The 51,036-nt window shown below is 62.0% G+C and carries 46 protein-coding genes and 2 pseudogenes; 29 read left to right on the forward strand and 19 right to left on the reverse strand.

The genetic code is table 11. From position 1 onward, the window contains the following. Positions 1-80: 80 nt before the first annotated feature. Together AC0L30_RS34910 and AC0L30_RS34915 are read right to left on the reverse strand one after the other, a co-directional pair. Positions 81-656, reverse strand: coding sequence for a hypothetical protein (locus tag AC0L30_RS34910; RefSeq protein WP_007601488.1), 576 nt, complete (start codon positions 654-656; stop codon positions 81-83). A 46-nt stretch (positions 657-702) separates the two neighbouring features. Beyond that, complete coding sequence (locus tag AC0L30_RS34915; RefSeq protein ID WP_354129178.1) at positions 703-1,230, reverse strand: GcrA family cell cycle regulator; 528 nt, start codon at positions 1,228-1,230, stop codon at positions 703-705. A gap of 166 nt (positions 1,231-1,396) precedes the next feature. Between AC0L30_RS34915 and AC0L30_RS34920 the strand changes: the two genes are divergently transcribed. Further along, positions 1,397-2,005: a S24 family peptidase gene (locus AC0L30_RS34920; RefSeq protein ID WP_007601486.1), complete on the forward strand. Its 609-nt coding sequence runs from the start codon at positions 1,397-1,399 to the stop codon at positions 2,003-2,005. A gap of 96 nt (positions 2,006-2,101) precedes the next feature. Then, positions 2,102-2,377 (forward strand): hypothetical protein, encoded by a 276-nt coding sequence (locus AC0L30_RS34925; protein ID WP_085395314.1) that lies wholly within the window; start codon positions 2,102-2,104, stop codon positions 2,375-2,377. Between the two features lie 39 nt (positions 2,378-2,416). Here the strand turns inward: AC0L30_RS34925 and AC0L30_RS34930 are convergent, their stop codons facing one another. Next, positions 2,417-3,391 carry a quinone oxidoreductase family protein gene (locus AC0L30_RS34930; protein ID WP_354129179.1) on the reverse strand — a complete coding sequence of 325 codons (975 nt, stop codon included), beginning with the start codon at positions 3,389-3,391 and terminating at the stop codon, positions 2,417-2,419. 224 nt (positions 3,392-3,615) lie between these two features. On the opposite strand from AC0L30_RS34930, the gene AC0L30_RS34935 reads away from it, so the two are divergent. From AC0L30_RS34935 to AC0L30_RS34945, 3 genes are all read left to right on the forward strand, one after another. Beyond that, a complete protein-coding gene (locus tag AC0L30_RS34935; protein WP_007601483.1) occupies positions 3,616-3,816 on the forward strand; it encodes a hypothetical protein in 201 nt (66 codons plus the stop codon). 147 nt (positions 3,817-3,963) lie between these two features. Further along, the gene (locus AC0L30_RS34940; RefSeq protein ID WP_354129180.1) at positions 3,964-4,911 is read left to right on the forward strand and encodes an AAA family ATPase; all 948 of its coding nucleotides are present in this window, start codon (positions 3,964-3,966) and stop codon (positions 4,909-4,911) included. A gap of 5 nt (positions 4,912-4,916) precedes the next feature. Then, positions 4,917-6,293 (forward strand): vWA domain-containing protein, encoded by a 1,377-nt coding sequence (locus AC0L30_RS34945; RefSeq protein ID WP_354129181.1) that lies wholly within the window; start codon positions 4,917-4,919, stop codon positions 6,291-6,293. Positions 6,294-6,312: 19 nt separating this feature from the next. On the opposite strand, the gene AC0L30_RS34950 is transcribed toward AC0L30_RS34945, so the two are convergent. Further along, complete coding sequence (locus AC0L30_RS34950; RefSeq protein ID WP_007601478.1) at positions 6,313-6,495, reverse strand: hypothetical protein; 183 nt, start codon at positions 6,493-6,495, stop codon at positions 6,313-6,315. A 351-nt stretch (positions 6,496-6,846) separates the two neighbouring features. Here AC0L30_RS34950 and AC0L30_RS34955 point away from each other — a divergent pair, with 351 nt between their 5' ends. Both AC0L30_RS34955 and AC0L30_RS34960 read left to right on the forward strand, forming a co-directional pair. Continuing rightward, positions 6,847-7,068 (forward strand): hypothetical protein, encoded by a 222-nt coding sequence (locus tag AC0L30_RS34955; RefSeq protein ID WP_007601477.1) that lies wholly within the window; start codon positions 6,847-6,849, stop codon positions 7,066-7,068. 215 nt (positions 7,069-7,283) lie between these two features. Continuing rightward, on the forward strand, positions 7,284-8,603 hold the full coding sequence (locus AC0L30_RS34960; RefSeq protein ID WP_018456682.1) for a dicarboxylate/amino acid:cation symporter: 1,320 nt from the start codon (positions 7,284-7,286) through the stop codon (positions 8,601-8,603). A gap of 10 nt (positions 8,604-8,613) precedes the next feature. Here AC0L30_RS34960 and AC0L30_RS34965 read toward each other — a convergent pair whose 3' ends face one another. Further along, positions 8,614-9,987 carry a hypothetical protein gene (locus tag AC0L30_RS34965; RefSeq protein WP_007601475.1) on the reverse strand — a complete coding sequence of 458 codons (1,374 nt, stop codon included), beginning with the start codon at positions 9,985-9,987 and terminating at the stop codon, positions 8,614-8,616. A 96-nt stretch (positions 9,988-10,083) separates the two neighbouring features. After that, entirely contained in the window at positions 10,084-11,343 is a 1,260-nt protein-coding gene (locus AC0L30_RS34970) for an allantoate amidohydrolase (protein ID WP_035995577.1), read from the reverse strand. Between the two features lie 406 nt (positions 11,344-11,749). Here AC0L30_RS34970 and AC0L30_RS34975 point away from each other — a divergent pair, with 406 nt between their 5' ends. The 6 genes from AC0L30_RS34975 to AC0L30_RS35000 are packed head-to-tail and all read left to right on the forward strand — an operon-like array spanning position 11,750 to position 17,621. Beyond that, on the forward strand, positions 11,750-12,862 hold the full coding sequence (locus tag AC0L30_RS34975; RefSeq protein WP_354129182.1) for a BMP family ABC transporter substrate-binding protein: 1,113 nt from the start codon (positions 11,750-11,752) through the stop codon (positions 12,860-12,862). Continuing rightward, on the forward strand, positions 12,859-13,971 hold the full coding sequence (locus tag AC0L30_RS34980; protein ID WP_354129183.1) for an ABC transporter permease: 1,113 nt from the start codon (positions 12,859-12,861) through the stop codon (positions 13,969-13,971). Before AC0L30_RS34975 ends, AC0L30_RS34980 begins: the two co-directional genes overlap by 4 nt. A 1-nt stretch (position 13,972) precedes the next feature. Then, positions 13,973-14,899, forward strand: a complete 927-nt coding sequence (locus AC0L30_RS34985; RefSeq protein ID WP_282524256.1) for an ABC transporter permease — start codon at positions 13,973-13,975, stop codon at positions 14,897-14,899. Between the two features lie 10 nt (positions 14,900-14,909). Beyond that, positions 14,910-15,593: a biuret amidohydrolase gene (gene biuH, locus AC0L30_RS34990; RefSeq protein ID WP_354129184.1), complete on the forward strand. Its 684-nt coding sequence runs from the start codon at positions 14,910-14,912 to the stop codon at positions 15,591-15,593. Then, positions 15,590-17,122 (forward strand): ABC transporter ATP-binding protein, encoded by a 1,533-nt coding sequence (locus AC0L30_RS34995; protein WP_354129185.1) that lies wholly within the window; start codon positions 15,590-15,592, stop codon positions 17,120-17,122. The genes biuH and AC0L30_RS34995 overlap by 4 nt, the downstream gene beginning before the upstream one ends. Positions 17,123-17,135: 13 nt before the next feature. Then, positions 17,136-17,621: a nucleoside deaminase gene (locus AC0L30_RS35000; protein ID WP_354129186.1), complete on the forward strand. Its 486-nt coding sequence runs from the start codon at positions 17,136-17,138 to the stop codon at positions 17,619-17,621. 127 nt (positions 17,622-17,748) lie between these two features. Here the strand turns inward: AC0L30_RS35000 and AC0L30_RS35005 are convergent, their stop codons facing one another. Beyond that, the gene (locus AC0L30_RS35005; protein WP_007601464.1) at positions 17,749-18,858 is read right to left on the reverse strand and encodes a hypothetical protein; all 1,110 of its coding nucleotides are present in this window, start codon (positions 18,856-18,858) and stop codon (positions 17,749-17,751) included. Between the two features lie 571 nt (positions 18,859-19,429). Between AC0L30_RS35005 and AC0L30_RS35010 the strand changes: the two genes are divergently transcribed. From AC0L30_RS35010 to AC0L30_RS35025, 4 genes are all read left to right on the forward strand, one after another. Further along, positions 19,430-21,001: an ABC transporter ATP-binding protein gene (locus AC0L30_RS35010; protein WP_473406252.1), complete on the forward strand. Its 1,572-nt coding sequence runs from the start codon at positions 19,430-19,432 to the stop codon at positions 20,999-21,001. Continuing rightward, entirely contained in the window at positions 20,985-22,076 is a 1,092-nt protein-coding gene (locus AC0L30_RS35015; RefSeq protein WP_473406253.1) for an ABC transporter permease, read from the forward strand. Before AC0L30_RS35010 ends, AC0L30_RS35015 begins: the two co-directional genes overlap by 17 nt. Continuing rightward, positions 22,063-22,980 carry an ABC transporter permease gene (locus AC0L30_RS35020; protein ID WP_007601460.1) on the forward strand — a complete coding sequence of 306 codons (918 nt, stop codon included), beginning with the start codon at positions 22,063-22,065 and terminating at the stop codon, positions 22,978-22,980. The genes AC0L30_RS35015 and AC0L30_RS35020 overlap by 14 nt, the downstream gene beginning before the upstream one ends. A 78-nt stretch (positions 22,981-23,058) precedes the next feature. Next, on the forward strand, positions 23,059-24,135 hold the full coding sequence (locus AC0L30_RS35025) for a BMP family ABC transporter substrate-binding protein (RefSeq protein ID WP_473406254.1): 1,077 nt from the start codon (positions 23,059-23,061) through the stop codon (positions 24,133-24,135). 107 nt (positions 24,136-24,242) lie between these two features. Here AC0L30_RS35025 and AC0L30_RS35030 read toward each other — a convergent pair whose 3' ends face one another. Further along, positions 24,243-25,592: an 8-oxoguanine deaminase gene (locus AC0L30_RS35030; protein WP_354129188.1), complete on the reverse strand. Its 1,350-nt coding sequence runs from the start codon at positions 25,590-25,592 to the stop codon at positions 24,243-24,245. Positions 25,593-25,745: 153 nt separating this feature from the next. Here AC0L30_RS35030 and AC0L30_RS35035 point away from each other — a divergent pair, with 153 nt between their 5' ends. The 3 genes and pseudogenes from AC0L30_RS35035 to AC0L30_RS35045 all read left to right on the forward strand — a co-directional run bounded on the left by AC0L30_RS35035 (position 25,746) and on the right by AC0L30_RS35045 (position 30,712). Then, the gene (locus AC0L30_RS35035; protein ID WP_473406255.1) at positions 25,746-26,573 is read left to right on the forward strand and encodes an FAD binding domain-containing protein; all 828 of its coding nucleotides are present in this window, start codon (positions 25,746-25,748) and stop codon (positions 26,571-26,573) included. Continuing rightward, positions 26,570-29,293, forward strand: a complete 2,724-nt coding sequence (locus AC0L30_RS35040) for a molybdopterin-dependent oxidoreductase (protein WP_473406256.1) — start codon at positions 26,570-26,572, stop codon at positions 29,291-29,293. Before AC0L30_RS35035 ends, AC0L30_RS35040 begins: the two co-directional genes overlap by 4 nt. A 22-nt stretch (positions 29,294-29,315) precedes the next feature. Beyond that, a pseudogene (locus AC0L30_RS35045) lies at positions 29,316-30,712 on the forward strand (nucleobase:cation symporter-2 family protein). Here the strand turns inward: AC0L30_RS35045 and uraD are convergent. The 4 genes from uraD to AC0L30_RS35065 all read right to left on the reverse strand — a co-directional run bounded on the left by uraD (position 30,709) and on the right by AC0L30_RS35065 (position 33,319). After that, positions 30,709-31,596, reverse strand: a complete 888-nt coding sequence (uraD, locus tag AC0L30_RS35050) for a 2-oxo-4-hydroxy-4-carboxy-5-ureidoimidazoline decarboxylase (RefSeq protein ID WP_219685274.1) — start codon at positions 31,594-31,596, stop codon at positions 30,709-30,711. The pseudogene AC0L30_RS35045 and the gene uraD sit on opposite strands and share 4 nt — an antisense overlap. Positions 31,597-31,601: 5 nt before the next feature. Further along, positions 31,602-32,537 (reverse strand): allantoinase PuuE, encoded by a 936-nt coding sequence (gene puuE, locus AC0L30_RS35055; RefSeq protein ID WP_354172144.1) that lies wholly within the window; start codon positions 32,535-32,537, stop codon positions 31,602-31,604. Then, complete coding sequence (locus tag AC0L30_RS35060) at positions 32,538-32,951, reverse strand: DUF3830 family protein (RefSeq protein ID WP_007601448.1); 414 nt, start codon at positions 32,949-32,951, stop codon at positions 32,538-32,540. Positions 32,952-33,040: 89 nt separating this feature from the next. Then, positions 33,041-33,319, reverse strand: a complete 279-nt coding sequence (locus tag AC0L30_RS35065; RefSeq protein WP_007601447.1) for a hypothetical protein — start codon at positions 33,317-33,319, stop codon at positions 33,041-33,043. Between the two features lie 222 nt (positions 33,320-33,541). On the opposite strand from AC0L30_RS35065, the gene AC0L30_RS35070 reads away from it, so the two are divergent. The 3 genes from AC0L30_RS35070 to AC0L30_RS35080 all read left to right on the forward strand — a co-directional run bounded on the left by AC0L30_RS35070 (position 33,542) and on the right by AC0L30_RS35080 (position 36,969). Next, on the forward strand, positions 33,542-33,760 hold the full coding sequence (locus tag AC0L30_RS35070) for a hypothetical protein (protein ID WP_354129194.1): 219 nt from the start codon (positions 33,542-33,544) through the stop codon (positions 33,758-33,760). 717 nt (positions 33,761-34,477) lie between these two features. Continuing rightward, the gene (locus tag AC0L30_RS35075; RefSeq protein ID WP_473406257.1) at positions 34,478-35,884 is read left to right on the forward strand and encodes a tyrosine-type recombinase/integrase; all 1,407 of its coding nucleotides are present in this window, start codon (positions 34,478-34,480) and stop codon (positions 35,882-35,884) included. A gap of 311 nt (positions 35,885-36,195) precedes the next feature. Next, positions 36,196-36,969, forward strand: coding sequence for a bestrophin-like domain (locus tag AC0L30_RS35080; RefSeq protein ID WP_354172139.1), 774 nt, complete (start codon positions 36,196-36,198; stop codon positions 36,967-36,969). A gap of 340 nt (positions 36,970-37,309) precedes the next feature. Here the strand turns inward: AC0L30_RS35080 and AC0L30_RS35085 are convergent, their stop codons facing one another. Further along, positions 37,310-38,662: a phospholipase D family protein gene (locus AC0L30_RS35085; RefSeq protein ID WP_354172137.1), complete on the reverse strand. Its 1,353-nt coding sequence runs from the start codon at positions 38,660-38,662 to the stop codon at positions 37,310-37,312. Between the two features lie 546 nt (positions 38,663-39,208). Here AC0L30_RS35085 and ppk2 point away from each other — a divergent pair. After that, positions 39,209-40,057 (forward strand): polyphosphate kinase 2, encoded by an 849-nt coding sequence (gene ppk2 / locus AC0L30_RS35090; protein WP_473406258.1) that lies wholly within the window; start codon positions 39,209-39,211, stop codon positions 40,055-40,057. A gap of 286 nt (positions 40,058-40,343) precedes the next feature. Then, positions 40,344-41,060, forward strand: coding sequence for a hypothetical protein (locus tag AC0L30_RS35095; RefSeq protein WP_473406259.1), 717 nt, complete (start codon positions 40,344-40,346; stop codon positions 41,058-41,060). 491 nt (positions 41,061-41,551) lie between these two features. Here the strand turns inward: AC0L30_RS35095 and AC0L30_RS35100 are convergent, their stop codons facing one another. Then, a complete protein-coding gene (locus AC0L30_RS35100; protein WP_473406260.1) occupies positions 41,552-42,433 on the reverse strand; it encodes an AraC family transcriptional regulator in 882 nt (293 codons plus the stop codon). Positions 42,434-42,856: 423 nt separating this feature from the next. On the opposite strand from AC0L30_RS35100, the gene AC0L30_RS35105 reads away from it, so the two are divergent. Further along, entirely contained in the window at positions 42,857-42,979 is a 123-nt protein-coding gene (locus tag AC0L30_RS35105; protein ID WP_473406261.1) for a hypothetical protein, read from the forward strand. 231 nt (positions 42,980-43,210) lie between these two features. On the opposite strand, the gene AC0L30_RS35110 is transcribed toward AC0L30_RS35105, so the two are convergent. Beyond that, positions 43,211-43,732: an HdeA/HdeB family chaperone gene (locus AC0L30_RS35110; protein WP_354059945.1), complete on the reverse strand. Its 522-nt coding sequence runs from the start codon at positions 43,730-43,732 to the stop codon at positions 43,211-43,213. Positions 43,733-44,361: 629 nt separating this feature from the next. Beyond that, positions 44,362-44,502 (reverse strand): annotated as a pseudogene (locus AC0L30_RS35115) (helix-turn-helix domain-containing protein); the annotation flags it as partial. 1,078 nt (positions 44,503-45,580) lie between these two features. On the opposite strand from AC0L30_RS35115, the gene AC0L30_RS35120 reads away from it, so the two are divergent. Then, positions 45,581-45,715 carry a hypothetical protein gene (locus AC0L30_RS35120; RefSeq protein WP_354172134.1) on the forward strand — a complete coding sequence of 45 codons (135 nt, stop codon included), beginning with the start codon at positions 45,581-45,583 and terminating at the stop codon, positions 45,713-45,715. A gap of 317 nt (positions 45,716-46,032) precedes the next feature. On the opposite strand, the gene lpxD is transcribed toward AC0L30_RS35120, so the two are convergent. After that, a complete protein-coding gene (gene lpxD, locus AC0L30_RS35125) occupies positions 46,033-47,094 on the reverse strand; it encodes a UDP-3-O-(3-hydroxymyristoyl)glucosamine N-acyltransferase (RefSeq protein ID WP_354213074.1) in 1,062 nt (353 codons plus the stop codon). 392 nt (positions 47,095-47,486) lie between these two features. Between lpxD and AC0L30_RS35130 the strand changes: the two genes are divergently transcribed. Then, positions 47,487-47,867, forward strand: coding sequence for a hypothetical protein (locus tag AC0L30_RS35130; protein WP_354059943.1), 381 nt, complete (start codon positions 47,487-47,489; stop codon positions 47,865-47,867). A gap of 79 nt (positions 47,868-47,946) precedes the next feature. Here AC0L30_RS35130 and AC0L30_RS35135 read toward each other — a convergent pair whose 3' ends face one another. After that, a complete protein-coding gene (locus AC0L30_RS35135) occupies positions 47,947-48,873 on the reverse strand; it encodes a hypothetical protein (RefSeq protein ID WP_473406262.1) in 927 nt (308 codons plus the stop codon). Positions 48,874-49,077: 204 nt separating this feature from the next. On the opposite strand from AC0L30_RS35135, the gene AC0L30_RS35140 reads away from it, so the two are divergent. Further along, positions 49,078-49,296, forward strand: a complete 219-nt coding sequence (locus tag AC0L30_RS35140; RefSeq protein WP_473406263.1) for a hypothetical protein — start codon at positions 49,078-49,080, stop codon at positions 49,294-49,296. Positions 49,297-50,317: 1,021 nt separating this feature from the next. Here AC0L30_RS35140 and AC0L30_RS35145 read toward each other — a convergent pair. After that, a complete protein-coding gene (locus AC0L30_RS35145; RefSeq protein ID WP_063995469.1) occupies positions 50,318-50,797 on the reverse strand; it encodes a PH domain-containing protein in 480 nt (159 codons plus the stop codon). Positions 50,798-51,036 lie beyond the last annotated feature (239 nt).

Raw genomic sequence — 51,036 nt, forward strand, 5'->3', positions numbered from 1 at the left:
CCCCCCCCCCCCCCCCCCCCCCCCCCCCCCCCCCCCCCCCCCCCCCCCCCCCCCCCCCCCCCCCCCCCCCCCCGCCGGTCTCATTTGTGTTGCCCTGAACGCCGTGTCCCCGTTTCCGTGGCAAAGCCATAGATCAGTGCCAGCCGGTCCAGACATTCACGAAAACGCCGCGCAAAATAGTCGATCCAGCGCTGCGTACGGACGGCGCGACGCTGGCCGATCTCGTCCATGGTCAGGCCCAGCACCAACACGTCGTGCACTAGCGCGGCGCCGTCTGTGCCGAGTTCGCGCTCGATCCGGTTCAGCCGCAGCACCGCCTCGCGTTGGCTCTCGGTGACCGGCTCGCGCGTGCGCGCCCCATCGACATATTCGCGAGTCGGGTCCATTGCCTGAAGGCCTCGTTCGGCCCTCTCCCAATCGTTCTGGAAGGCGCGCCCGCCGCGATACTGTGCCTCGTCGATCTGATGGTGCGCGTGCAGCCGGCCGAGCGGATCGCAGCGGATCGACCGCACGGCCATGATCTTCTCGCCGGGGTCGAGCGCCAGCGGATTGTCCACCTCGACTTCCGCCACCTCCGCATTGAACGGTATCTCACGTGAGCGTCGGTCGTAGACATTCGCCAATTTATAGGACCTGTTGCGTCGGACACGTGCCACTCGGATACTCCTTGCGAAATTGACGATTGAACGGGCGGGCGTCAGGTCAGGCGGCAGAGACCAGCCTCAGCACGACGGGGCCGGCGACGCGGGCGGATCCAGCTCCGGCGCGGCGCGTCAGGCGCGCATGCGGCGTGCAATAGCTCGAGCCCGGCGCCCGCGGATGGCCGCAGAAGGTGATCTCCTCCCCGTCCTTGTCGCCGCCATAGGGATAGCGACAGTCCTCGCTAGCGAGTTCGACCAACGGGACCAAGCGGGGCTGGACGCCGACGCAGCGCAACTTGACGGGCGCGGCAGGCTTCATCGCGGATTTCGGCGGCAGGGTCAGCCCCGTGGGGCGGTGCGGCAGGACAAGACAGGCTCCCGACGGCAACGCCGGGACGATCGACGGGCTCGTCGTCCGTATCTGCACGACCAGCCCGAGCCGCTTGGCGCGGCCGACCACCGCGTTGCGCGTGTAAGCCGTTCCAAACCTTGCGTTAATCCGTCTTCCGATCTCCGCATAAGACATTCCCTTGAGAAAATAGTCGCGAAGCGCGTCGGAGTGCTCCGACGACCAATGGCCCGGTTCCATGCTGCTGTCCTGTGATGCGCCTCCTCCGATCGCACGATCGCGAGGCGGAGCCCACATTCCGGTATTCCGAAGTCGAAGTCAAGCGACAATTCTGATATTCATAATTGCATCAATTCCGAATTTCGGATTACAAGAGGCGGGACGATGGACAATCGAGGGAATCACCATGTTGGACGCTGCAATGATCGAACGGGGCCTGGAAAAGACGGGCAAGAGCAAGGGTGGCCTGGCGGCTGCCATGGGCGTTCGCCCCGGCGCTGTCTCGGAGATCCTCGGCGGCGAGCGCCTTGTGAAGGCTTCGGAAATCATCCCGATCATGGAATATCTCGAGCTCAATCTCGCGCCGATCATGGGCCGCGTTGGGGCCGGTGCCGTGATCGAGCCGGATTATGAGCAGGTTCCCCCGGAAGGCCTTGGCGACATCGCGCTGCCCTTTCCGATCATGGAGGAGACCATCGCATTCGAGATCGTGGGCGATTCGATGCTGCCCAAATACGAGAGCGGCGACGTGATCGTGGTCTACAAGGACCAGCGCCATCCGCTGTCGAGCTTCTACGGCGAGGAGGCCGTGGTCCGGCTCAAGACCGGCGAGCGCTATCTGAAGACTATCGAGCGGGGTAAATCCCCCTCCGTCGTCAATCTCACCAGCTTCAATGCCAAGCAGATCGTCGGCGTGAAACTGGAGTGGGTCGGCGAGATCTGCCTGTCCATGCCCAAGGGGCAGCTGGAGCGGTTGCGCGCCAAGTCGGCGCGCCCTCGCAAGCGGAGCAAGTAGGCTCTAATTCCGTTTTTTCGAAATGCACCTTGACTTGATTCCGTTTTTCGGAAATACTCTGCCGTGCCCGACCATGGGGCACGGCAGGATCGTTTCATGCAGTATTTCGTCGTGATGATCGACTATGGGCGCCGCGGCCGGGAAGCGGTCGTCGACCCTGAAATCACCAGGCGCGAGGTCATTTCCCGCGTCGCCTCAGGTGAATATCGGAATATCTCGTTCATCCAGGAGATCGTGGAGAACTCGGTCGAAGACGTGACCGAGGCGATCCTCGCCGAGGCTGCCCTGCCCCGGATCCCGCCCGAAGAAGTCGACCTCCAGGCCCTGCGCCTCGATCACGCCCGCGATCTGCGCAAGCATGAGCGGACGTGACGCAGGCCCAAGCGGCTTGCGCCACAGCCCGTTCGGAGATCACACCGTGAGAACGGTTGATCCCGTGGTCTTGCGCGCGGCGAGATCGGCATGGGCTTTGGCGGCGTCCTTCAGTGGATAGGTCTGGTGCACCTCGATCTTGACCGCGCCGGACTTGACGACGTCGAACAGCTCGCCTGCCATCGCGACCAGGCTTTCACGCTTGGCGGCGTAGGTGAACAGCGTCGGTCGGGTGACGTAGAGCGAGCCCTTCTGCGCGAGCAAACCGAGATTGAGCGGCTCGACAGCGCCGGAGGACGCACCGAACAGCGCGGCGACGCCGAGCGGCGCGAGGCAGTCGAGCGACTTCAAGAACGTATCCTTGCCGACGGAGTCATAGACCACCGGCACCTTTTTGCCGCCAGTGATTTCGTCCACGCGCTTCACGAAATCCTCGCGGCTATAGATGATGACATGGTCGCAGCCATGCGCCTTGGCGAGCTTGGCCTTCTCGTCGTTGCTGACGGTGCCGATCACGGTCGCGCCGAGATGCTTGGCCCACTGGCAGAGAATCAGGCCGACGCCACCGGCGGCCGCATGGAGCAGGATGGTGTCGCCGGCCTTCACGCGATAGGTCTGCCGGATCAGATATTGCGTGGTGAGCCCCTTCAGCATCATCGCCGCCGCGGTCTTGTCGTCGATACCGTCCGGCAGCTTCAGCAGTCGGTCGGCCGGGATCAGCCGCGCCTCGGAATAGGCGCCGAGCGGCGAGGCGCCGTAGGCGACGCGATCGCCCGGCTTCACATCGGTGACACCGGGCCCGACCTCCTCGACGACGCCAGCAGCCTCGCTACCAAGCCCGCTCGGCAGTTGCGCCGGGTAAAGGCCCGAACGGTTGTAGATATCGACGAAGTTGAGACCGACGGCGGTATGGCGGATTCGCGCCTCGCCCGGTCCGGGCTTGCCGACACTGACCTCCTCCCAGACCAGCACTTCCGGACCACCGGTCTTGTGAAAGCGAATGGCATGCGTCATGGGCGTTGCTCCCTTATCGTTGAGGTCAGAGTCCGAATACCGGATCGGGCTTTTGAAATAGGTATTTGGTCCGCCCGTCACAGTACAGAGACGTAACAAGAATGTCACAGCGAACGACAAACCTCCGCTGTTCCGCCTCTGTTCGAAAGAGTTGATGTCGGCCTTGCGCCGGCCGGCAGTAGCCTTCGCGCGGGTTTGGAGGTCGTCTGCGAAGGAGAGCCGAGATGCCAGCTTATGTAAAGCATCATCAGGATATCGAGATCGCGCCTGTGATTTGCCCCGCTTGCATGGGGTTCCTTCCGATGTATGTGCGCGAGGTCGAACCGCATTGGAGTCTTGCCAAGATCGACTTCGTCTATGAATGCGCAGATTGCGGCGCCGAGGTCAGACAGACGATCCGCAAGCCGGAGTTGCTGCGGCACTGATCGCGCGGCCGGTAGCCGCCCGACTATTTGCGTTGAGCGGAAGAAACGCCCATTGGCGCGGGTCTGGCCTCTCCCAAACGAGGCTTGTTCTTTGCCGTGAACGCAGGCAGAACAAGCCTCAATCAAGACCTTTGGGAGCGCCTTCTCGTGGCTGAACAGAAGCCCTCGACAGCGATCGAGGCAGTGGAGAGCGGCCTCGCCGCGCAAGGCTACATCGCGAGCCGGCAGATCGCGACCGCCGTGTATTTGTCGCAACAGATCGAGAAGCCGATCCTGGTCGAAGGGCCCGCGGGCGTCGGCAAGACCGAGCTTGCCAAGGCGATCGCGGCCTGGCGCGGCCTGAAGATGATCCGCCTGCAATGCTACGAAGGCCTCGACGAGGCCAAGGCGCTCTATGAATGGAAATACGCCAAGCAGCTTCTCTACACGCAGATCCTCAAGGACAAGCTCGGCGAAGTCCTGGGCGGCGCGCAGACTCTGCACGCTGCACTTAATCAGCTCCACGATTTCGGCGACGTGTTCTTCTCAAAGGAGTTTGTCGAGCCGCGGCCGCTGCTGCAAGCGCTGGAGCAGCCGGGTGGCTGCGTGCTCCTGATCGACGAGATCGACAAGTCGGATGCGGAATTCGAATCGCTGCTGCTGGAAATTCTCTCCGATTTCCAGGTCACGATCCCCGAACTCGGCACCGTCTCCGCAATCACGCCGCCAACGGTGATCCTCACCTCCAACAGCGAGCGCGATCTCGGCGATGCCCTGAAGCGGCGCTGCCTGCATCTGCACATCGGCTTCCCCGAGCAGCGGCTCGAGGAGCGCATCGTCGAGAGCCGCGTCCCCAACATCTCGCAGACGCTGCGGCGGCAGATGGTCGGCTTCATCCACGAAATCCGCTCGCTCGACCTGAAGAAGCTGCCTTCAGTCAGCGAGACCATCGACTGGGCGCGCGTGCTGGTGCTCTTGCAGGCCTCGGAGCTCGACAGCGAGATCGTCAAGGACACGCTCAACGTGCTCCTGAAATACGAGGCCGACATCGAGGCGGCTCAGCCTCAGATTACGACCTTCATTGCCAAGGCAGCACGATCCAACGTCTTCGGTTGACGCCGATGCGCGAGAATATTCATCGTTTTTTCCGTGCGGCACGGGGCGCCGGCGTCCATGTCTCGCCTGCCGAAAGCATCGATGCGATGCGCGCGGTCGCGCAGGTCGGCGTTTCCGACCGGACCATCCTGCGCGATGCGCTCCTTCTGACGCTCGCCAAGTCGCAGGACGAAAAGCTCGCGCTCGGTGACTGCTTCGACCTGTTCTTCAGCCAGCCGGAGCCGCGGCAGGAACAATCTGAAGCCGACAGCAACGATGTTTCGGAGGACCCGGATCAATCTCCATCATCTGGTGAGGCCAGCGATGCAAGCGGCGGTTCGCCTCCCGCAGAATTGGGCCCCCTCGCGCAGATGCTGCTGTCGCAGGATCGCAACGCGATCACCGCCGCGATCGCCAGCGCCTCAGGTGCGGCCTCCCTGTCCGACATCCGCTACTCCACCCAGCGCGGCATCTTCTCCAGCCGCATCCTCGACGCCATGGGGCTCCAGCGGCTACGCGACGATCTCGACGAGCTGACCCCGACCAATCCCGCACTGGCCGAGCGGCTTCGCGCCGCGCTCGATGCCTTGCGCGAAGCCGTTCGCGACACCGTCGCGCAGGGGCTTGCGCTCTATGCCCGCGAGGAGGCTGAAAACCTCCGCAACGAGATTCTGCGCAACGCGCCGCTTGCCCGCATCGAGCGGCGCCATGTCGCGGAGATGCGCGCTCTCATCCGCCAGATCGCACGGCGCCTGCGCGAGCGCTATTCGAAACCACGCAAGCGCCAACGGCGCGGTCATCTCGACGTCCGCCGCACGCTGCGCCGGAACGCCGCCTGGGGCGGCATCCCCTTTCTCACAGCCTGGAAGCGCAAGCATCGCGACCGGCCGAAGATCGTGGCGCTCTGCGATGTCTCGGGCTCAGTCGCGCAGGTCTCGGATTTCTTCCTGCTCCTGATCCATTCGCTGCACGAGGTCGTCGACGACGTCCATTCCTTCGCCTTCTCCTCGCATCTGATCGAAGTCAGCGACATCCTTGAATCGAAACCGCCGGAAGAAGCGATGGCCGAGATCATGTCCAAGGTCGGCTTCGGCTCCTCCGACTACGGCTCTTCGCTGGTCGATTTCGAGAAGGAGTTCATGAGCGCGCTGACGCCGCAGACCACGGTGATCGTGCTGGGCGATGCCCGCAGCAACAATCTCGATCCGCGCGCCGACATCCTGCGCCGCATCTCGGAGCGCTCGAAACGGCTGGTGTGGCTCAATCCCGAAGGACGTCTCGCCTGGGGCTTTGGCGATTCCGAGATGCCGCGCTATGCGACCTTCTGCAGCGTGGTGCGCCAGTGCGCGACCGCGCAGCAGCTCGAGCGCGCGGTGTCCGATATTGTGGCGACTTATCAGTAGGCCTTACCCACAGCCGACGTCAGTTTCGCACCAGCTCCGTCTGAGCCACATTGCACTCCCGGAAATGATAGGCGATCTCGTCAAGCGCGCGCTGCTCCCATTCTTGAGCTTGCGCAAGCCAGAAAACCCGGCGCTGGAAATCAAGCGCGGCGCGCTCCCGGCACAGGGATTCCTGACTGCGAATTTCGACCAGTCTGTTCATGCACTCCACTCCTGCCGTGTGAAGCTATTCCCCGCGAATCAGCGTAACAAAATCTCCAACCCTTCGTCTCATGATTTCTGTGCATATTGCGACGCAGAATGGGACAGCAGCGCTTCCCGTGCAGTGCGGTTGTCCGCGGACCAACATCAAGCCCACATCATCAATATGTGATCGAGGCTCCGGACGATCCTAGTGATCGAGCGGTCTTAACTCTTGTGGCGCAATGGCGTGCAGCAATTTGTGAAGAGAAGTTCTAAATACCTCACCGAATTCCCGACTCATTGTCGTCGCACGGTCTTCATGCAGCGCCACTAACAGAGGCGCACGAACGGCACTATGGCTTGAGGCAGCATGAGCAGCGACATCGACTTCGATCTTTCGCCAGACCAATGGGAGGTCCTGAAGGCGCTTCGCAACCCGGTGTCGAACGGTCGCCTTTCCAAGGCCTATCTCATCGAGAGCCTCGTCAAGCTCGGTCTTGTCGTCGTCTGCGACGGCGTCCCGGTCATGACCCCGAATGGACGCAAGGTGCTGGTACGCGGATCGTGTCGGCTGCTAGATCTCGCGGCGTGACGCGGCCACCCGCGTGCGGAACGTGACCGTAGGACCGCAAAATCGCCTGTCCAGTGACCGACGGCACCTCGAACGGTTTCCCGGTGCCGATGCGGATGCCCGGTCGCACCGCAAAAGCGACCAAATAGACCTCCTCCTCAGCGAAAACCGCGACAATCTGGCACGCTAGTTGCTCCTTTCGACGATCGAGACGTCGTCAAAACGGGGGAGTCACCATGTCGACCATTGCCGCGGCCCCGGCCGCCGAGCCAAAGCCGCTCTACACATCGCTGTTCGTCCAGGTCCTGGCCGCGCTGATCCTCGGCATCATCCTGGGTGTGGCCGCGCCGGATTTTGCCATCTCCCTCAAGATCCTTAGCGACGCCTTCCTGAAGCTGATTTCGATGATCGTGGCGCCGATCGTGTTCTGCGTCGTCGTGCACGGCATTGCCGGCGCGGGCGACCTCAAGAAGGTCGGACGGGTCGGCGTCAAGGCGCTGGTCTATTTCGAGGTGATGACCACAGTCGCGCTCGTGGTAGGTCTCATCCTGGCCTACACTTTCGGCCCCGGCCACGGCATGAACATCGACCCCTCGACGCTGGACGCGAAGGCGCTCAACACCTACGCCGACAACGCCCACAAGCTTCAGGGCGGCGGCATCGGCTCCTTCCTCCTCAACGTAATCCCGAGCACCTCGTTCGACGCGTTGTCGCGCAACGACGTGCTCCAGGTGCTGTTCTTCGCCGTGCTGTTCGGCGTAGGCCTCGCACTGGTCGGCGGCGAGAAAGGCAAGCTCGTCACGTCGATGATCGATGCCGCCTCGACCGTGCTGTTCCGCGTCATGGGGCTTATCGTCCGCGTTGCTCCACTCGGCGTGCTCGGCGCAGTCGCCTACACCGTCGGCAAATACGGCGTCGGCTCGCTCAAGCAGCTCGTCTCACTGGTGGCGCTGTTCTACGTCTCGGTCGGCATCTTCGTGCTGGGCGTGCTCGGCGGCGTCATGGCGCTCGCCGGCATCAACATCCTCAAATTCCTCGCCTACCTGCGCGAGGAGTTGACCATCGTGCTCGCGACCGCCTCGTCCGACGCCGTGCTGCCGCAGATCATGAAGAAGCTGGAGCGGATGGGCGTGAAGGATTCCGTCGTCGGCCTCGTCATCCCGACCGGATATTCCTTCAACCTCGACGCCTTCTCGATCTACCTCACGCTCGCAGTCGTTTTCATCGCGCAGGCGACCAACACGCCGCTGTCCTTCGGCGATCTCCTGCTGGTGCTCGGCGTCTCCCTGATCACCTCGAAGGGCGCGCATGGCGTGCCGGGCTCCGCGATCGTGATTCTGGCGGCGACGCTGAACGCGGTGCCGAGCATCCCTGCGATCGGCCTCGTGCTGGTTTTGTCGGTCGACTGGTTCATCGGCATGGCTCGCGCGGTCGGCAACCTCACCGGCAATTGCGTTGCGACCGTGGTTGTGGCCGCCTGGGAAGGCGACCTTGACCGCGCCAAGGCGGCCAAGGTGCTCGACGGTGGCGAGCTTGTGGACGTGACGGCGGGGTAATGACCGCCGTTCAGTCATTCCACTGGAGGAGCGGCGTTCCATGCGCCCTCCTCCAGACGGAGAGGAAACGCGGAAACCAGGAGTGGGCCACGGCCCCCTTGTAAGCCCAGGTGCGATATTTCAGGCCCTGTTCCGAGATCAGTTCCTGATAGCCGCCGTGGACCTCGGTCGCGGTGCGAATGTCCTTCAGAATTCCCTGGGCGCAGGATCGGTAGGTATCGCTCCCCGAGAATTCGTCATAATCCAGCATGCGATCCGCGAACTCGACGTTGAACGTCGGCCAGGAGGAACGTCCCTGGTAGGCGGGAGCCGCGATCTTGTGGATCATCTTGTTCCGCGGATTATCCGCGGACACCAGGAAGTGGAATGTGCTGGGGATGCGAAAGCGCGGCTCCGCAATGATCAGATCCGCCGTGGCCGCGAACAGCGCGCGCTCGGCCGGCTCGCTCATATCCCAGAAGCCGCGATGCACACTGGCGAAATCCAGCGCGACCGAGGACGCCGGCGAGCCCGTGGGGCCGTCCAGGGAATGCCTGATATAGCCGTCCTTGCCGAACAGGCGGAGCAGGTCCCTCTTGTACTGCGCCAGGTCGCGTCCGAGCCGCCGCTTCAGCTCGTTCTCGTCGACGATTCCGAGCTGCACGCCCCACACGAACGTCGTGTAGACGCAGGCATTGGTGACGAAACGCCTGCGCTCGGCGCGCGTGTCGGTTGCCGCGGAGCGCGGAGCACTGGCGTCGCACAGCAAATAGGTGGAGCCATCATCATTGAACGGTTCGAGCTCGCTTGCGAGCTGGAGGATCGCACGCTTCAGATCGCCGCAATATTCGGCCAGCAGCAGGCGGCCGGCATGCGCGCATTGCGACATCGCCAGATAGGATGACGCTCTCTCCTCGGCCGAGATCATCTGCCGCAGGCCGGCCAGAATGCCGAGCAGCGTATCCGAAGGGCGCGAGAAATAGTTCACGCCGAGATACCGGGCGCGCCCGGCCGGGACGATGGTCGTCGTGACGACGTTGGCGCGAACCGCTTCCAGCAGCAGCCGGACGCTCTTGTCGAGCAGACGAGCCCGTCGCACCGCATCCTGCGAATCCATGATGGTGTCGGGATCGAGGACGTCGGGATAGAACCAGGCGAAGTCGCGCGGATAATACGCAGAGGCGTGCGGCGCGCCGGTGACGAGAAAGGACTCAGATACCGCAAAGGCACTGTCCATCGAGTGCCGGTAAAGGTCCTCGATGGACGTGAACGGATGATGCGACTTCCTCAGGAATCGATCACCGAGAAAGTTCACCGCCTGAAGCGCGTTGGCAACGAAGGTCGCCGTCAGGCCTTGGTAAAACCGGTTTCCGCGATGGGATGGAGAAGAGATGCCGCTGTTCATAGGCGCCGTCGAATGGGTCTCGTGGTCCGGCGGGAGGCCGTCGCGGCTCCAGACCTGTCTGATTCGTGTCTCTATCCCGTGACTTGCGGGCTCAGTTTAGCCTTCCCGCGGCCGAAAGTTCTCGATCACGCGCAGCAACACCCGCGCGCCGGCGTCGGCATCGGCGAGCTCGACATGCTCGTCCGGGTGATGGCTGATGCCGCCGCGGCAGCGGACGAAGATCATGGCGACATCGGCAATATCGATCATGGCCATGCCGTCATGCCCGGCCCCGCTCGGCAGCTCGAAGACGGAAAAACCTTCCGCTTTGATCGCCTGCGCGATCTGCTCCTTGAGCCAGGGCGCACAAGGCGCGGTGCGGTTCTCGTGGGTGACGTCGAGCTGAAGCGTCAATTGACGCCGCTTTGCGATGGCTTCGATTTGCCTGACGGCATCGGCGACCGCGCGCTTGCGGTGCATGTCGGTCGGCGCCCGCATGTCGATGGTGAACGACACCTCGCCCGGAATGACGTTGGTCGCGCCGGGCCTCGCCTGGATGTAGCCGACGGTGCCGACCAGCCCGCCTTCGTCGGTGCGGCAAAACTGCTCGATCGCGCCGATGCATTCGGCCGCGCCCGCCAACGCATCGCGCCGGAGCGCCATCGGCACCGTGCCCGCGTGCCCCGCCATGCCGGTCAGCCGCGCGGCAAGCCGTGTCGCGCCCGCGATCGCGGTGACCACCCCGACGGGCAGGTTTTGTGCTTCCAGCACCGGCCCTTGCTCGATGTGCAGCTCGAGATAGGCAAGCAGCTCGCGCCGGGCCCGAGCAGCCGCGCCGATATGATCGGGATCGAGCCCGAACTGCACCAGCGCATCGCGCATGGCGACGCCATCGCTGTCGCGTGTGTTGAGGACGCTTTCGTCAAAAGTGCCGGCTACCGCGCGGCTGCCGAGCAGGGTCGAGGCAAAGCGCACCCCTTCCTCATCCGCAAAACCGACGATTTCGATCGCGAACGGGAGGCGCTTGCCGCGACGGTTGAGATCGGCGACGCAGGCGATCGCCGTGATCACGCCCAGTGGCCCGTCCCATTTGCCGGCATCGCGGACGGTGTCGTAGTGCGAGCCGAGCATCAGGCAAGGCGCGCCAGGCCGCTCACCTTCGTAGCGCCCGCAGACATTGCCGATCGCGTCGAGACGCGCACTCATGCCGGCGTCGCGCATCCAGCTCAGGATGAGGTCCGCCGCCTTGCGCAGCTCGCTGGTCAGATAGACGCGGGTGAGCTTGTCGCCTTCTTCCGAGATCGCCGCGAGCTCGTTGATCCCTCGCACGATCTCTTCGCCGAGCGAACCATTCTGAACGGCGTTACCAGCAGCCATCTCGGCGAGCTTTCCATCTCTTGGGACCGCGGCGACGGCGGTCCTGGCGGCAATCGATTCAAGTTCGGTGCCAGCGAAATCACGCTGCCGACGCCGGTCCAAGCAGCGCGTGGTTAGCATGGAATGCCGCCGCCGGCAGACCGCCCGGCCCTCGTCATGCACATGTTCAAGCCGGGTAAGACCTGCTTAACTCCATTGCATACAACTATAAAATAATGCCTATAATTTCATCTGCTGCTTTCATGCTCAGGTTCGGAACACATGAAATAACAATATATTTTCAACGACTTATTCGGAAATGCTCTCTCAATAGCCTCTGGCACGAAGCTTGCGACAATTGATCCCGGGCTCCGCCAGACCGGCGCAGCGCGAGATGAGGCGGTGCATCCGCCAAGGGGAGCAAGCAATGGAATTTGGCAGGATCTCACGACGTCATTTGTTGCAGGGCGGTGCGGCCCTCACGCTCGGCGCGGCGGCCGGCGCCCGCCCGGCCTTTGCGGCCGAGACGACCATCGGGTTCATCTATGTCGGCTCGCGCGACGACTATGGCTACAACCAGGCGCATGCCCAGGGCGCGGCCGCGCTGAAGAAGATTCCCGGCCTCAAGGTCGTGGAAGAAGAGAAGGTGCCCGAGACCGACGCGGTCGAGAAGACGATGGAGTCGATGATCAATCTCGACGGCGCCACCCTGCTCTTCCCGACCTCGTTCGGTTACTACAATCCGCACATGGTCAAGATGGCCAACAAATTCCCGAAGCTGCACTTCGAGCATTGTGGCGGCCTGTGGAGCGACAAGGACCCGAAGAACGCCGGCAGCTATTTCGGCTATATCGATGAAGCCCAGTACATCTCGGGCATCGTCGCCGGCTATAGCTCCAAGAGCGGCAAGCTCGGCTTCGTCGCCGCCAAGCCGATCCCGCAAGTGCTGCGCAACATCAACGCATTCGCGCTCGGCGCGAGGCTTGCCAATCCCAAGGCCACCACGCAGGTCATCTTCACCGGTGACTGGTCGATGCCGGTCAAGGAAGCCGAGGCCACCAACAGCCTGATCGATCAGGGCGTCGACGTCCTCACTTGCCATGTCGACGGTCCGAAGACCATGGTCGAGAACGCCGCGCGTCGGGGCGCCATGGTGTGCGGCTATCACGTCAACCAGTCGCCGCTCGCGCCGAAGGCGTATCTCACGGGCGCCGAGTGGAACTGGGAAGCGCTGTACCCCAAATTCGTCAAGATGATCGCCGCCGGCGAGAGCATCCCGAACTTCTATCGCGGCGGCCTCAAGGAAGAGATCGTCAAGACCTCGCCCTATGGCGAAGCGGTCTCCGCCGAGGCGCGCAAGCACGCCGACGACGTCAAGGCCAAGTTCTTGTCCGGTGACGGCTACGCCATCTTCAAGGGAGGGCTGGTCGACAACAAGGGCAAGACGGTGATCGCGGCCGGCACCGATCGCGGCCAGAAGGACCCCGAACTCGAGAAGATGGACTATCTCGTGGAGGGCGTGGTCGGGGCGACTTCGTGACGGCGGAAGCTGCGGATCCCGTTGAAGCGGTCGGGACAGTTGCCCCGGCCGCCGATCCGGGATTCCTCCAGCGTCACGGCGGAGCGATCGAATATATCCTGATCCCGGGCGCGGCGCTGGCCGCCGCGCTCGTGGTCTTCGGCATCTTCGTCGCGATGTTCGGCAAGAACCCGCTCGACCTCTATTTCTACATGTACTACGGCGCGTTCGGCACCTGGTTCTCATGGCAGAACACGCTGACGCGCGCGGCGCCGCTGATCCTCACCGCGCTCTGCACGGCGCTGCCTGCGCAGCTCGGCATGGTCATCATCGGCGGCGAAGGCGCACTCCTGATCGGCGCGCTGTCGGCAACCAGCGCAGCACTGGTGCTTCAGGGCATGCCGCCGCTGATCGTTCAGATCGCCATGGTCGTCGGCGGCGTGATCGGCGGTGGCCTGTGGGTCATGCTTTCGGGCGCGCTGCGGCAATATCGCGGCGTCAACGAGACGATATCGAGCCTGTTGCTCGTCTACATCGCGCTCGCGGTCCTCAACCATCTCGTCGAAGGCGCGATGCGCGACCCCGCCAGCCTCAACAAGCCGTCGACCCGCGAGATCGGCGCGGCCAACATGATCGGATCGATCCCCGGCATCGACGTGCATTGGGGTCTCGTATTCGGCCTGATCGCCGCGATTGCCGCCTATATCCTGATCTATCACACCGTGTTCGGCTTCGCCGCGCGCGTTGCCGGCGGCAACATCCGCGCTGCGAAGATCGTCGGTCTCAATGTCAGCAAGCTGATCCTGACCATCTGCTTCCTCGCCGGCGGTGCTGCGGGCCTTGCCGGCATGGTCGAGGTCGCCGCGGTGCAGGGGCGCACCAATGCCAATCTCGCCGCAGGCTACGGCTTCACAGGGATTCTCGTCGCCTTCCTGGCGCGGCAAAATCCGCTCGCCATTATCCCCGTCGCGATCCTGCTCGGGGGTATCAGCGCCAGCGGCGGGCTGTTGCAGCGCCGCCTCGGATTGCCGGATGCATCCGTGCTGGTGCTGCAAGGCATCATCTTCGTCTTCGTGCTGGCCAGCGATGCGCTCTATGGCCGCATCGGGTTTCTGAAGGGAAAGTCCTGAGATGGCAGACGGCTCGATCGGACTCTGGACCGTCCCACTCGCCGTGCTCGGCGGCGCCATTCGCGTCTCGACGCCGTTCCTGTTCGTGAGCCTGGGCGAATGCATCACCGAGCGCTCCGGCCGCATCAATCTCGGCCTCGAGGGCACGCTGGTGATGGGCGCGATGAGCGCCTACGGCATTTCCTACCTCACGGGATCGCCGTGGCTGGGCGTGCTCGCCGCTGGCATTACCGGCGCGCTTCTGGGCGCCCTGCATGCCGGCATCTGCTCACTGCCGCGCGTCAACGACATTGCGGTCGGCATCGCGCTGATGCTGTTCGGCACCGGCCTAGCTTTCTATCTCGGCAAACCGTTGATCGAGCCGACAGCGCCTCGACTGCCCGCAATCGATTTCGGCTGGTGGAGCGACATTCCGCAGGTACGGGCGGCCCTACGGGTCAACGTGCTGTTCCTGATCGGCGTCGCGCTCGCGCCAATTCTCTACTGGGCCTTCCGGACCACGCGCTGGGGCCTCCTGATCCGCACCGCCGGCGAGAGTTCGGACGCTGCGCGTGCGATGGGCCACTCCGTGCTGCTGATCCGCCTGCGCGCGACCATGGTCGGCGGCTTCCTCGCCGGCATCGGCGGTTCGTTCCTGTCGCTGTTCTATCCCGGAAGCTGGAACGAGGGCCTGTCCTCGGGCCAGGGCATCACGGCCGTGGCGCTCGTGATCTTCGCGCGCTGGGACCCGATGCTGTGTCTGTGGGCCTCGCTCGCCTTTGGCGGTGCTGCAGCACTGGGCCCGGCGCTGCAATCGGTCGGCGTCACCTCCGGCTACCACCTCTTCAACGCCGCACCCTACATCCTGACGCTGGCGATCATGATCATCACCTGCTCGCCGAAACGCACGCTGACCGGAGCCCCGGCCGAATTGTCGATCACCCGCTAGGAAGCAAACCATGCCCGAGCGCACCATCAAGTCCGATCCGTATGCCTGGCCCTATAACGGCGATCTCCGCCCCGAGAACACCGCGCTCATCATCATCGACATGCAGACCGATTTCTGCGGCGTCGGCGGCTATGTCGACAAGATGGGCTATGACCTGTCCCTAACGCGGGCGCCGATCGAGCCGATCAAGAAATTGCTGACAGCTATGCGCGTCCAAGGCTTTCACATCATCCATACCCGCGAAGGCCACCGTCCCGATCTCTCGGATCTGCCCGCCAACAAGCGCTGGCGTTCCCGGCAGATCGGCGCCGGCATTGGCGATCCCGGCCCGTGCGGCCGCATCCTGGTGCGCGGCGAGCCCGGCTGGGACATCATCCCGGAGCTCGCGCCGCTGCCCGGCGAACCGATCATCGACAAGCCCGGCAAGGGCTCGTTCTGCGCCACCGATCTGGAGCTGATCCTGCGCGTGCGCGGCATCGAGAACATCGTGCTCACCGGGATCACCACCGACGTTTGCGTTCACACCACCATGCGCGAGGCCAACGACCGCGGCTTCGAATGCGTGCTGTTGCATGACTGCTGCGGTGCGACCGACAAGAGCAATCACGAGCACGCGCTGAAGATGATCAAGATGCAGGGCGGCGTGTTCGGTGCGGTCTCGACCTCCGACGCTTTCATCGGAGCGATTTCGTGATCGTCGGCGAAACGCCGCCGCCCTCGGGCGCCTTCGGCATCGATGCCATCGCCATGACCATGCGCTTCGGTGATTTCCTGGCGCTGGACAATGTCGCGCTGAAAGTGCGGCCGGGTTCGTTCCATGCGCTGCTCGGCGAGAACGGCGCCGGCAAGTCGACCCTCGTCAAATGCATCATGGGCTACTATCACGCCACCGAAGGCGACATCCTCGTCGGGGGGCGCGAGCAGGCGATCGGCAATCCGAAGGACGCCCACGCACTCGGCCTCGGCATGGTCTACCAGCATTTCACGCTGGTGCCGGCGATGACGGTCGCCGAAAATCTGGTACTGGCGCGCGACGACGTGCCGGCTGTCGTGAACTGGCCGAAAGAGATGAAGGAGCTCGAGACCTTTCTCGCGCGTATGCCGTTCAAGGTCCCGCTCAGCGCAAAAGTCTCCGACATCTCGGCCGGTGAACGGCAGAAGTGCGAGATCCTCAAGCAGCTCTACCTGAAGCGCCGCTTCCTGATCCTGGACGAGCCGACTTCGGTTCTGACCCCGGCGGAAGCAGACGAAGTGCTCGGCATGCTCCGCGACATGGTCGTCAAGGGCGAGCTGACCATCCTGATGATCACGCACAAGTTCCGCGAGGTCATGGCCTTCGCCGACGACGTCACGATCCTTCGACGCGGCAAGCTCGCTGGCGCCGGCAAGGTTTCCGAACTGACGCCGGACGCGATGGCGCGCACCATGATCGGCGCCGAGGAGCTGACGGTACAGCCGCCGCGCACCGGCGAGGCCGGCAAGGCGAGGCTGGAGCTGGCAAAGATGCGCGCGCTCGACGACGCCGGCGCCATCGCCGTGCACGACGTCTCCCTCACTGTCCGTGCCGGCGAGATCGTCGGCATTGCCGGCGTCTCGGGCAACGGCCAGCGCCAGCTCGTCGAGGTGTTGGCCGGGCAGCGCGCAGCCGAGAGTGGCGAGATCCGCGTCGCGGGCGCCCCCTATCACGCCAGCCGCGAGGAGATGCGGCGGCACAATATGTCACTCCTGCCGGAGGAGCCGCTGAAGAACGCTTGTGTCGGCGGCATGAGCGTTGCCGACAACATCGCCTTCCGCGAGTTCGACCGCGCGCCCTTCGCAAGCGGCGGCTGGTGGCTCAACCGCGGCGCCTTCCGCGTCGACGCCGGGAAGAAGATCGCCCAGTACAAGATCAAGACCCGCACGCCTGACACGCCGATCTCGGCATTGTCGGGCGGCAATGTCCAGCGCGCCGTGCTGGCCCGCGAGCTCGGCGGCGACGTCGAGGTGCTGATCGCAGCCAATCCCTGTTTCGGGCTCGATTTCGCAGCGGTGGCGCAAATCCATGCCGAGATCATGGCCGCGCGTAACCGCGGCGCCGCGGTGCTGTTGGTCAGCGAGGACCTCGACGAACTCCTTGAACTCTCCGATCGGCTGGTGGTGATGTTCCACGGCGAATTCGTGTATGAAGCACGGACCAGCGAAGCCGATCTGACCGTTGTCGGCCGGCATATGGCGGGGCATTGACCAGGGAAGAGCGATGAGCGGCGGGTCCGAGCGCGACGAGCACTTCCTCCGCCTTTCGTTTGCGGTCGCCCGCCGTTCCCTCACCCACGGCAATCATCCCTTCGGTTGCATCGTCGTCGATGCTGAAGGCAAGGTGCTGATCGAGGCCGAGAACGGCTACATGCCGGATCACGACGGCACCGCGCATGCCGAGCGCCTCGCCGCCACGCAGGCCTGCCGCACGCTCGGACGCGAGGTGTTGGCGAAGGCCACGCTCTATTCCTCCGCCGAGCCCTGCGCGATGTGCGCCGGCGCGATCTACTGGGCCGGCATCGGTCGTATCGTCTATGGGCTCAGCGAGCACCGCCTGCGCGGCATCACCGGCGATCATCCGGAGAACCCGACGCTCGACCTGCCCTGTCGCGAGGTCTTTGCCAGTGGCCAGCGGCCGACAGAGGTTGCGGGGCCGCTGCTCGAAGACGAGGCCGAAGCGCTGCACGATGGCGTGTGGACGAAGTAGCAAACACCAATTCAATTTCGTAGAGCGCGCCGACGGCTCATCCCCTACGTTCCTACCCACAAACGAAGATGACGCCGCGGAGGTTTGACGCGGCGCCATCGTCGTTCACCTGAAGCGTGTCAGGTGGCTAGAACTTCACAGTGACACCGGAGTAGAGCGAGGACTCGGTGCAGGAGCCGGTGCTCACCCTCGCGCCACCGGCCAGGGTGGTGCAGGCCACGGCGTTGTTGTGATCGAGGCCGAACTTGTTCTGCCAATAGCGGTAGGCGACCCAGACGTCCACGAAGTGCGAGTACTTCTCACCCCAAACCGCCTTCGAAGCATCGAGGGTCAGGCGGATCGGCTCGGAGTTGAACTCGACCTTGGTGGGATAGACGCCGTTGGCGACGCTGGCGGGAAGCGGCTCAGTGTCGGTGCCCTTCTTGCCGTACCACGCCGCGCGGCCGCTGATCGAGAAATACTGCATGTTCTGCGGCAGGAAGCCGAGGTCCATATAGTAGTTGGTTTCGATCGCCCAGGTCGGCTTGAACGACGTGTTGCCGTCGGCAATACACGGAGCGGACCAACCGGCGCCGCACTGCGAGAAGGAGTTGTGGTTGGCGAACTCCCAGTACACGAGCGGCGCGACGTTGAAGTAGCCCTTATAGGGAAGATCGAAGGCGAACTGCAGACCGGCGACGACGTCGCGCTTGGCGGCGCCGAAATACCGGTTCTCCGTGTTGGCATCCATGCCAACCTCGAACGAGATGTTATGCAGCGGGCCCTGCGTGAAGGCCTTGGTGTTGAAGATCTCGTTCCAGCCGAAGGTCGAGCGGAAAAGGCCGTAGATTTCTGTCGCGCCGGCACAGCTCGTCGGCGTCGCTGCGAAGCCCGCAGCCGGCGAAACGACCACGCCTGTGGCGGTACACGGGCCTGCCGGATCGTTGTGGTCCGACTTGAACATCGAGATGGTGAAGAAATTGGTGCCGTAGGTCCAGGCATCGAAGTGGGTGAAGGAGTAGACCTGCTTCGTCGTCTTGGCGTTGATCACGCCGTTGGTGTTGGTGAACGCACCGGGCTGCGAGGCATTGAAGATATAGGAGAAGGTGACGCGGTCGTCGATCACCAGGAAGAACGGAAGGTCGGCCGCTTTCTTGGCAGCCTTCACCGGCAGATCCGCCGCCTGCGCCAGGCCACTGGTAGCAACCGTAGCAAGTGACAGCGCGCCTGCTGCAATTGCCTTGAAACGAAACGACATCCTGAATACCCCCAAGTTTGGACACGTAAAAATGAACGTCCCTTGGGTGCGACACTTGCGCCGATCTCCCGGAGTGAGAAGCCTCAACTTGTTTCAAGGTATGCCGCTTGTTTGCACAGGGCGCTGCGTTTCACCGGCGGATTTGGAAGGCCAAAGTCACCGCCACGCCGTCGGGCGAGAGTGGCCATTGCCGGATATTCCCATTTGATTTCGCTCGCCTTTTCATGTCGGCCGGACAATGCAGACAAGATGGGCGGGAGCCACTGTCGAGGTGTTCGCAAATGCATACGCTCGATGGCGCGTCTCTGCTCAACTTCACGCCAAGCCTGCATAGCGGGTTCCGATTTGGCTTGAGCCGTCACAAATTTGCAACAGGCGTTACACGCAAGCCGTGACTGCCAAGGCTGCTCGGAAGGAATCTGAGGACGATCGCCACTGGCGAGAGCCGCGACTCGCCGACACCTCGTGCTGCCGAAGCGTTGAGCAAGGGATGACGCTTTTTCACACCTTACGCGGCGGTTCAAACTAGCTCAGTATTGAGGCACTTCTCCCCATGCAAGCGCATCAGCGAATGTTGGACTCAACGACTAACGGCCTGCATTCCGGCGAGTCCCCGCTCCTCAGGACGATCGGGCTTACCAAGCGCTATGGGGATTTCCTCGCCAACGACGCCATCGACATCGATATCTGGCCAACGGAAATCCACGCGCTGCTGGGCGAGAACGGTGCCGGCAAGTCGACGCTGGTCAAGGCGATTTACGGGCTGATCCAGCCCAGCGCCGGCCAGATTTGTTGGCAGGGCCAGCCGATCGTGCTGTCCGGTCCCTCGGAGGCGCGCAGCCGCGGCATCGGCATGGTGTTCCAGCATTTCTCGTTGTTCGACAATCTCACCGTCGCCGAGAACGTTGCGCTCGGCCTCGACGGGAAAGAATCTTTCAAGGACATGTCGGCGCGGCTTGAGCAGGTGTCGAAGACTTATGGTCTGCCGCTCGATCCTAAACGCGAGGTCTGGCAATTGTCGGTCGGCGAGCGCCAGCGCATCGAGATCGTCCGCGCGCTGATGCAGGATCCGCAATTCCTGATCCTTGACGAGCCCACCGCGGTGCTGACGCCACAGGAAGCCGACCAGCTCTTCGTCGTGCTGGAGCGGCTCAAGGCCGAAGGTCGCGCCATCCTCTATATCAGCCACAAGCTCGAAGAGGTGAAGCGCCTGTGCGACACGGCAACGATCCTGCGCGGCGGCAAGAAGGTGGAGACCTGCAATCCCAGGCTTGAGACCGCCGCTTCGCTCGCGCGCATGATGGTCGGCAGCGAGATCAAGGAGGTGAAGGCGGCCGCCGGCCGGCAGACCACGGTGCCGCGCCTCGTCGTCAACGATCTCTCGCTCGCCCCCGGCGAGGCGCATGGCGTGCGGCTCGCGCACATCTCGTTCGAGTTGAAAGGCGGCGAGATCCTCGGCATCGCCGGGGTCGCCGGCAACGGCCAAGACGAACTGTTCGCCGCGCTGTCCGGCGAACGCCTGTCGAAGGATCCCGGCACGATCGTGATCGAAGGCCTTGCTGCCGGCCATCTCTCGATCACGCAGCGCCGCAAGCTCGGCGCGGCTTTCGTTCCCGAGGAGCGGCTCGGCCACGGCACCGCGCCGCGCATGAAACTTTCGGAGAATGCGCTGCTCACCGGGCACGCCGCCAGCGGCATGGTCCATCACGGCTTCATCGATACTGCGGCCACCCTGAAGACGGTCGACCGCGCAACCGAGACCTTCGACGTCCGCAAGGCCAAGCGCGATCCGGAAGCAGCATCCCTCTCCGGCGGCAATTTGCAAAAATTCATCGTGGGACGCGAGATCCTGCGCAATCCCGCGGTGCTGGTGGTGAGCCAGCCGACCTGGGGCGTCGATGCCGGCGCGGCCGCCGTCATCCGCCAGGCGCTGCTTGATCTCGCAACCGCAGGCGCTGCCGTGCTCGTGACCAGCCAGGACCTCGACGAACTCGCGGAAATCGCCGACCGCATCGCGGTGATGTTCCATGGCCATCTGTCCGCACCGCTCGCCACCAGCGAGGCGACGCGCGAAAAACTCGGCCTGTTGATGGGCGGCAGCACGCTGGAGCCGAAGGAGGCCGCGCATGCAGTTGGTGCTTGACAAGCGCGCCGAGCGCTCCAACACGATCGCGCTGATCTCTCCGCTGATCGCGATCGGCCTCACGATCGTGACCATGGTCATCCTGTTCGCTATCCTTGGCAAGAATCCGCTGCTCGCGCTGCACGCGTATTTCATCGCGCCTTTGACCGACAGCTATTCGCTCCAGGAAATCGCGGTGAAGGCGACACCGCTGGTGATGATCGCGATCGGGCTGTCGCTCTGCTATCTCGCCAATGCCTGGAACATCGGCGCCGAAGGGCAGTTCCTGATCGGCGCGGTCGCCGGAAGCTGGATTGCGGTGAAGACGCAGGGCACCGACGCTGGCATCTGGGTGCTGCCGGTCATGCTGGTGCTCGCCGCTGCCGCAGGCGCGCTCTACGCGCTGATCCCGGCAATCTGCAAGGTGAAGTTCGGCGCCAGCGAGATCCTGACCAGCCTGATGCTGGTCTATGTCGCCGATCTCTTCCTCGACTATCTCGTGCGCGGCCCCTGGCGCGATCCGCACGGTTTCAACTTCCCGACCACCGCCGAGTTCGATCCGGTCGCAACGGTGCCGCTGCTGATCGAAGGCGGCCGGCTGCATCTTGGCTCCATCATCGCCCTTCTTGTCGTCGCGGCGGTGGCGATCCTGCTCGGGCGAACGATCAAGGGATTCGAGATTCGCGTGGTCGGTGCGGCGCCCCGCGCCGCGCGGTTCGGCGGCTTCAATTCCAACCAGTTGGTCATCCTGACCTTCGCCGTCTCGGGCGCGCTGGCGGGTCTCGCCGGCATCATCGAGGTCGCGGGTCCGGTCGGGCATCTCCAGCCCGGCATCTCGCCGGGTTACGGTTTTACCGCGATCATCGTCGCCTTTCTCGGCCGGCTGAACCCGCTTGGAATATTAATTGCAGGCCTTTTTCTCGCGTTGACCTTTATCGGCGGCGAGCAGGCGCAGATCGCGATGAAGGTCCCGTTGGACGTCACCAAAGTTTTTCAAGGCATCCTGCTGTTCTACGTGCTCGCCTGCGATTCCCTCATTCTCTACCGCTTCAAGCTGGTTTTCCCGAACCGACAGGTGGCTCGTGGAACTCATTGAAGCCATCGTCCTCGCGGTGCTCGCCGCCTCGACGCCGCTCCTGATCGCGGCGACCGGCGAGCTCGTGACCGAACGATCCGGCGTGCTCAATCTCGGCGTCGAGGGCATGATGATCGTCGGCGCCGCGTGTGGCTTTGCAGGTGCTTGGCTGACCGGCTCGATCTTTATTGGCGCACTGTTCGGGATCGTCGCTGGCACCTTGATGTCACTGGTCTTCGCGCTGATGGCGCTCGGGCTTGCGGTCAACCAGGTTGCGACAGGGCTGGCGCTGACCATCCTGGGCGTCGGACTCTCCGGCCTGATCGGCGCCGGTTTCGTCGGCGAGCGCATCACGCCGGCGCTGCATCTCAACATTCCCGGCCTCACGGATATTCCGCTGGTCGGCCGCGTGTTGTTCGGCGAGGACGCCTTCGTCTATTTCTCGCTGGCGCTGGTCGCCGGCGTCTGGTGGTTCCTGTACCGCACGCGGCCAGGATTGATCCTGCGCTCCTGCGGCGACAACCACGTGTCTGCGCATGCACTCGGCTACCCCGTGCTGCGCATCCGCACCTTCGCCGTGATGTTCGGCGGCGCCTGCGCCGGACTTGCCGGCGCTTATCTGCCGCTCGCCTATACGCCGTTCTTCATTCCGGGCATGACCGCAGGCCGCGGCTGGATCGCGCTGGCGCTGGTGGTGTTCTCGTCCTGGCGTCCGGGCCGCCTCGTGGTCGGCGCGTATCTATTCGGCGCGGTGACGATCCTGCAGCTGCACGCGCAGGGCTGGGGCGTCGGCATTCCCTCGCAGTTGATGTCGGCGCTGCCTTACCTTGCGACTGTCATCGTCCTGGTCCTGCTCTCCCGCGCGCGCACGGGCGGATCCACCGCACCGGCTGCGCTTGGCACCGTGTTCGTGCCTGACCGCTAGCGTTTCATTTCCGGGGCGGGCGCGATGGGGCGCGCACGTTGCGGATCGTGGCTTTCCCCTGATGTTTGGAGATTGATGATGAGGAAATCACTTCTTGCGCTGACTGCCGGGCTCTTGCTTGCCGGGAGCGTCAGTGCAGCCTCCGCCGCCGACAAGCTGAAAGTCGGATTTATCTACCTCGGCCCGGTCGGTGACCTCGGCTGGACCTATCAGCATGAGTTGGCACGCCAGGCACTGGTGAAGGAGCTCGGCGACAAGATCGAGACCACCTTTCTCGAAAACGTGCCTGAGGGCCCCGACGCCGAGCGCTCCATCGAGCAGCTCGTCCGCGCCGGCAACAAGCTGATCTTCACCACCTCGTTCGGCTACATGGATCCGACGCTGAAGGTCGCGAAGAAATATCCGAGCGTACATTTCGAGCACGCGACCGGATACAAGCGCAACCCGAACATGTCGACCTATTCGGCCAAATGGTTCCAGGGCCGCTACATCCAGGGCCTGATCGCGGCCAAGATGTCGAAGTCCGGCGTGCTCGGCTATATCGGCTCGTTCCCGATTCCCGAGGTCGTCTCCGGCATCAACGCGACGATCCTCGCCGCGCAGACCATCAACCCGAACATCAAGGTCAAGATCATCTGGGCCAACACCTGGTTCGACCCGGGCAAGGAGGCCGACGCCGCCAAGGCGCTGATCGACCAGGGCGCGGATGTGATCATGCAGCACACGGATTCGCCCGCGGCAATGCAGATCGCCAGCGAACGCGGCAAGCTCGCCTTCGGCCAGGATTCCGAGATGATCAAGTTCGGGCCGAAGACCCAGCTGACCTCGATCCTCGATACCTGGGGTCCCTACTACATCGCCCGGGTCAAGGCCGAGCTCGACGGAACCTGGAAATCCGAGGACAGCTGGGGCGGCCTCGACAGCCACATGTTCGCGATGGCACCTTACACCAACATGCCTGACGACGTGAAGAAGATCGCCGAGGATGCCCAGGCCGCGATCACCGCGGGCAAGCTGCATCCGTTCAAGTGCCCGGTCCTTGGGCAGGACGGCAAGCCTGTCGAGTGCAAGGGCGGCGCCAATCTCGACGACGGCCAGATCCTCGGCATGAATTTCTATGTCAAAGGCATCGACGACAAGCTGCCGGGCAAGTAGCACGCTTCTTGCTTTGCCTAAATCACCTGCTCCTCCCGGAGGAGGTTTGGAGGGGGTGGCCAGAAGCACCCGGCACTTGTGGTCGCCCCCTCTTTCTATTTTGCTGATTATCCCGCCTGCATCGCCCGCGCCGCGGAACTGTGGCGGCTGATCAGATCGGCGACATCCAGGCCCGGGATCGCTCCGTCGATCACGGCCCATTTCCCCGCCACCATGACCCGATCGGCCCGGTGGGCCCCGCACAGGACGACCGCGGCCAGGGGATCGCCATGGCCGGAGAAGCGTAGCTCGTCGAGCCGGAACAGCGCGAGATCGGCCGCCTTGCCGACGGCGATCTCACCGAGTTCCGGTCGACCGACGCAGGCCGCCGAGCCCTTGGTGGCCCAGCGCAGCGCATCCTTATGACTGACCTTCGTCACCCCGTAGCGCGCCCGCTGTAGCAGGAACGCAGCCCGGACCTCCTGCATCAGGTTCGATCCATCGTTCGAGGCCGAGCCATCGACGCCGATGCCGATGCCCACACCGGCCTCCTCCATTTCGCAGACGGGGCAGCAGCCGGAGGCCAGAAGCTGGTTGCTGCAGGCGCAATGACTGATCGTCGTCTTCGCCTTGCCGAGCCGCTTCATCTCGTCTGCATTGAAGAAGATGCCATGGGCGAGCCACGTCCGCGCATTGAGCCAGCCGCATTGTTCGAGATAGTCGAGCGGACGGCAGCCATACATCTCCTGGCAGAATTTGTTCTCGTCCTCGGTCTCGGCCAGATGGGTATGCAGGCGCACATCGAGCTTGTCTGCGAGATCGGCGGTGGCGCGCATCAGGGACGTCGTCACCGAGAACGGCGAGCAAGGTGCGAGCGCGATCTGCACCATCGCATCCGCGCCGCGCTGGTGGTGCCTGGCGACCACACGCGCGCTGTCGGCGAGGATGGTGTCCTCATCCTGCACGACGCTATCGGGCGGCAGACCGCCGTCGCGCTGCGACAGGTTCATCGAGCCGCGCGTGAGCAGCACGCGCACGCCGAGCCGCCTGGCCACCGCCACCTCGATATCGACGGCGTCTTCGAGCCCCGCCGGAAAAACATAGTGATGATCCGTCGTGGTGGTGCAGCCCGACAGCAACAGTTCGGACATCGCCACGGTGACGCCGAGCTCGAGAGCTTCAGCCGTCAGCTTCGCCCACACCGGATAGAGCGCCTGGAGCCAGGGAAACAGCTCGCGGTCCATCGCCGCCGGCAGCGCCCGCGTCAGCGTCTGGTAGAAATGGTGATGGGTGTTGATGAGGCCCGGCAGCACGACGTGGTCGCCAGCATCGAACACCGCGACGTCAGCGGTTGCAGGCGCAGCGCCGGCCGGCACCAGCTCGACGATCCGGCCGCCTCTCACCACGATCCCGCGCTCGGCGCCATCGGCGAGGATAGCCAGGGGATCCCTGATCCAGATCGGCTTTGCGTCGCTCATCAACCTGCTCCTCCTCACATCCGCCGACGACAGACCTGCAAGGCAGGGGCCGGCCTGATTGCACTTTTGCTGCGACTTGTTGTTGCGACTTGGCGCTCGTCTTGCAAGACTTTCTCCTGGTTCGATTCACTCGTTGGAAGCGTTGGCGTCGCCATGGACTTGAATACCATCACAGCGGTCGCCCATCCGCAAACGCGCACGCAGCTGCCCGTTTGGACGCCAGGTGATGCTTGGCTCGCGGGCGGCACCTGGCTGTTCTCGGAGCCGCAAGTTCACCTGACTCGGCTCATCGATCTCACCGACCTCAAGTGGCCGGCGCTGACGGTCACCGAGAGCCATTTCAGCATCGCGGCCACCTGCACAGTTGCGCAGCTCGATGGATTCGCCTGCCCACCCGACTGGTTCGCGGCGCCGCTGATCAACCAGTGCTGCCGCGCCTTCCTGGCTTCGTTCAAGATCTGGAAGACGGCGACAGTCGGCGGCAATCTCTGCATGTCGCTTCCGGCGGGACCGATGATCTCGCTCACCGCTGCGCTGGACGGCGTCTGCACCATCTGGAAGGCCGACGGCGGCGAACAGGTGATGCCCGTCTTCGACTTCGTCACCGGCAACCAGCTCAACCGTCTGGCGCCGGGGGACCTGCTCCGGCAGATCGATATTCCGATCGCCGCGTTGAAACGTCGTACGGCCTTCCGCCAGATCTCGCTGGCGCCGGTCGGCCGCTCGGCGGCGCTCCTGATCGGCAGTCTGGATGCCGATGGCACGCTGACGCTCACGGTCACCGCCTCGACGGTGCGGCCGATCCGGTTGTCCTTTCGCGAGGTCCCCGACACGAAAGCGCTTCGCGATTCCATCGCGCAGCAGATCACGGACGATCTCTACCATACCGACATCCACGGTAAGCCGCTCTGGCGCAAGCACATGACACTGCGGCTCGCCGAAGAGATCCGCGACGAACTCCTCGGAGCACCGCCGGCATGAGCTTCGAGGTTAATGGCACGACGTTTCCACAGGAGCCGCGCGCCGGCCAGTGCCTGCGCACGTTTCTGCGCGAGCTCGGCCATTTCGGCGTGAAGAAGGGCTGCGACGCCGGCGATTGCGGCGCCTGCACCGTGCTGCTGGACGGCGAGCCGGTGCATAGCTGTCTGATCCCGGCGTTCCGCGCCGACGGGCGCGCGGTCACGACGATCGAAGGCCTCGGCGGTGACAGCGGCGCGCATCCGATGCAGCAGGCTTTCCTCGATGCGCAGGGCTTTCAATGCGGCTTTTGCACCGCCGGCATGATCCTGACCTGCGCCTCGCTGAACCAGGCGCAGCGCACCGATCTCGGCGTCGCGCTGAAGGGCAATATCTGCCGCTGCACCGGCTATCGCGCGATCGAGGACGCGCTGCTCGGCAAGACCAATGTCGAGGCGGGCGTCGAAGCCGGCGCCGCATTCGGCCGCAGCCTGCCGGCGCCAGCTGGCCCCGATGTCGTGCGCGGCAAGGCGCGCTACACGTTCGACACGCAGATCGACGGCCTGCTGCATATCAAGCTGCTCCGTTCGCCGCACGCCCACGCGAGGATCGTCGCGATCGACAAGTCGGAAGCGCTGAGCGTTCCCGGCGTGCACGCGGTACTGACGCATGAGGATGCGCCAACCACTCTGATGTCGACCGCGCGGCATGAGAAGGACTGGATGGATCCCGAGGATACCCGTGTTCTCGACGACATCGTCCGCTTCATCGGCCAGAAGGTCGCCGCCGTGGTCGCAGACAGCGAAGCCGCGGCCGAGGACGCATGCCGCCGGCTGAAGGTCAGTTACGAGATTTTGCCCGCGCTGGTCGATCCGGAGCAGGCGATGGCGCCCGGCGCGCCCGTCATTCATCCCGATCGCACCACCGCGAACCGCATCGCCTATGCCCAGCGCAACCTCGCTGCGGAGACGCATGGCGAATTCGGCGACGTGGCGGCTGCGCTCGCGACATCCGCCGCCACCTTCGAGGGCACCTTCCATAGTCACCGTGTGCAGCATGCCGCTTTGGAAACCCATGGCGGTCTCGCCTGGCTCGATGCTTCCGGCGTGCTCAATGTCCGCACCTCGACGCAGGTGCCGTTCCTGACCCGACGCGCGCTGTCTGATATCTTCGAACTTCCCATGGACAAGGTCCGCGTCTTCTGCGAGCGCGTCGGCGGCGGCTTTGGTGGCAAGCAGGAGATGTTCGTCGAAGACATTCTGGCGCTCGCCGCGCTCAAGACCGGACGGCCGGTGAAGCTGGAGCTCACCCGCGAGGAGCAGTTCATCGCAACCTCGACGCGGCATCCGATGCGGGTCCACGTCAGGGCCGGTGCCGACGCGAACGGCAAGCTCACGGCGCTCCAGCTCGACGTGCTCTCCAACACCGGCGCCTACGGCAATCACGCCGGCCCAGTGATGTTCCACTCGCTGGCCGAATCCATCAGCGTCTACAATTGCCCGAACAAGCGGGTCGACGGCTACGCGGTCTACACCAATACGGTGCCGGCAGGCGCGTTTCGCGGTTATGGTCTGCCGCAAACACTCATCGCGGTCGAGGCCGCGATCGACGAATTGGCCAAGCAGCTCGGCATCAACCCTTACGAGATGCGCCGGCGCAACGTCGTCAAGCCCGGCGATCCCATGGTGTCGCCGCCGCCGTCGGAATTTCACGATGTGCACTACGGCTCCTACGGACTCGACCAGTGCCTCGACCTCGTCGAGCGCGCGATGCAGGCTGATGGTCCACAGCCGGACCTATCGCCGGAGTGGCTGATCGGCGACGGCGTCGCGCTGACCATGATCGACACGGTGCCCCCGGCGGGCCATCTCGCGGATGCGATGGTCACGCTCAACGACGACGCCAGCTTCGATCTCACCGTTGGCACCGCCGAATTCGGCAACGGCACCAGCACCGTGCACCGGCAGATCGCGGCAACCACGCTTGCGACCACCGTCGACCGCATTCGCCTGCGCCAATCCGACACCGCCCATGGCGGCCACGACACCGGCGCCTATGGCAGCGCCGGCATGTTCGTGGCAGGCAAGGCGACGCATGCCGCAGCCATGCAGCTTGCGACCGAGCTGAAGGCGGCCGCCGCCGGCGCATGGCTCTGCGACGTCGGCAGTTGCACGCTCGATAGCGAAGCCGTCGTCAGTGGCGTGCGGCGCATGTCCTTTGTGGAGCTGGCGAGGCTCGCGCGCGAACGCGGACAGCCGTTCGCAGGCGCCGGCAATTCCGGCGGCACGCCGCGTTCGGTCGGCTTCAACGTGCAGGGTTTTCGCGTCGCCGTGAACAAGGCCACTGGCGAGCTCCGGATTCTCAGGAGCGTGCATGCAGCGGACGCCGGCGTCGTCGCCAATCCCATGCAGTGCCGTGGTCAGGTCGAAGGCGGTGTCGCGCAGGCGCTCGGTGCCGCGCTCTACGAGGAGATGGTGATCGATGCGGATGGCCGCGTCGCCAACCCCAAATTCCGAGACTACCACCTGCCCTCCTTCGCCGATGTGCCCCGCACCGAGGTCTTCTTCGCCGAGACCTCCGACACGATCGGCCCGCTGGGGGCGAAGTCGATGAGCGAGAGTCCGTACAATCCGGTCGCCGCCGCGCTCGGCAACGCGATCGCGGACGCCACCGGCATCCGCTTCACTGCGCCGCCCTTCAAGCCGGACCGGCTGTTTCCGGCGCTGCACGATAAGTTTGGATAGGCATATTTCGGGGGATTAATCCATGAGCAGCGAAGTGCATCCCGTCGACGAGGTCCTGCCGGTCCCGCGCCTGCTGGCGCTCGGGCTTCAGCATGTGCTGGTGATGTATGCCGGCGCGGTCGCGGTGCCCCTGATCATCGGGCGCGCGCTGAAGCTGCCGCCGGAGGATGTCGCCTTCCTGATCAGCGCCGACCTGTTCGCCTGCGGACTTGCGACGCTGGTGCAATGCCTCGGTCTTCCCGGTGTCGGCATCCGCCTGCCTGTGATGATGGGCGTGACGTTCGCATCCGTCGGTCCGATGCTGTCGATGGCGGCTTCACCTGAGATCGGCCTGCTCGGCATCTACGGTTCAGTGATCGCCGCCGGCCTGTTCGGCATCCTCGCGGCGCCGTTCGTCAGCCGGCTGCTACCGCTGTTCCCGCCCGTCGTCACCGGCAGCATCATTCTCGTCATCGGCATCTCCCTGATGCGGGTCGGCATCAACTGGGCCGGCGGCGGCCTGCCGACGCTGGCGAAGGTGGTCGACGGCGTCGCCGGCAGCTTTCCCAATCCGGCCTACGGACAGTTGCAGGGGCTCGGCATCTCGCTGTTCGTGCTGCTGTTCATTCTCGGCTTGATCAAATGGGGCACCGGCTTCCTCGCCAACGTCGCCGTGCTGCTTGGCATCATCGCCGGCGCCGTGCTCGCGACCATTCTGGGCGTGATGCATTTCGACAAGGTCGCTGCGGCCTCCTGGGGCGCGCTCGTGATCCCGTTCCGCTTCGGCATGCCGCAATTCCATCTGGTACCAGTTATCACCATGTGCGTCGTCATGATCGTGGTGATGATCGAATCACTCGGCATGTTCCTGGCGCTCGGCGACATCACCGGCAAGACGGTCGACCGCGAAGCCCTGAGCCGAGGCCTGCGCGCCGACGGCGTCGGCACGCTGCTCGGCGGCATCTTCAACACCTTCCCGTACACGTCGTTCTCGCAGAATGTCGGTCTCGTCTCGGTCACCGGCGTGCGTTCGCGCTGGGTGACGGTCACGGGCGGCTGCTCATGCTCGTGCTCGGCCTGTTGCCGAAGCTCGCCGCATTGGTCGAGGCCGTGCCGCTGGTCGTGCTCGGCGGCGCCGGCCTCGTGATGTTCGGCATGGTCGCGGCGACAGGCGCACGTATCCTCACCTCGGTCGACTTCCGCACCAATCGCTACAATCTCTTCATCGTCGCGATCTCGATCGGCTTCGGCCTGATCCCGCTCGCCGCACCCGGCTTCTTCAGGAATTTGCCGCATGATCTGCAGCCGCTGCTGGAGTCCGGCATCCTGCTGTGTGCAATCGTCTCGGTGCTGCTCAACGCCTTCTTCAACGGGTTGAGCGGCGGCGCAGCGGCGGAAGCGGATGCAGCAGCGGTCGCCTCATCCGCGCAACATGTTTAACTGCCGCGATAGGTCGAATAGCTCCATGGCGTGACCAGCAGCGGCACGTGGTAGTGGCTTTCCGGCTCGCTGATCGCAAAGCGTAGCGGGATCTCGTCGAGGAACGGCGGGTCGGAGAGCTGCACGTTGCGCTCCGCGTAATATTTGGCCACGCTAAACCGGAGCTCGTAGCGGCCGATCGGCAGCGGGCGGCCGCCGATCAGCGGCTGGTCGGTGCGGCCGTCTGCGTTGGTGACGGTGCGCGCGATGACGCGGCTTTCCCCGAGCGCGGCGAGCTCGACCAGCTCGACCGGAATACCCGGCGCGGGCTTGCCGGCGTGATTGTCCAGTACATGGGTCGAAAGCCGGCCGTGCACCTTGAGCTTGTCATCGGCGATGACGAGCTGATCGAGACGCAGAGCAGCGATACGAGAGATTTCCTCAAGCGCGCGGCGTGTCTCGGTCTTGGCGATGTTCTGCAGCCGCGCCTCGAAGTCCCGCAGGATGGAATCCCTGGTATGCCGGCGCGCGCAGACGATATAGGGGATACCAAATTTTTCGCGATATGCATTGTTCGCCCGCTCGAAGGCCGCGTATTCGGCGTCCGACAGACGGTCGAGGCCAGCGCTATTCTGCTCGGCACTCGAGTCAGGCGTGAGTCCCGCTGCGCGCTGAGTCTTGTTGGCAAGGTCGGGGTGCGCACGTATCAGCGCCAGTTGCACCTCGGGCTCAGCGCTCGCGATCGCCGCCTTGATCGCGTCGAGCAGTGGATTGATGCCGGCAAACGGACGGCGCGCCGCGGCTTCTTGGGCAATCCAAGGCGAGTACTCGACCACGTTTTCAAGTACTGCGACGAAATCGTCGAAGCTCGCGACATTGAGATCGGACAGCGGTATCTGCGACATCGCCCTCACCCGATCTCGAATGCGTCGGCCGCAAGGTGCGCGAGCTTGTCGTGCCAATGCTGTGCGATCTGCAAACGCGTCGGCACCCAGACGCGCTCGTGCTTGCCGATGTAGTCGAGGAAGCGGATCAGCCCCGCCGCGCGGCCGGGGCGACCGGCGAGACGGCAGTGCAGGCCTACCGACATCATCTTCGGCGCGCTCTCGCCTTCGGCATAGAGCACATCGAAGGCATCTTTCAGGTAGGTGAAGAACTGCTCGCCTTCGGCAAAGCCTTGCGGATTGATGAAGCGCATGTCGTTGGCGTCGAGCGTGTAGGGAATGACGAGCTGCTTGCCGCTCGCGCCCTTGACCCAATAGGGCAGATCATCTGCGTAGGAATCGCTGAGATAGAGGAAGCCGCCCTCCTCCATCACCAAACGGTTGGTGTTGATCGAGGAGCGTCCGGTGTACCAGCCGAGCGGCCGCGAGCCGGTCGCCGCGGTGTGGACGCGGATCGCTTCCGCGATCTCCGCGCGCTCCTGCGCCTCGGTCATGTCCTTGTGCTCGATCCACTTCAGGCTGTGGCTGGCGATGTCCCAGCCCGCCTCCTTCATGGCAGCAACGATTTCCGGATTGCGCTTCAGCGCTGTGGCGACGCCGAACACGGTGGTCGGCCACTTCCGCTGGCTGAATATCCGCCACAGCCGCCAGAAGCCGGCGCGCGAGCCATATTCGAACATCGATTCGATATTGGCGTGGCGCTGGCCGGGCCAAGGCTGTGCGCCGAGCACGTCGGACAGGAACGCTTCCGAGGCAGGGTCGCCATGCAGGATGTTGTTTTCGCTGCCCTCCTCGAAATTAACGACGAACTGCACCGCGACCCGCGCGTTGCCGGGCCATTGCGGGTGCGGCGGGTTGCGGCCGTAACCGCGGAGATCGCGCGGGTAGCGGGTACCAGTCACTCAGACTTCCTCGAAGCGGATCGGCAGCGCGCCCTTCCACAGCACGCTCTTGCCGAGCGTCGCCAGATTCTCCAGGCCGGACGTCAAGGTGATGAAATGGTTGCCGGCGAGCTGGCCCATCTTGCTCGCGAAGTGCACGCCGCCATAGGCCATCAGGATCTCCGTCTCGCTGATGCCGCCGGGATAGAGGATGATCTGGCCGGGCGCAGGATAGCTGGTGTGGTTCTCGTAGCCGACACCGAAATCGAGGTCGCCAAGCGGCATCCACACGCCCTCGCCGCTCCAGCGCACGTGGATGATGTGGCTTTCGAACGGCAGCGCCTTGCGGAACGCGGCGACAGTCTTGGGCGCCGCTTGCTCCTCGAAACGGGCATCGAAGGTGAAGTCGCCGGCGCGGATCACGAGTTTGGTCATCTCATCTCTCTGGATCGGGGGCGGTGGCCCCACGGGGAATTTTCAGGCAAAGAGCACTCCGTCGGGCTTCGCGCAAGGGGCGCGGCCGGTTACCTGCGGTCGTAGGACCAGCCGAAAACGCCGCTCCGCCGCGTCTCGGGCTCCGGCTCGGCGGCGGGCTGCGGCGCCTCCCTCAGTTCCGCCTGCGGCGGCGGAGGCGGCACCGGCAAATTCTCGCATTTCATGGAGTAGACCAGCTTGCCGTCCGCGGTCCGTCCGATCGGCGCGCAGGGGTCCGGATGCGCCGCCGAGGTTTTTGGGGTCAGCTTGACCTGCGCCACGGCCGGCGAGGCGATCAGCAGAAGGACCAGCAGATATTTCGACATCATTGTCGCCCAGAAACCAGATTTGGCCCATTGAACCGGATTGCGCAGGTCAAGTCCATCGGGGCTGCGGGCGCGATTGCCGAATATTTAGCCGAGGCTAGAAAATTGGCTCGCCCCAATGTGATGTCGCGAACGCTGATATCGGCTGGGCGCATCGCCATGTCAGCCGCAACGGCGACCACACAAACATCTCACAGCCGGGCGCCGTTACGGGAGAAAGTAACGATGCAAAAGACCTTTATCATTCTCGGCGCGACGCTGATTGCCGCCGCCATCATCCAGACTGCCGCGGCGAACGACCGCCGTCATGTCCGCAAGGCGCAACCCCATCCCATCACCCAGTCGGTGCGCGACTCCAACGCCGCGCTGTGGCCGTCGCAGCCGACCGAGCCCGACTGGTCGCGCTATTCCAACGGCGCGATGTCTGCACCAGCGGGACGGTGATGCGGGAAGCCTAGCGCGATCAAGCGAAACTGCCTCCACGTCGTCATTGCGAGGAGCTCTTGCGACGAAGCAATCCAGACATTTTCCACGGATGCATTTCTGGATTGCTTCGCTGCGCTCGCAATGACGGAGTATGACGCGGTAACGCGACGCTTCCAGCTCGCATTTTTGAATTGCAGACACAGCTTCGCAGCCTCGCGGCTGATCTCGCCCGAGCTTTGCTTGGTCATTCCACCCTCTTGTCCAAGAGGGCGCAGGGAAGGCCGGGTGCTGACCTGGCACCCGCGGTCCGCTGCGCGAAAAGCACACGCAGGAAAACCGCACAGCGGCATACAGGTGTAGCCAATCACTCGGCCTTCCCTGCGCGATGGTTGGACGGCTTATGCCGTGCTCTCCCGGGAGCCGAGTTCGTTCTGGCCTCCCTCACCCCAGCGAAAGTCACCGACACCGCGCCGGTTGACGCAGATGCCGCATTCGTCAGGGCTTGACCGTAGCAACGACGGCCAGGACCACACGTCTATATTTTGGCATTCGGTGAAACACGCCGAAACTAACAAAAGACTTTAAAATAAGGGCTTTTCGACTACCCTGATGCAGGCTGTTTCAGCGGGCTTCACCAACTTAAGGGCCCGGCCCTAAGTCTTTCAGCGTCCGCACGACAAACTGAAAGCCTTCAAGCCGAGCCCTTTGGTCCCAAGCCTTAGGAGCCGAAACCACATGGATAGTAGCATCGCCCCCTCCCCCGTCGGCAAGCGCGGCCGCAACAGCAGCGTCATCCTGACCGACCGCCTGTGCGAGAAGCGGGTTGCCAAGCGTACCAAGTTCTACGACCGCAAATGCGCCGGCCTCTATGTCAGTATCACTGCGGTTGGCGCAGCAACCTTCTCGTTCAAGTTCACCGACAGGCAGACCGGGAAGCAGCGCACCGGCTGGCTCGGCGTCTACAATGCGGAGACCTTCACGGTCGAGGACGCGCGCAGCAGGGTCTATGGCCTCAAGGCAAGGGGTGGCGAGGCTCTCGCCCAGACCTTCCGGGACCAGAAGGCCAACAAGGCAAAGCGCGGCAAGACCGTCGCCGAGATCATCGAGGAGCGGATCGACTGGATGAAGAAGCCAGTCCGTAAGCCGGACGGCGAGATGCGGCCCCGGCTGGAGGCTTGGGAAAATACGGCGACCCACCTGCGCCGCTTCCTCGGTGCCCGGCTTGGTAAAACACTCGCGGGCGATGTCACAAAGCATGACATCGCGACGCTATCGAACGACATCGTCGCGGGGACGTTTGGCAGGCCCTCGGTCAGCAACGCGCGCCACATGCGCAAGGCAGCGTCGGGCCTGTTCAACTGGGCGGCGGAGGCAGGCCGCGACTATGTGACGGCCAGCCCTTGCATCAACCTGCCCAAGCTCGATCCCGAGCATCCGCGCACTCGGGTTCTCTCCGAGGACGAGATCAGGACTTTCTGGCATGGCCTCGACCGCAATGATCTGCCCTATGACCGCCGCACCCGCCTCGCGCTCAAGTTCGAGCTGGTGACCATGCTGAGATCACGCGAAGTGCTCGGTGCGCATCGCGACGAGCTGTTTGACATCAAAGGCAAATATCCGCGTTTTGACGTACCTCTCAAGCGGGTCAAGAAGCGGCGGGTGATCCAGCAGCCGTTGTCGGATCTGGCTCTTGAGATCATCAAGGAGGCGCTGACCTCGGATGATCAGCAGTTCGTATTCGAGAGCCCGATATACAAGGGCCAGCCGATCCACCGCAAAGCGATGGCCGACGCGTTGCGCGGCACGAAACACGAAACGAACAAGAACAAGACCAAGACCACCGGTCTCTGCGAGTTGCTCGGACTCAAGCGGTTCACGCCGCACGACCTGCGCCGGACAGCGGCAACATTGGCCGGCGATCTTGGCTTTGACGATGCTGCCATCGCCAAATGCCTTGACCACGCCGTGACAAAGAAGGGCGAGACCATCGTGCCGACCGTCACGGGCAAGGTCTACAACCACTCCCAACGGATGAAGGAAAAGCGGGCGGTGCTGGACGGAATCGCGACCGAGCTGCGGCGGATCGTCGGCGAGCCTGTCGCCGAGGGCCTGGAGCATGGAGGGCCACGGCTCGTCGCCTGACTGCGCCACCGACCAACTCTGAGCCCATCACAGGTCTCGGGCCAGACCATCCCCCTGCGTAGGGAAGGTTTAGGCCTAAAAAACTTAAGTATATCAAGGCAATGGCGATCATGTGTCTACATTTGTGTGCGATCCGGCGACGGCCGGCTGCGAGACAATATATTAATGTTCAGAAGCCCTGTGGGTAGCAGTGGAGGCCCGCTCGCGCTCCGGTCAGCGGATGACTAATACCAAGACCATGATCTCGATCAAAAGTATGATCAGTTGTTCTGAGCATCACAAGCGACCGGGGGAATTTTCAAGGTGAGGTCGTGGGGCAACTGTACAACTTCTACTTTCTCGTCATTTTCTCAATTGGCGCCGCCATTGTCTTTCTAGCGAGCGAATTTGGATGGCGACTGGGAATACGGACCGAGGGTCACGGCGCGAGCGCCAACATCTCTGCGCTGGAGCAATCGCTTTTGGGATTGCTAGCTTTGATTATTGGGTTCACTTTTCTGATGGCGCTCACACGTTTCGAAGCTCGGCGCGAAGCGGTTCTCGTTGAAGCGAACGCGATTGGCACGACGGCTCTGCGCGCACGCCTCCTGCCAGCACCTCATCGGGCCGAATCACTGAAGCTCCTTCGGGAATATGCCCAGATACGGATCGTTCCGGCCGGCAAGCCTTTTGCGGAACTTCCGACGCTTGTTGATCGTTCGAACACGATCCAAGAAGCGCTATGGCAGCAGGTAATAGCTCTTTCTGCCAAAGATAATAGTATGGTGCCAACAGGGTTATTTATCCAAGCGCTTAACGAGATGATCGACGACCAAGGAAAGCGTCTTGCGGCGTTGCAAAACTTCATTCCGCACATTGTCTTACTAATGCTTTCCGGCATGGCTGCTGTTGCGTGCGGCTTTGCGGGCTATGCAAGCGGGCTTGACCCGCTCCGGACTCGAACTCCTGTTCTCATTACGACTGCTCTAGTCTGTAGCGTAATATTCGTAATACTCGATCTGGACCGCCCAAATGTCGGCTTCATTACGATAAGTCAGCAACCATTGATCGACACATTAGCAAGCCTTTCAACCTTTAACGACTAGCGTTGGTGCCGAGTTGCGCGCTCAATTCCACGTCAAAGCAGAGCATAGCGTGATGGAGGCCGGGCAGCAGCGCTGCAACGGTTGAGCGTGCCTGCCCAGTTCGCATGCGAGCGAATGCAAGCTATGGGCCTGTTTGAACGCGCGGCGACGCATCACAGGCGGCAGAACGGCAGTCATTTCGCAGACTTCCAGCCCGGGGACTGCGATTCGACGGGGGGCGTGGAATGCCAAGCCGCTAGGGGTTGCCGCGGATAGTGTGCTGGCCACAATTGCAAGCGGCCTCTGCGCCTCGTTCGGAAGTCATGGCTGTTGCTCGCCGTCGGTCGCGAACGAACCAGCGTCAAAGTTGCGAGTCGATAGGTAGGAGCTTACATAGGTTGGCGGCCAAACGTCTTCGAAAGCCAGCGTCGGGCTCGTCCCGATAGCTCACCTTTTGACCGTCCCTCTCCGTCTCCCACACCAATTCCCCTTTCGGATCGAGGAGGACGCGGTAGCAATTTTCGGGAGCCACACCGGTCCCCATGTAGTCAGTCAGCCTTTTAGTCAGCTCTGCACTCTCGATGTAGAGGCCCGCTTCGGTGTTGATCACGGCAGAGCGCGGATCGAGATTGAAGCTACCGATGAACACGGCTTCACCGTCGAAGGCCATGGCCTTGGCATGCAATGCCGCTCGTGACCGCCCGGAAACGAGCGACCAACCAGACCGAAAAGCGTCAGTGTCCGGGCGCAGTTCGTATAGCTCCATACCATGCCCGAGCAGCCGCCGTCGGGTCTTGGCATAACCTGAGTGGGCCGGAAGCATGTCGTTCGAAGCGAGTGAGTTTGTCAGTACGCGCACACGAACATTCCGCTGCTGCAGCCCCGTAACGGTCGCCTGCGCTCCGGCCGGCAGGACGAAGTACGGCGATTCGACCAAAAGTTCCTTTTTCAGATGTGCGATCCGTTCCCGGATGAAAGCAATGACATTATCACTCTCCCTGCCGGGGGCGATGCTTTCCGGATCGTCGGCGACAATATAGCCGTTAGCCCATACGAGATTGTCGCGAAGCTCGCCGCTCTGGGTCGCCAACTGGTAGAGGTCATGGTCGATTGGATAAGGATAGTTGGCCGCCGCAATCGCCTCACGCAATCGAAACATGACGACATCGAGATCGTCTGCGCCATGCTCGCTGTCGACGATGGCTGAGATCGGCACGGTTGAGCAGCTGTTCCAGTACTGGTCGAAAACCCTCGAGAGATCTGGGACGACAGGCCCAACTGCCAACACGTCCAGATCGCGATAATTAGCAATGGTGTTCACCCCATAATAGATGTCACCGATGTTGCGGCCACCGACAATTGCGGCCGCGTTGTCAGCAACCATCAACTTGTTATGCATGCGTCGATTGACCCGGCCGAAATCAAAAATGAAATCGAGAATTGACCAGCGCCGGTTAGTGAGCGGGTTGAACAGACGGATCTCAACATTGGGGTGAGCGTCGAGGCACGCTTTGACGGAATCGCTGTCCTTGTAGAAGGGATCGTCGACGAGGAGGCGCACCCTAACGCCGCGATCGGCAGCCTTCATCACGTGGTCGACGACGATCCGACCGGTCGTATCGCCATCCCACATGTAGTACTGCATGTCGAGGCTACGCTCGGCCAAGTCGGCCAACGCCAGACGAACGATGAAAGCCTCGCGCCCGCCGCTCAAGAGGCTGAAGCCGGAAAGGCCAGGATGCTGATCGGCCGCCGACCCGAAGAATTGGCCCAGCCTCGTCGATGCAGGGTCGCTAAATGCTGTCGATGGCTTTCGGGGAAAGCCTGTCCGATCGGTGCTACCGGGGGTGAGAACTTCAGCAAGCCAAATTATAAGTGTGCGTGGGAGTCCGTGACGAGCGAGTGCCCGAGGCTCGACAGACTCCACAGCACTGCCGGCTCGCTGTGTGTCGGCGTCCGTCCGGCGGACGCCTGCGTCGTGGTAGGCAGTTTCGCGGCACATGGCGCTCTCCAACCTCCACGGTCAATAACGCAAACGACATAATAGCAATCCGTCAAGTGCAAGCTAGCGACCTTGCGACTATTGGGGTGTCCATATCATCGGTCGCTGCCCTTACCGTCCAAGGCTACTCGCCTTGCAGGCGGTCACCTCCTCCGGGATGGAGGCTAATTGCTGTGAGAAGCGTTGAGATAGATCAATGGCATCACGGCGGATCGACTTGAGTAAGGGATAAATACCTTTTGGCAGGGAGGATTGGCGATGGCGTCGAAAAGCAAGCAGAAGAATCGCGAGGTAATCGAGGCTCCAGACGCGTCGTTCGGCAAGAACGGCAAGATCCCCCGCAAGCATTTCGAGGAGGAGCTCGCGAAGCTTCAAGTCGAGCTAACCCGGCTGCAGACTTGGGTCAAAGACCAGGGGGCCCGAGTCATTGTTGTTTTCGAGGGCCGGGACACGGCGGGTAAAGGCGGCGTGATCAGCCGGATCACCGCTCGTACAAGTCCGCGGGTTTTCCGCCACGTAGCCCTGCCCGCCCCCTCCGACCGCGAGAAGACCCAAGTCTACATCCAACGCTACATTGCGCAATTTCCAGCGGCGGGCGAGATCATCCTCTTCGACCGCTCGTGGTACAATCGGGCCGGGGTCGAGCGAGTAATGGGTTTTTGCACTGACGAGCAGTACGAGCGCTTCATGAAGATGGTGCCCATGGTCGAGCAGGAGATGGTCGTCAACAATGGAATCACCCTGCTCAAGTATTTCCTCGATGTCAGCCAGGAGGAGCAGCGGCGCCGGTTTGAGGCCAGGATCAACGCCCCCATGAAGCACTGGAAGCTGAGCCCGATGGACACTGAATCGGTGCGGCGCTGGTGGGACTACACGGCGGCCTACCAGCGCATGATCGAGTCCACCCACACACCATGGGCGCCTTGGCACATCGTCCCCGCCGACGACAAGCGGCGCGCACGTCTAAACTTGATCCGGCATCTGCTCGACAGCATTCCTTATAGGACGGTCGATGTCGCCCTACCCAAGATCCCCAACGCGCAGCAGCGTCCCAAGAATGCTGCGGAGGGTCTACGCGCCGGCCAACCGATTGCCAGCCATTACTGATTTGGACCGTGTTATGCCGGCGTTGCGTACGAGCGGAAGGCGCCGCCGTTGCTGTCCAGCCAAACTCAAAGCACCTGACGAAATTGGAGATTCGCGGGAAGACGGTTTTCCACGTTGCTCGGATCGCCGCATTGACTTCCGTCGCACCCATTCGCGATCTTCTATCTTTGATTTAGGTCAATGACCTGCGCCCGAGCCAAAAGACTGCTCGGAGGAGTTGCCGTTAGCCTGTCAACACCTTGGTGATCGCCACGGCCAGTTCGGCGCAAACCTTGGAGAGCTACGCATGAGCCAGCCTGCCATTACGGCCTCCTCGCTGACTAAGCTTGTACGGCGGGCCATCAATTGGTGGTTTGCACAGGTTAGGCATGCACTTCCTCCGACGCTTTTTTTCCTCGTCGGCTTCAACCTAATCCTATGGACCAAACACCTGATACTGCAGGAGCACGGCATCGAGTTCAGCGGCTTCTTCATAGCGTTAGTAGCAGCGCTGCTAATCGGGAAGGCCGTCTTGGTAACTGACAATCTGCCCTTTATGCGCCGATTCGACGGTGCTCCATTGATCCAGCCCATCTTATTCAAGAGCGCGATCTATTGGTTTTGCGTGCTGATCGTGCGGCTGGCCGAGGAACTCGTCCACTTCGTCGCTGCAGGAGGCGCGGTCGCCGACTTCGGTGACCATTTCGCGGATCAGTTCCCGTTGGCCCGTTTCCTATCAATACAGTTATGGCTGATGGTCCTATTCCTTGCTTACGTCACGACACACGAGCTTAACCAACTCTTCGGTGACGGCGAACTGTTTCGTCTGTTCTTCCGCTGGCGCTCGTCCGAAGCCAAACTTACCCGCCGTCAGCGCATTCGCCTGTTGACGCGCATCAACCGGCTCACTGAAACCAATCCAATCGAGGCGTTCAGTGATCGAACATCGCCCGTTCACGCGGAGCTAGTCACCATACTCCGCGAGCTTGCTTCTCCGCCTGTCCATTCGGCGACACACGCGTGACTGCCGGCGCGGGCACGATCCAAATTCTTCGAGTCAAACACGGAGTATAACTTTTCTGCGGCAAGCATTTGTCGAACCGGTTAAGTCGTCTTAGCGCGAACAGCAAGCACGATGGTGAGAATGATTATGACAGCGAAGGTCCTCGGCGAGATGAACCATGCTAGCAGATCGGATCGAATCGCTAGGTCAACATCTGGTCGGCGTAAGCCAGCATGGGATTTCCTCGGAAGGAATCAATGCTCTCGGGAGATGCGGGAGTATGGTCCCGGCGGTGACGATCAGTCCGGCATTGTATTTGGCCCGCGCAAAATCTCGCGCTTCTGCTTCGGTTACAAACATCTTTGTCAGGCGCGGATGCCGGCGTCTTAGCAGTGTGCCATCAGCGGGCACTTCATAGGTGACTTACCAAGTATGTTTCATCCGCTATGCCGCCCAGGATGCCCCAAACTTTCGCGCGAATGACCCTAACCCGATGATGCAAGGGCACCCATTCAGTGCGTCCAAATCGGCCCTCGGCTTTCATTCCGAGACGAAAAGCTCGCTGAGCGACGATTTGCATTCGCACCTCGCTCGTGCATCGGGCGACGCAGGGTGGCGAGCGGAGGCTCACCAAATAGTTCGCGATACGCAACTGCGAAGCGACCCAGCTCGAAAAAACCGTACGCGGTCGCGATCTGCGTAACAGTCGCGGAACCTGGTAGCGCCGCCAGCAATGCACGGTGAGTGAGATGCATTCTCCGCAGGGTCAGGTAACGGATCGGTCCCATCCCTAGATGGTCCTCGCAGGCGCTCCTTAACGTTCGCTCGGCGACCTCGACGGCCATGCAAACTTGATCGAGGTACAATGGGCTGTTTGGGTGTGCCTCGATGAAGGCTTCGAACCGGTCCATGATAACCTTCTGACGCAGCCCCCTCTCCTTTATCTTCGACGAGCTGCAATCAACGATACATGCAAGGAAGGCGTGCGTCACTGTATGCTCGACCGAACGGACGAGTTCAGGAATTTCTAGAAGCTCAGGGGTGGTCGCGGCGAAGGCTCCCACCAATGCATGCAATTCCAAAAAGCGCTTCAGCAGCTCTGGATCAGGCCGAAGGAAGCCATTGCATTGCTCTGGGCGGAACTCGACGCCCATGACCGATTCACACGCCGCGGCAAGCTCGTCAACCTTGAGCGAAATGCCACCAAGACGATAATTTCCAGTCGTCGCGACATGCTGCATGTCGCTGTCATTGGCGCACACTTCACCGAACGAAAACAGCCTGCCGCGGTTGTAGACCTCTGGTTGATCTTCGGTGAGGAAGGTGAATACCTTGCGATCAGGCTTAATCGTTCCTCTGTGAATGCGCGGGAGAGTTTCCTCGAAGCGCTGCATCCACAGTTAGGCGAACGTTACTTGCGTCAGCTGAGCACTGAATTTGCCTTTAACCGTGGGAAATATCTCAATGTCAGCCGAGCGGACGTTTGCCGCGTACTGAAAGGGATCGACGAAACCGAGTACTTTGCTCCGCGACACTTTGGGCCCACTAAATCAATGCGTACACGCTCAGGGTGCAATGACAATAATCCTAACCGAGCGATACGGCTACGCTATGCGAAAACGGCAAAGAAATTTCTGTGAGATGCGCCGAAGTCGCATAGGCCGTGTGACAAGCCTGTGACAGCTTCTCAGCGCGCGCACAAAAGAAGCATTCGGAGCGCCCCGTTCTGAATTGGTTCAAATCAGACAGATTGGCGGAGGGGACCGGCGTGTGAAAAACCGCTGACCGCGGCTCAGTGCGATGAAGTTGAGAACGCGATGCGTGAGGACGCGGCCGCGCTGCCGCCGGGATCGCCGATGAAGGAGAAACTGTTGCAGATGGCGAATGACTACCGCCTTTTGGCAGACCTCAAAAAATCAGTACTGCGACAAGTGCAATGATCAGATCGGGACGTGGGCGGTTGGCTTCCTTCTAAAAACGTTTATCGGTAAGCCTTTCGCACATGCGTGCTCATCAGAGCCGAACGAACTGGCAAAAACCAAAATCACGGTGAACCGAGTCTAGTCCAACATGCCACAGTGAACGAAGCTCAAATGAATTGCGCTGTTACGCAGGAGCCACGCTAATGCAGCGCGCTCCGTTGCTCGCAAGCGGTTGCAAACTGGTTCGACCTAGGTAGCTCTATTCTGAATGGCCGTTGGTAGAGTCCGGGATTTGTTTTTCTTACAATACGCAACGACCGCACTGGAATTCCGCTGCAGGCGGTCGTAATCCAATACACTGTTGCTTGCCGCTGCGTTGTAATAGCCACTCATGAAGTATCTTACGAAATCTTGATCTGCTGGACCGTATGCCAGCCAAGTTCCGCAGGTGATCTTGTTAAAATCCAGCGTAGCAGTAGGCACAGCAGTTACGCCTATCGATTTTTCCAGCCCTACCATCACACTGGCATTTGGGTTGGATTGGCACCACCCTCTTACGCTTGTGACATTTGCCCGATGCAGGTCAAAATCTACAAACGTCCTCCGACTTTCATAACTAAACCAACCGGTCATCCAAGCCGAAAACTTGCTTGACGGGGCAGCCGACATGGCAAGATATTCGCCACAGGTGATGCTGCGAATATCGGCCGTCGTGGCGCGCGCCTCACTGGCGAAAGCTGAGGAGACTACGACCAGCGCAAGCAGAAGCAATCTGCACCTCATTATGATGACCTCCCGAGCAACGATTGGAAACCAGATCAAGCAACAGCATGATCACACATTCCGTGACGACAACTGTATTCGGGCGTCGTGGCGACTGCCTAGTTGATCTAGATCAACGCCGGCGAAGCAATGTCCCTGCCAACCATTCCGGCTCGAGCAAAGTATGTCCTCGCGAAGGAAGGATGGCGAGCACTGGCGCAAGAGACCGCGAAGGCGCTTACGCCTGCCGCGATTCGGGCGTAAAGTACTCACTCAAGAGTCGATCGATCACCAATTGGGTCTCAACTTCGGTTCGGAATCCTGCGAGCATCAAAATAGAACCTCGCCGCGGTTCTTGCGCCAGCGACGTCTCGCGGTCCTCGGTCGTGATTGACGGGTCCGGGAAGTGCCGTCGGATCGAGGCATGACAAGACATGATCTCCCCCTCTTCCAAGTGAACTGCTCCGGAGCAAGCTGCAGCAGGGCAGAGGGACTCGCAATTGCACCGAAGGGCATTGTCCTTGAGTACACTATGAATAGCACTTGAGCCGGCCTGCAAACCCGAGCGCCAATGACGTCACCCTTCTTCGCTCCACACGCAGGCAAGCACTGCGCTCGTCGAAAGTAATCAACGGCAATTAGGGTTTTGCGCTGCGACTCCGCCTGTGTGGAGACCTGGACCGGAACTGTCGTGGTGTCATTCCGGTCCATCGCTTGAACGCGTGTCTGAGTGAACTCAGCTCGCGATAGCCAAGCAGCCAAGCAACTTCGGATACGGGAAGCTGCTCCTGTTGTCCTCTAGGTCAATACGCAAATTTGCCTGTCGTGATTAGAATTGTAGAGTACCGACCCCAACGGTACTCAATGCCCCCCGGCCTCAGTCTTCCAGACTGAGGCCGTCTCATTTTCGGCGCGTGCGGTTTCTGCATAACAGGCTGACTAAGGGCCGTAGTCCGAAAGAGCCAGAGCGATTCCGGTGTCGCTGAGAGCCGCCGAGGTCGTTCGCGGCGACGCGCTCGTCGAACCATCTGCGGACTTCGATCGATGTTGCCGGCAGCCCGACAGCGACTCCGGTCGGCATTCACCCATTGGCACAAAGTGCAGTAGCCGCAGGCTGCAGATCTGCTTGTCTACGGTGCGCCTTGCCGATTCTTTCCAGCCCCCAAGCTTCTCAGAATTGGCGAGAACGTACAGGCCCCGGCGCGGCATCCGCTTCGCCGGGGCCACGGAGGCGGAGATAGTCCTGGACCATGGACGCAACGGCAGATCGGCAACGAGTTTGGCCTTGGGTCGCCGCTGGGCAGAGCATGCGTCGGCACACGAGCTCGCGACCATGGTGAGCGGGTCGTTTGATGATCTCAGCCCAAATGCTGCCAGCGGACCTGTCAGATCATTTCGTCGGCGGCTTTCGCTAAGGCGTGTTGCACGTCTGGCGCGGGTCTTAAGACCTCAGCATAAGGGCGCCCGGATGAGACTAGGCGCCCTTGCCCGCCATCGTTGGCGGATCCAAGCTGTGAGTTCTAAGGGATCGTTGGGCGACCTCGAGGAACGCTGGAATACCAAGCGAATCAATAGCCGAACCTCTCGTCACAACTGAGGCGGGCGCGGGTTGATAGGTCCTGCCGGTTACGCCAACTATATTGACCAGCCTGTTAGAGGCGTCTTCCCATGCTTCACCGAGGGATTATTGATTGGTCCGAAGATCGAGGGCGCTCGCCCCTTCGGTTCTGTTTTACGGAACTTTAATAGGTCCTTGCCAACGTTGAGACCATTGCGATCGTCGCGGCGGCGACACTCGTTTGAACTTACCATTATCAAGATCTGCTCGGTTGGCAGTCTCTTCATGGAGAGACCGTTATGCTCAAAGGCTTTATGATCGCCGTTGTCGCGCTGCTTTTTTTGTTGCTGTGTGATCAGCAAGTATCAAATGGAAAGTATACTGAGGCGGCTATGGTTATGGCGAAGCACATCAAGCGTTCGTTCGGCGTCTGACCGTCGTGGGCCATGAGCGAGACAGACATTCTTAAATCTCTAAACGTCGGAAAGTGTCCGGATTGCGGATCGGACCAATTGCGATCCGGACTGCGCGTTGATATCGCCGAGCACTTGTCCTGTGTGAGATGCGCAGCGCGTTTCTACGTCGCGCCGCGACCACCCCTTGCAACGGTGTTCATCCGGCAGTGACGGGTCGCGTTTTACTATAAGGAATTACCAAAGCCCCCTAAGCCTAGGCTCCTCCTGCGACTCGTCCTCAACGCGCATCGCCGCTCAACACCCTTGAGGTAGATCAAGCCAGTCTGGCCGCCTTTTCAGTTCCTCTGGGCGGCGATCTTCTTAAGCGTGGCAATCTGTCGGAAGAAGGTTTTTATCGACTGGGCAGGGCTTCCGAGAACCCTAGCACCGGGTGCTAGATCCGAAATGACGCCCGCTTGCGCGCCGATCTCCGAACCTCGCCCTATCCGGAGGTGCCCCGCCATAGCCGCCTGCCCTCCGACGCGGACGAAATCCTCAAGCACGGTTGAACCCGAGATCCCAACTTGTGCAACTACAACGCAACAGCGGCCGAGAGTAACATTGTGGCCGATTTGCACGAGGTTATCGAGGCGGGAGCCAGCGCCGATCACGGTGTCACGCGATGATCCGCGATCAATCGTCGAATTGGCACCAACTTCGACATCATCTTCCAGAATAACTCGCCCAAGCTGGGGGATCGAGAGAAACCCGCCGTTGGTGGATGCGAATCCGAACCCTTCCTGGCCAATCCGCGCACCCGGATATACGTAAACGCGTGCTCCCAATACCGCGTAACTCAGGCTCACATGTGTGCCAATCCGGCAGTCCCTACCGATGCTGACGCCGCTTCCGATGACTGCGCAAGGACCGATCCGACAGCCCGGCCCTATTTCCGCTCCGCTTCCGATCACACACAGGGGTCCAACTTCTGTTGAAGGATCAATTTGAGCGCCATCCGCTATTATTGCCGAAGGGTGAACACCAGGACATGGCGGTGGTACAGGGTAGAACAGGGCAGCAACGCGGGCCCAAGCCGCATACGGTTCGCTCGTTTGGATCGCCACAGTTGCCGCTGGTACTCGTGAAGCCATATCAGGGTGAACGAGCACCGCGCCGGCGGAGGTTTGATCCAGGGCGGAAGCGTAACGGCGATTGTCTAGAAAGCTCACTTGAGTCGGCCCGGCCGCTTGCAAAGGGGCCAAACCTTCCAGCAATAGTTCACGTTCGTCTGCCACACCCCGCGCCGTGCTAGCGACGAGCGCGAGTGGATGCGGACCAGTTCGCCGGAAGAACCTTGCACTGCCCAGCACTGTTTCGAGCATCACGTCCCCCTGCAGCAAACCGGGTTCGACTGGCATTCCTCCTACGCCTGTCCCGGCCCATCCATGTCTGTTGGTCAGTCGCAGCCGCGGCGAAAAGCGTTCCCTAGATGCCTTGGGCCAACAGCAATGTTGCTCTCTGCCGTCGGCAGAATTGATTCAGATCAAGCCGCATCTTCGGCTGAGCACTTCGCACTGGATAACGGGACCCGCAACGCGTTCAGAAAGCGGTTACAAGCCACTTGATAGTGGTAATATTGCTGGTGCCACCAAGCCGCCCTTGCCCCCCTAGCATCTTGAAACGTCGGACCTGCCGGCTCTTCTCCAGGCACGTCAGAGTTGACTTAGATCAACCTTCCGCTCGGCGATCGCCCTTTTTTGATCGGGACAGGCTGGTAATTCTCGAGCTTTCCGGTTTCTGAGATGAAAAGATGACGCGAGCATTGCTCTTCATTGTGGTGGCAATCCTTTGCGCATCGTGCAGAACCGACGCGCAGCTTGACCCGATCCAGGCCACCGCGATTGTCGATGCGGCCGAAGTCACCGATAGAGAAGAATGCCTCTACCAAGAAGTCGCCCGACTATTGGAGCCAAAGGGCAGTTCACCCATCAGCCTGCAGAATGTTGCGGTGGCCGCCACTCGGTTTTGTAGCGCTGCTGTCAGAAAACGTCTCCAGAGGGCGGCCTCCGTATCCCCGTCTGATGCGCAAACTCTCGCACGCGATGATCAGATGAAGACGGAACATCGCGCGTTCGCCATCGGGTTGGAATTGCGCGAGAAAAGGACAAATGGAGGAGTGGCAGGGAACTGAACGGGGCGGCTCCCGCCGGTCTGTGCATCTTGCAACAGGTTTATCTCCGTAGCCAGCCCGGCAGTGTCTTCGCAGCGATCTATCGCGGAACATTCGAAGCTTGCCGCTCCTGTGCTTCGTAATATTCGGCTGAAAACTTGATCGACCACCGGGAGAAGAACGAACGCAATTTCTGCGTGGGTCTTTCCACGCCAAGATGTTCAGCGACGTGCGCATTGCGAAGCCATCCGGCGAGCGACGCAAAACAGGCTGAGCGCATCAACGCGTGAAGCACTGCGAGGCCGACCGTATCGGCCTGTCTATAACGGTAGCCTAGCTTTTTAATGACGTACTGACGCTGGATGTTTTCGTAGGCCCTGCCCATGAGCCGAGCGAACGAACTTTTCTTCGCTTGCGGCCACGCTGCCGGATACACCGGCAATACCAGAAGCTTGCTCTTAGCGATCACCGTAGCCAACGGATGCAAAAGCTGCATCCAGGCTGGCCAAGAGGCTAATTTGGCAAACAATACCGCATGCATCACTGTCGCGACGCCGAAAGAGATTGGAAGCCACACTACCGCAGCCAGGATTACAAGCAATGCGGTGTTCGGGGTGAGATGACGACATTTTCGAAACACCCACGCCATACCTTTGGCAAAGGCAACGTGCAGGGTTCGCTCGAACGCCCGATAGCTAATTCTGCGCCGGAGCCACGACCAGCGACGGCGCATTGACACGATCCACTTTCGACGCCCCGCCTCGGATAGCGGAAGGATGCCCAGCGCACCGGCGGTGACAGCGACGATCAGGTTACCCAGAACCCTGGCCGCGAAAAGCGGAAGCCGGACAATCTCCATGACCAGAGGGAAAGTATAGTCGAGCAATCGCATCAAAACGGCGATAGTGAAACGCAGGATCTTGTTCGCGGCGACCGCTATCAAAGCAACTGGAACGATGATCACGTCGTCCAGTGCACCGCGCACGCGGCGCTCTTCAATCCATGCTGGGCTTTGCTCATTGGCCACGGCACTACCGGTCGAGACGCGTTTTTTCGCCTAATCAGCTACGCTGACCGCGAGACAAACTACTGCTTTGTTTGAGCCAGGCGCTAGCAGGTCATTCCGGTCGCACATCTGCGGACGGCTCGACGGGTTTGCCGGACGGTTGTTCGTGCCACGCAAACGCCGTTCACCCGAATTCTGCCCACGCCGCAGGCAGCAGCAATTTCCGTGGCCATGCTGTCCGGCTGCGCGATCATGGGAGCAACGGGCGTGGCTTGCGCCGACACCGCGAGAGACAGAGCGAACCCGCCAATTGCAATCAACCTGATCATTCTCACCTCCTCGAAGAGCGATGAACGGGCCAAGCTGACGTCGCACTTGCTTGCAAGACTTGAGATGGATCAACGGTTCTTAATTGACCCGGCTGCTTCAGCGGTGTTGGGATAAGTGGTCTCGGCTCCTCAGGCGACCTCCCTATCGATTCAGTTGCAGTCTGCGTGGGGAGCCTTCCATCATCGGGTGCTGAGGCACAAACCGCATAGACCTCCTCTCGTGGCAGTTCTACTATTTTACCCGGTCGGCGTGTATCGGGGGACACTATGATCAGTTTGACCCGCGTTTTTGATGTCGCCGTGCTAGCGTTAGGCGCGTTCAACCTCGTGCTGGTGGCACTGCTTGTCTTGTCGCTCTGAGGTGCTCCCCAGGCCAACGCGGACCGCCGTGCATACGCGGCGCTGTTTGCGCCTCAATTTCACCATCCGACTCAGGCTGTGGTTGTATTCGTTGCCGGCGTCTCGTCTGCGAGGGTTCTCGATCCCGAACCGGCGTGCGACGAAGCGGAGCCAGAGGCCCGGAGAGAACCCCATCAAACCGGGCCTTTGCGCTGTCCTTTGAGCAAAGCGCACCGGCGCACCATGTGGCATCGCCTGATCCCTCCGAGAACGTCTGCAACGGGGGAGGCGGCGGTGAACTTAAAGCGGGCTCGGCGTCCGGTTTGCCTCTGACAGTCGACGTGACACGTTTCCACCCGCACTTCCGCTTAGGGCCAGAAGAGGTCCCTCATGACGCCTGTGCTAAACCCTGCGCTTTCGCTTCTTCATCCGGGCGGTTTTGACCCAGACGCGGGTCCACTCCTGCAAAAAGCCTCTGGATGTTCGCACGATGGCGGATGATCGGGTGCACTCCGGGGGGTGTAGGCCGAGATTTGATTCGAGCAGGTACTGGTGCCGGTTATTCATTTCCCCGCAGACATCGAGGCGAAATGCCCAGCGGGGCTTCCCCGGGGGCGGAATGTTGGGATCGGAATGGTCAGAGGTAACACCCGCTTATGATTGCTGGTAGCTGCCGAAGTCACCCTGACCTTGATCTTCGCCAGTTCAGCGGCTTGGTGCGTTCAGGTCGGCGGCATTGACGGCTGGCCGGCAATGCTTTGCCGTGAGGCCAGGCGGCTGTCACACCATGCCTTGGTTCACGTACCAACCGGCCTTGTCGTGATGGCGTTGCGAAACGCGAGCGGCGCCGTGATGGTGGTAATGGTTCGCGTGCCTTCGCCGACACCCTGAATGGTGAGGTCGCCGTAGTCCATGAAGCGGCCAAGAATGCTCTGTTTGACATCGACACTCTCAACTTTGTCGAGGCTCATCTCAAAGGTGTCCCGCTTGATGAAACCTGTCTTGTGGACAACCCGCATGTTGGTCACGTCGGTCTCGGTGGTCCAGCGGTGAAACCAAGCCGTCGCCGTCCAGTACAAAGCCGCAAGCCCAGCTACCGCCGCGAAGGCCAAGCAAACCGAAGCCAGCACGTCGGAAGTAAAGAAGCGCCACAGCACCAAAAATGCGACCACCACGATCCACGCAGCGATTGCGGGCAGAAAGTACATCCAGTGTTCGTTGGTCGAATACAGCAACCGTTCGCCGGGCTGTATAATCTTGTCGATATACCGCGCCATAACGGACCCTGAGTTAACCCGCCACCGCAGCATCTTGCGCCCTTTGAGCCGATCGGGACCTTGATTTATCTCAAGCCTTTGATCGACCGCGCCCGGAAGCTGCCGAGAGCCGCAACGATCCCCCGCAAAAGGGCCGGAGCGAGCTGAGGGTTGATTGCTATTTGCGGAATCCGAGGCAAAGCGGCCACCGATTCCGACGGAAGGCGGCCAGCGATTCCGATCGAAAGCGGCCACCCAAT

This window comes from Bradyrhizobium sp. MI1.11 (assembly GCF_055811255.1).

Excerpts from the sequence above, each read along its gene's own strand:
- AC0L30_RS34915 (WP_354129178.1), bottom strand. The coding sequence starts at position 1,230 with ATGGAACCGGGCCATTGGTCGTCGGAGCACTCCGACGCGCTTCGCGAC.
- AC0L30_RS34920 (WP_007601486.1), top strand. The coding sequence starts at position 1,397 with ATGTTGGACGCTGCAATGATCGAACGGGGCCTGGAAAAGACGGGCAAG.
- AC0L30_RS34925 (WP_085395314.1), top strand. The coding sequence starts at position 2,102 with ATGCAGTATTTCGTCGTGATGATCGACTATGGGCGCCGCGGCCGGGAA.
- AC0L30_RS34930 (WP_354129179.1), bottom strand. The coding sequence starts at position 3,391 with ATGACGCATGCCATTCGCTTTCACAAGACCGGTGGTCCGGAAGTGCTG.
- AC0L30_RS34935 (WP_007601483.1), top strand. The coding sequence starts at position 3,616 with ATGCCAGCTTATGTAAAGCATCATCAGGATATCGAGATCGCGCCTGTG.
- AC0L30_RS34945 (WP_354129181.1), top strand. The coding sequence starts at position 4,917 with ATGCGCGAGAATATTCATCGTTTTTTCCGTGCGGCACGGGGCGCCGGC.
- AC0L30_RS34950 (WP_007601478.1), bottom strand. The coding sequence starts at position 6,495 with ATGAACAGACTGGTCGAAATTCGCAGTCAGGAATCCCTGTGCCGGGAG.
- AC0L30_RS34955 (WP_007601477.1), top strand. The coding sequence starts at position 6,847 with ATGAGCAGCGACATCGACTTCGATCTTTCGCCAGACCAATGGGAGGTC.
- AC0L30_RS34960 (WP_018456682.1), top strand. The coding sequence starts at position 7,284 with ATGTCGACCATTGCCGCGGCCCCGGCCGCCGAGCCAAAGCCGCTCTAC.
- AC0L30_RS34965 (WP_007601475.1), bottom strand. The coding sequence starts at position 9,987 with ATGAACAGCGGCATCTCTTCTCCATCCCATCGCGGAAACCGGTTTTAC.
- AC0L30_RS34970 (WP_035995577.1), bottom strand. The coding sequence starts at position 11,343 with ATGGCTGCTGGTAACGCCGTTCAGAATGGTTCGCTCGGCGAAGAGATC.
- AC0L30_RS34975 (WP_354129182.1), top strand. The coding sequence starts at position 11,750 with ATGGAATTTGGCAGGATCTCACGACGTCATTTGTTGCAGGGCGGTGCG.
- AC0L30_RS34985 (WP_282524256.1), top strand. The coding sequence starts at position 13,973 with ATGGCAGACGGCTCGATCGGACTCTGGACCGTCCCACTCGCCGTGCTC.
- biuH (WP_354129184.1), top strand. The coding sequence starts at position 14,910 with ATGCCCGAGCGCACCATCAAGTCCGATCCGTATGCCTGGCCCTATAAC.
- AC0L30_RS35000 (WP_354129186.1), top strand. The coding sequence starts at position 17,136 with ATGAGCGGCGGGTCCGAGCGCGACGAGCACTTCCTCCGCCTTTCGTTT.
- AC0L30_RS35005 (WP_007601464.1), bottom strand. The coding sequence starts at position 18,858 with ATGTCGTTTCGTTTCAAGGCAATTGCAGCAGGCGCGCTGTCACTTGCT.
- AC0L30_RS35010 (WP_473406252.1), top strand. The coding sequence starts at position 19,430 with ATGTTGGACTCAACGACTAACGGCCTGCATTCCGGCGAGTCCCCGCTC.
- AC0L30_RS35015 (WP_473406253.1), top strand. The coding sequence starts at position 20,985 with ATGCAGTTGGTGCTTGACAAGCGCGCCGAGCGCTCCAACACGATCGCG.
- AC0L30_RS35025 (WP_473406254.1), top strand. The coding sequence starts at position 23,059 with ATGAGGAAATCACTTCTTGCGCTGACTGCCGGGCTCTTGCTTGCCGGG.
- AC0L30_RS35030 (WP_354129188.1), bottom strand. The coding sequence starts at position 25,592 with ATGAGCGACGCAAAGCCGATCTGGATCAGGGATCCCCTGGCTATCCTC.
- AC0L30_RS35035 (WP_473406255.1), top strand. The coding sequence starts at position 25,746 with ATGGACTTGAATACCATCACAGCGGTCGCCCATCCGCAAACGCGCACG.
- AC0L30_RS35040 (WP_473406256.1), top strand. The coding sequence starts at position 26,570 with ATGAGCTTCGAGGTTAATGGCACGACGTTTCCACAGGAGCCGCGCGCC.
- uraD (WP_219685274.1), bottom strand. The coding sequence starts at position 31,596 with ATGTCGCAGATACCGCTGTCCGATCTCAATGTCGCGAGCTTCGACGAT.
- AC0L30_RS35060 (WP_007601448.1), bottom strand. The coding sequence starts at position 32,951 with ATGACCAAACTCGTGATCCGCGCCGGCGACTTCACCTTCGATGCCCGT.
- AC0L30_RS35065 (WP_007601447.1), bottom strand. The coding sequence starts at position 33,319 with ATGATGTCGAAATATCTGCTGGTCCTTCTGCTGATCGCCTCGCCGGCC.
- AC0L30_RS35070 (WP_354129194.1), top strand. The coding sequence starts at position 33,542 with ATGCAAAAGACCTTTATCATTCTCGGCGCGACGCTGATTGCCGCCGCC.
- AC0L30_RS35075 (WP_473406257.1), top strand. The coding sequence starts at position 34,478 with ATGGATAGTAGCATCGCCCCCTCCCCCGTCGGCAAGCGCGGCCGCAAC.
- ppk2 (WP_473406258.1), top strand. The coding sequence starts at position 39,209 with ATGGCGTCGAAAAGCAAGCAGAAGAATCGCGAGGTAATCGAGGCTCCA.
- AC0L30_RS35095 (WP_473406259.1), top strand. The coding sequence starts at position 40,344 with ATGAGCCAGCCTGCCATTACGGCCTCCTCGCTGACTAAGCTTGTACGG.
- AC0L30_RS35100 (WP_473406260.1), bottom strand. The coding sequence starts at position 42,433 with ATGCAGCGCTTCGAGGAAACTCTCCCGCGCATTCACAGAGGAACGATT.
- AC0L30_RS35105 (WP_473406261.1), top strand. The coding sequence starts at position 42,857 with ATGCGTGAGGACGCGGCCGCGCTGCCGCCGGGATCGCCGATGAAGGAG.
- AC0L30_RS35120 (WP_354172134.1), top strand. The coding sequence starts at position 45,581 with ATGCTCAAAGGCTTTATGATCGCCGTTGTCGCGCTGCTTTTTTTGTTG.
- lpxD (WP_354213074.1), bottom strand. The coding sequence starts at position 47,094 with ATGCCAGTCGAACCCGGTTTGCTGCAGGGGGACGTGATGCTCGAAACA.
- AC0L30_RS35130 (WP_354059943.1), top strand. The coding sequence starts at position 47,487 with ATGACGCGAGCATTGCTCTTCATTGTGGTGGCAATCCTTTGCGCATCG.
- AC0L30_RS35145 (WP_063995469.1), bottom strand. The coding sequence starts at position 50,797 with ATGGCGCGGTATATCGACAAGATTATACAGCCCGGCGAACGGTTGCTG.